The following is a 57671-nucleotide window of genomic DNA, read 5'->3' as shown; positions in this document are numbered from 1 at the left end:
GGGCCGAACCTGCCGGAGCATTCGATCGCCGCGCTGCCGGGCAGAGGCACGGTCGAGTCCTTGAACTGGCGGTTGCCCGCGAAGCGCAGGTCGATGCGGGCGGGCTCGCCGCCGATCGAGAAGCTGTCGCCAAGCGGAATGCCGTAGTCGACCTGCACGTCGACGCCGCGGACCTGGCGGCTGGCGACGTTCATCAGCGTCGTCTGGATCGTCTGGATGTCGCCGTTCGGGAAGCGCGAGATGCGCGAGCAGAACGGGTTGGCTGCGTCGAGCGACAGGAAGCACTGGTCGAGCGTCGCCTGCGCGGCGACCGTCGCGATCGCGTTGTTGACGGTGATGTCATAATAGTCGGCGGTGATGTTCAGCCGCGGGATGAATGGCGGCGAGACGACCACGCCGACGGTGTAGGTGTCCGAATCCTCCTCCTGCAGGCCGGGGTTGCCCCCGCCGTTGACGTTCACGTTGGTGCCGACCTGGACATAGCTGTCGATATCCGCAGCGGGGATGCCCTGCTGCACGCAGAACGCCTTGACCGCGGCCGACGGCGAGCGCCGGTAGTCGCACGGGTCGGTGCCCGACGATGAACCGGACGAGCGGTTGGCGAACAGGTCCGACAGACTGGGTGCGCGCACGGCCTGTTGATAGGCGCCGCGGACGCGCAGCCACGGCGTGATCCCCCACTGGCCGCCGAGCTTGTAGGCGAGGGTGGAGCCGATCGACGAATATTGCGAGAAGCGGATCGCGCCTTCGAACGACAATTCGTGGAGGAACGGCCGATCGGCGAAGATCGGCACGCGCACCTCCGCATATTGCTCGAACACGTCCATTCCGCCGCTGTTCGGCGGGTTCGGGACGTTGGCCGACAGCTGACCGGCGGCGACCTGGGCGTCCGGCGCGTAGTCGAAATGCTCCTTGCGGTATTCGACGCCGACCGCCACCGCCAGCGGCCCGGCGGGCAACTGAATCAGCGTGCCGTTCATCGACGCCGAGAACAGGTTGCGGGTAACGGTAGTGCGATCGGTCGCGACCGGGCTGATGAACGCCGCCGCTTCCGGCGTGACCGAGCCGACGCCGAAAATGTTGACCGGCACGCAGCCGAGCATCTTGTTGCGGCATTCGGCCGCGCCGGTCGTCGGGTTGACGACCACGTCGAGGCCAAGCGCCAGCCGGTCGTTCGACACCGTACCGTAGGCGGAGCGAAGCTGACGCACCGACTGGAAGGAATAATAGGCATCCCAGTTCCAGTTGCCCTCGCCAAGGGCGAGCTTGCCGCGCAGGCCGAAGGTGCCCTGATAGGCGGTGCGCTGGAAGTCATAGGAGCGCGGGCCCAGCTCGATCGGCCGGGTGAGCACGTTGGTCAGCGTGTATGTGCCGTCGCCGTCCGGGTCGAACAGCCAGGCGTTGTCGGCGAAGAAAGCGCGGGTCGGCGCCGAGATCGCCGGGTTGTTCAGCGCGTCGGGCAGCGACAGGGTGCCGGACAGGCCGTTCTGCGCGGTGAAGGCCACCGGCGCGATCTGGTAGCTGTTCTTGTTCTCGATGAAATAGCCCTCGGCATAGGCGGTGACCGTATCGGTCAGGTCGTAATGGCCAAGGACGGTCAGCTGATAGCGCTCCTGCGGGCGCATCAGCAGGTTGTCGGACGAAAAGTTGTACAGGTCCTCCGGGTTGCAGAACGGCTGGGCGGCGCCGGTCGAATCGAAGCGGACGCCGGTGACCGAGCAGTTCGCGCCCGCGACGTCGACGCCGACCAGCCGCTGGCGCTGGGCCGAGGAGAGGCCGATGTAGCTGCCGGGGATCTGCGTCGCCCCGGACGGGATCAGCGTGTCGCCGGATTCGTTGAGTGCGACCTGCGAGAATGCGCGGTCGCCCGCCATCACCTTGTACTGGCGGTGATAGGAAAGGTTGGCGACGACGTTGCCGCGTCCGTCGGCGAAATTGCCGCCGTAGGTCAGGCTGGCCTTGTGGCGGCGGCCGTCGCCACGCTCGGTCAGCGCGCCACTATAGTCGAGTTCCAGCCCCTCGAAGGAATCGTTCAGGATGAAATTGACGACGCCGGCGACCGCATCCGACCCGTAGACCGCCGATGCGCCGCCGGTGACGACCTCCGCCCGTTTGACCAGCGATTCCGGGATCGTCGACAGGTCGACCAGCAGGTCCGGGTTGACCGGCACGAAGCGCCGGCCGTTGACCAGCACCAGGGTGCGGGCGGGGCCAAGGCCGCGCAGGTCGGCGGTGTAGATGCCGGCGGCATTGGTGTTGCCGGCGGTGGCGCCACCCTGCGCCTTCAACTGGGGCAGTTCGTTCAGCGTCTGCTCGATGGTGCCGTTGCCCGACAGCTTGATCGCTTCGTCCGACACGACGTTGACTGGGCTGGTCGCGGTCAGATCGGGCCTGGCGAGGCGGCTGCCGGTGACGACGATCACCTCTTCCGCCCCGGCGGCGGGTGCCTGCGCGTGGGCGGCGGAGAGGCCGGCGCAGGCGAGCGCCATTACCGAAATGCCGCGTGCGAATTCGGCTGTACCTCTTTTGGGCGAACCCGTTGCTTTCACCGTCATGCCGCGCTTCCTCCTTATCGTCGTCAATTTATCACTGATTGTTGACAATCGATGATTATATTATTCAGTCGTCGGGGCGCAAGTGCATTTCGGTCGCCGGGGATGGTCGGGAGTGCCGCAGTCAGCCCGTGCCGCCGTCAAGCGGGGTCGAGGACGGCGCGATCGTCAGGTGGCGATGCGCATGGTGCCGACGAATTCGATCACCGCGCGGCCGCCAAGGGCGACCCGGTCGCCGCGCAGCCGGGTCCTGACCGTACCCCCGCGCGCCGACGCCTGCCAGCAGGTCAGCTCCGCGCCGAGGCGGTCGTGCCAGTGAGGGGCGAGGCAGGCATGGGCCGCGCCGGTCACCTGATCCTCGTCGACCCCGACGATCGGCGCGAAGTTCCGCGAGACGATGTCGTAGCCGGCGGCATCTGACCGCGCGGTCAGGATCAGCGAGCGAATGCCGGTGCGCGCTAGGCTGGCGAAATCCGGGCGGGCGGCGCGCACCGTCGCTGCGTCGGCGCATTCGAGCAGCCAGCGGTCGTGGTGGCGAGCGGCCGCGACCCAGCCGACGTCGAGGCAGGCGGCGAGTTCGGCCGGCACGTCGCCCGGTGTGCCGGCGGTGGCCGGGAAATCCAGCCAGATCGTCCCGTCGCCGTCGCGGGTGGCGGCGAGCGCTTCGCTGGCCGAGGCGAAATGCAGCACATCGCACTGGACGCCGAGCGCGTTCCACAGCACGCAGGCGGCGGCGAGCGTCGCGTGGCCGCACAGCGCGACTTCGACGAGGGGCGAGAACCAGCGGATCGCCCATCGGTCGCCGGCGCGCAGCAGGAAGGCGGTTTCCGGCTGGTGCAACTCGGTGGCGATCGCCTGCATCGTCTCCGGAGCGGCAGGCGCGTCGAGGATGCACACGCCGGCGGGATTGCCGTGAAAGGGCGCGTCGCTGAACGACGCGACGATGAAGCATTGCATGGGGCAGGGTCCGGTGTCTGGGGCCACGGCCGGTTACGGGCGCTGGGCGGCCTTTTCCGCCGCGACGATCCGTTCGACGTCGGCGAGAAGCTGGTCGGGGTCAAGCACCCGACCGTTGACGATGACGTTGCGGATCCGGCTGCGGCGTTGCGGATTGCCGGCGGCGTCGATCGGGGGCCGGCCCATCAGCACCTTGAAATCCTCCAGCGGGTTGTCGTCGACGATCAGCAGATCCGCCGCGAAGCCCGGGCGCAGCACGCCCATATTCGGTTGCTGGAGGGTGCGGGCGCCGTCCTCGGTGGCGGCGCGTATCACCTCCAGCGGGGTCAGCCCGGCTTCGAGCAGCAGTTCCAGTTCGCGGATGGTCTGGAAGCCATAGAGCTGGAACGGGCCGCCCGAATCGGAGCCGACCGACAGATGGCCGCCCTGCTTCACATATTCGCGGATGAACGCCATCCAGCGACGATAGGCCTGTGCCGCCGTCGCCTCGTCCATGCTGGTCCAGCGGTCGAAGATCGCGCCGTGGCGGGTCGGGTCCGGCGTGCGCCAGCGGCGCAGGTCGTCCGGCCGGGCGTAATGGTCGAGCCAGGGCGCGTTGGCGGCGCGGGTCAGGTCGCGCTGCTTTTCGTAGACGACCATCGTCGGGTTCATCGTGAACCGGCCTTCGCGGCTGGCCTTGACCAGTGCCGGCACGGTTTCCGCCTTCAGCCTGTCCATGTCGGCCTGTAGCCAGAGGGCGAGCGTCTCGCGGAAGCGCTGGCGCTCGTCACCATAGTTGTAGCCGGGGGCGAGGACCGGGATCGTCGTCTCGCGCAGGGCGGTTTCGGGGTAGCTGTAGTGATGCTCGATGGTGGTGACGCCGCTTTCGGCGGCAACCAGCGCGTTGACCGCCGGCGACGCGCTTTGCGGAATGTGGACCGCCAGCCCCATGCCGTAGCGCCGGGTCTCCGCGCCGAGCGCCTTCAGCATGTCGGGATATTGCTGGCTGACCTTGACCAGCTTGATCCCGTCGACGCCCATCGCGTGCCAGCGCTTGACCAACGCGGGGACGTCAGCGGCGGTTTTCACCGAGTCCGGCAGGAACGGATAGACCCACAGCCGCGGCGCGACGACCTGCCCGGCGGCGATCCGGCGCTTTTCCGCCACGATCCCTTCCGGCACGGTAGTGCCGAAGCCGAAATTCCCGTCGAGATTGCGCAGGCTGGTGACGCCGTTGGCGAGAAACAGGTTGTAGATGAACGCGCGCGGCGTCGGCGGATAGAGATGGGCGTGGGTGTCGATCAGCCCCGGCATCACGTATTTGCCGGTCGCGTCGATCTCCCGATCCACCGCGACGGCGCCGCTGTCGGCCGACAGCGCGGCGCCGGTGCTCGACCGGATCGGCACCGAGTCGCGGATGTCGGTGATCGTGCCACCGTGGATGAAGATGTCGACCGGCCCGCGCAGCGGCGACCCGGTGCCGTCGATCAGCCAGGCATTGCGGATGGCGAGCCGGTCAAACTGCCGTGGCGCCTCCACCGTGGCAGCGGGTGTCGGCTGGGCCTGGGCGGCAGCGGCCGGCAGTATCGCCATGCCGGCGAACAGGGTCAACGCCAGTCCCGTCCCACCACGCCGGAAGCCGCCTGTCCACCCGGCTTCGTCCCGTCTCGCCATAGGCCTTTTCCCTCCATCGACAGGCAGCTGTTATCGGATAGGTCGATTGTTGACAATCGTCTATATCAAACCTAGAGCCGGGCGGTGAGAACATAGCGAAAAGGGCCGGTTTGATGATCTCTTCCGCCAGCGACAGCGGTGAAAGCGCAACCAGCTTTTCCGGCGCGCAGGTCTATCCGCGCGATCCGCGCAACGACGATGTCCAGGTGTATGTGAACGGCGCGTTCTTCCATCGCTCGCGGGCGGTGGTGTCGGTGTTCGATTCCGGCTTCGCCATGGGTGACGGCGTATGGGAAGGGGTACGGCTGGTCGATGGCCGGCTCGTCGCACTCGACGACCATATCGACCGGCTGTTCGAGGGGTTGTGCGCGATCGATCTCGATCTCGGCAAGGACCGGCGCGAGGTCGAAGCGGCGATCCGCGCGACCGTCGACGCGAACGGCATGCGCGACGGCGTCCACATCCGCCTGATGGTGACGCGCGGGCTGAAGCGGACACCGTCCCAGGACCCGCGCTTCGCGGTCGGCACACCGACGATGGTCATCGTCGCCGAATACAAGGCGCTGATCCCCACCGCGACGCGGACCGGGCTGAAGCTGCTGACCTCCACCTTCCGGTGCAGCACGCCGGACGTGTTCGACCTGCGGCTCAATTCGCACAGCCGGCTGAACCTGATCCAGGCGCTGATCCAGGCGCTGAACGCCGGCTGCGACGAGGCGCTGATGCTCGACCAGCGCGGCTTCGTCGCGAGCTGCAATTCGACGAACTTCTTCATCGTCCGCGGCAAGGAACTGTGGACGTCGACCGGCGCGTGCAATTTCAACGGCATCACCCGGCGCAAGGTGATGGCGCTTTACGCCGAGGAGATCGGCGTGGTTCGCGAAAAGGATTTCACGCTGGCGGAGGTCTATTCGGCCGACGAAGCCTTCGTCACCGGCACGCTGGGCGGGATTACGCCGGTTGCGTCGGTCGATGGGCGCAAGATCGGCGACGGCGGGGTCGGGCCGGTCACGTGCGCGATCGGCGAGTCCTATCTGAGCAGAATAACGACGATCTGACGCGGGGCGACCGGGCCAGGCCGAATCGGACAGGGGGAAAGGCGATGGCGAAACGGTTGCGGGGATTGTGGGCGGCACTGGCGCTCGGAGTACTGGCGCCGGGTGTCGCCATCGCGGCTGGGCCTGCCCCTGCCGCACCCGAGGCGGCGACCGACCAGATCGAGACGGCCAGGCCGAGCCGCGGCAAGGTGACGGTCGCCGGGCGGACCATCCCCTATACGGTTACGCCGGGTACGCTCATCATTCGCGACGATGCCGGCGCGCCGATCGCCAGCATGTTCTACGTCGGCTATGTCGCCGACCGCCCGGCCGGGACGCCGGAGCGGCCGATAACCTTCCTGTTCAACGGCGGGCCTGGGTCGGCGAGCATGTTCCTGCACCTCGGCTCGATCGCGCCGGTGCGGATCGCCTTTCCGGCAGGCACGACGATCGCGCCGGCGCCCTATCGGCTGGCCGAGAACCCCTATTCGATGATCGACCGTACCGACATGGTGTTCATCGATCTGATCGGCGGCGGCCTGTCGCGCGCGGCGGGCAAGGCGAAGGAAGCCGATTTCTGGAGCGTCGACGCCGATGTGGACAGCTTCGCGCGCGCAATCCGGCGCTACCTGACGATCAACAAGCGGTGGAACAGCCCCAAATACCTGTTCGGCGAAAGCTATGGCACGACGCGGGCTGCCGGGCTGGCGTACAAGCTGGGGACGGCGGAGGGCGGCGGAATCAAGCTGAACGGCGTGATCCTGCTCGGTGTCAACCTCAACCACGGCATTTACCAGTCCGGCTTCGACGAAGCCTATATCAACTGGATGCCGAGCTATGCGGCGACGGCCTGGTATCATGATCGCCTTGCCAGCCGGCCGGCGGCGCTGGAGCCGTTCCTGACCGAGGTACGCGAATGGGCGCGGGGCCCCTATGCGCGGGTGTTGGCCAAGGGGTATGAGGCGACCGCCGAGGAACGGCAGGCGATCGCGCGGCAGTACAGCGCTTATACCGGCCTGCCCGAATCGCTGATCCTCGACGCCAATCTGCGGCCGGAGCAGGGGACGTTCCGCAAGCAGTTGCTGCGCGACCGCGGACAGACCGTTGGCCGGCTCGATTCCCGCGCGATCGGGCGGGATGCCGACAATCAGGGGGCCGTGCCGGAATATGACGCGACGGCCAGTTTCAATACCGGGCCGTTCGTCACCGTCCTCAACGATTACCTGTTCGGTACGCTCGGCTACCCGGCCGAACTGGAATACCGCCCGCATAATTACGGCAATATCCGCGGGCGCTGGGACCGCGGCCATACCGGGCCGGCGGGCAACCGGATGGCGCTGGCCAACGTCGCGATCGACCTAGCGCAGGCAATGCGGGAAAACCGGAGCATGAAGCTGCTGACGATGAACGGCTATTACGACCTGGCAACGCCGTTCTTCAAGGCGGAGTATGACGTGAAGCACATGCCGATCGACGCCGGCCTGCAGAAGAACGTCACCTTCAGCTATTTCGAGGCCGGCCACATGATCTACACCAACCCGGCGGCGATGGCCGAATTCAAGGCGGTGCTCGACCGCTTCTACGATGAGAATCCGGGCACGCCGACGCCCTGAGCGGGACGCCGACGAGCCTACGCGGCGGAGCCGGTGGTAAGCGGGCGCTGTTCCGGCATGCCCATTGCCGCCAGGATCGGTTCCTGTTCCTGGCGGTAGCGGAAATCGTCCTTGCTCGCCATGCCGCGCCAGCCGCCGAGGATCAGCGATTGCGCGATCGCGCCGCCCAGTGTCGTGCCGGGCCCGGTGACGATGAACAGATCCGGCGCGAATTCGCGCGCGGCGACATGGATCGCGCGGGTGAAGTCGTAGGTTTCGACGACCTGGGTGCCGAGGGTATAGGCGCGCAGCGCGGCGGGATCGCTGGCGCCCGGCCACCAGATTGCGCCGCGCCCGTCGACCAGCGGCAGGGCGGGGCCGTGGAACAGATCGGCCGGAAGTTGCTGGCGGCCCTGCTCCGCGACAGGAGCCATCAGCGGGGTGTGGAAGGCGGCGTGGTTGGCGAGCCGCATCGGGAAACGCCCCTGCGTCGGCTCCACCGCCGCCTCGAACGCGGCGAGCCCGGCGTCGTTGCCGGCGACGACCAGCATGCCGCCCAGTTCGATCGAGCGGTAAAGCGCGTGGCCCGGCCGGGCGGCGATGTCATCGACAAGCGCGCAGAGTTGCCGGTGGCGGGCCGGGTCGGGGCGCCAGTCCTCGCCGACGAACGGGTGGATCAGCTGGCCGCCGATCAGCGCCTGCTGCATCAGCGTGCCCATGGTGTTGGCGACGCGGAAGCCGTTTTCGGCCGACAGGGCGCCGCCGCAGGCGAGCGCGGTGTACCAGCCCATCGAATTGCCGGTGACCGCGATGATATCGATCGTGCTGCGGTCGATCGTCATGAAATCGCCGAGGCTGGCGGCGTAGATCAGCGCCGAGGCATTGTCGCCGCGCGAGTGGCTGGCGAGCGCATAGCGGTCGGCGCCGTCGAGTTCGGCGAGCAGCGGCTGGCCGGCCGCCCGCCGCTGGGCATCGAACCGGGCCAGCAGCGCCGGATCGGGGAAGTGGCGGCCGAGATAGCCCAGTTCCGCCTTGTTGTAGGTGCCGCGTCCCGGACAGATGACCACTGCCGTTGTCATCGGTCTTCCCCCGTCAGCGCGCGCGCGGCGGCGACGATGCTGTCGGCGGACGGCATTGTCGCGGCATAGGCCGGGCCGGTGGCGATGAAGCTGTCCTCCGCCGTCAGCCGCGCGTGCGGAATTTCGGTGCGTTCGGTGAGCAGGGCCATCAGCGCCTCCGCCACGCCGCCGCTGCGCCGGGTTTCGTCGACGATCAGCACGCGGCGGCAGCCGTCGAGCGCCGCGACGATATTGTCTTCCGGCAAAGGCGACAGCCAGCGAATGTCGATGACGCGGGCGGCGATGCCTTCGCCCCCCAGCCGCTTCTGTGCCTGGCGGGCGAGATAGGTGCCATTGCCGAAGGTGAGCAGCGCGATGTCCTCGCCGTCGCCGTGCCGGCCGACGTCGCCGAACCCAACGCGCTCCGACGGCGCCGGGTAGCGGTGCAGCCAGCCGCCGTCGCCCGCTTCGTGCAGGTCGCGCATCGGGTAGAGCGCGATCGGTTCGAGGAACACGACAAGGCGCTGTTCCTCGCGCGCCAGCCGCACGCACTCGCGCAGCATCATCGCCGCATCGGTGCCGTTGGACGGACAGGCAAGGATCAGCCCGGGTATGTCGCGCAGAACGGCGAGCGAATTGTCGTTGTGGAAATGGCCGCCAAAGCCCTTTTGATAACCGAGGCCGGCGATCCGCACCACCATGGGGTTGGTGAACTGGCCGCTGGAGAAGAAGGGCAGGGTGGCCGCTTCCCCACGCAACTGGTCCTCGGCATTGTGGAGATAGGCGAGGAACTGGATTTCCGGCATCGGCAGGAAGCCGTTATGCGCCATGCCGATGCCGAGCCCGAGGATCGACTGTTCGTCGAGCAGCGTGTCGATCACCCGGGCGCGGCCGAAGCGCGCCTCCAGCTTCTGGGTCACGCCGTAGACGCCGCCTTTGCGGCCGACATCTTCGCCCATCAGCACGATTTCGTCGTGATCGAGCATCAGGTCGATCAGCGCCCAGTTGATCAGGCGCGACATGATCTGCGGGGATTCAAGCGGTTTCAGGTCTCCGCCGAACGCCCGGGTTCGCGCCTCGGCCGACGGGCCGTTGCCGCGCCGGCATGGGCGCGGCGGCGGGATCAGATGGGCCATCACCTCCTCCGCCGTGCTCAGTCGGGGCCGGGTGACGACCTCCGCCGCGATGCGTTCGACGCGGGTTTCTGTGTCCCGGTAGATGGCGAGCGCGTCGTCCGGCGCCAGCGCGCCGGCTTCGGACAGCAGCCGGACGCCGTGGAGCAGCGGGTCGTTCGCTTCCTCCGCTTCCAGCGTTTCGCGATCCATGTAGGTCGTCGGCATGTCGGCGCCGGCGTGGCCGTAGAGGCGGACGGTGCGGACGTGGAGGAAGGCCGGCTTGCGGCGGTTGCGGACGAAGGCGGCCGCCTCGCTCGCCACCCGGAACGTATCGTAGAGGTCGAGGCCGTCGCAGGCGAAATAGCGCAGGCCCGGCCGGGCGGAGAAACTGGCGCCGATCCAGCCGCTGGGCGTACGGGTGGAAATGCCGATGCCGTTGTCCTCGCAGACGAAAAGCAGCGGCAGCGGCACCGACTGGAAAGCAGTCCACTGCGCGGTGTTGAACGCGCCCTGCGCGGTCGAGTGGTTGGCCGACGCGTCGCCGAACGAGCAGACGACGATCGCGTCTTCGGCCAGCGCCTTGTGCTCCGGCGGCACGCGGCGGGCGAGGCCGATCGAATAGGCGGCGCCGACCGCCTTGGGCAGGTGGCTGGCGATCGTCGAGGTCTGCGGCGGGATGTTCAGCGCCTTCGAGCCGAGCACCTTGTGGCGGCCGCCGGAGATCGGGTCCTCCGCGCTGCAAGCGAAGGACAGCAGCATGTCCCAGGCGATCGACTGGCCGGGCACCTGCGTCGACCGCTCGATCTGGAAGGCGGCATCGCGATAGTGGAGGAACGCCATGTCGGTGGGGCGGAGCGCGGCGGCGACCGCCGCCATCCCCTCATGGCCGGACGAGCCGATGGTGTAATAGCCCTGGCCGCGCGCCTGCATGCTCCGGCTGACCCGGTCGAGCGCGCGCGACAGGCAGCCCGAGCGGAAGATCGAGACTGCCTGTTCGGGCGATAACGGCCCCGCCGGCGGCCGCCCCGCGGGCAGGTCGCGATCACCGACCCGGCGCAGGAGATTGTCGTGGACGATCTGTACCCGATCCATCACCGCCCCCTCAGAAGAAGGCCTGCAGACCGGTCTGCGCGCGACCGAGGATCAGCGCGTGGACGTCGTGCGTGCCTTCATAGGTGTTGACGGTCTCCAGGTTCACCATGTGCCGCATCACCTGATATTCCTCGGATATGCCGTTGCCGCCGTGCATGTCACGCGCCATCCGCGCAATGTCGAGCGCCTTGCCGCAATTGTTGCGCTTGACGACCGAAATCATCTCCGGCGCCATCCGGCCTTCGTCGAACAGCCGCCCGACGCGCAGGCTGGCTTGAAGGCCGAGCGCGATTTCGGTCTGCATGTCGGCCAGCTTCTTCTGGAAAAGCTGGGTCTGGGCGAGCGGGCGGCCGAACTGCTTGCGATCCAGCCCGTACTGGCGCGCGGCGTGCCAGCACGCCTCCGCCGCGCCCATCGCGCCCCAACTGATGCCGTAGCGGGCGCGGTTGAGGCAGCCGAACGGGCCCTTCAACCCCTCGACCCCCGGCAGCAGGCTGTCCTCGCCGACCTCGACATCGTCAAGGACGACTTCTCCGGTGATCGAGGCGCGCAGCGACAGCTTGCCGCCGATCTTCGGCGCCGACAGGCCCTTCATGCCCTTTTCGAGCAGGAAGCCGCGGACCTGGCCGCCATGCGCGTCCGACTTGGCCCAGACGACGAACAGGTCGGCGATCGGCGCGTTGGAAATCCACGTCTTTGCGCCGTTCAGCCGGTAACCGCCGTCAACCTTGATCGCGCGGGTCTTCATGCCGCCGGGGTCGGAGCCTGCGTCCGGCTCGGTCAGGCCGAAGCAGCCGATGCATTCGCCGGTCGCCAGCCGGGGCAGGTATTTGCGCTTCTGTTCCTCCGACCCGTAGGCATCGATCGGATACATCACCAGCGACGACTGCACCGACATCATCGAACGGTAGCCGGAGTCGACCCGTTCGACCTCGCGGGTGATCAGCCCATAGGCGACGTAGCCGGCACCGACGCCGCCATAAGCCGGGTCGACGGTCACGCCGAGCAGACCGAGCGCGCCCATCTCGCGGAAAATCCCGGGGTCGGTCTGCTCCTCTGCAAAGGCGGCGGTGATGCGGGGTTGCAGTCGATCCCGCGCATAGGCGCGCGCGGCGTCGCGGATCATCCGTTCCTCGTCGGTCAACTGCGCGTCGAGCAGGAACGGATCGTTCCACGCGAAGCCTGCTGCCGGGCGTGGTGAACTATCAGGCATCAAAGACATGTCCTCGCGCGATCATTTTGCTCAGGAAGGCCGGGAATATGGTCGGAGATACGGCCTGTTGCGCGACCCCGCATATCGGCCGGCCGATGCCGCTTTTGCGGTGTTCCGCCGGGGCATTCCAATGCTTTGACTTCATGCATTGATGCAGAATCGGAATGGGTCGCCGGTTTCGCATGGCTTCACCGGCCGATGGGCCGGCCGGGCTATCCGTCCGCACTGGAATGGATAGCCGTTGGGTATGGGATGGATCATCTTTGCGATAGGCTGCGGGCTTCCTTTCGCCAGGCGATGCCGCCACACTCCGCCAGCACGAAAACATCATGAAGAACCCATCTTCGCCTTACCAATGGCGAAGCAAATATGTCGTTCCGGGGGATGTGCCAAAGAAGACGCCAGCTATTGCGGCAGGCGGGTCGGTATCATGGCGGAACGTTATTAAAATAAATGGGATACGGAGGGGAATAACCATGACGAAGTTCGCCGCCTGCATTTCTCGCGGGGCGTTGATGATCGCGCTTTTTCACGGTGCAGCATTTGCCCAGGGGCCAGGAAGCGGGCAGGCGGGTGCCGAGGAGGAAGGGCTGATCGTCGTCACCGGGTCCCGCATCGCCCGCAACGGGTATGATGCGCCGACCCCGCTGACCGTCGTTGGCAGCGAGGAGATCGACCGCGGGGCTTCGGCGAATCTTGCCGATTTCGTGAACGACATACCGGCGCTGGTCGGCAGTTCGACCCCGGCCACGTCGAATCTGAGCATCAGCTCGGGGGCGGCCGGCATCAACGCGCTCAACCTGCGCTCGCTGGGCAGCGAGCGGACGCTGGTTCTGCTGGACGGCCAGCGTTCGGTGGCGGCGACGGCGTCCGGCGTCGTCGACGTCAACAACTTTCCCCAGGCGCTGGTGAAGGGCGTCGAGATTGTCACCGGCGGCGCCTCGGCCGCCTACGGCTCCGACGCGGTCTCGGGCGTGGTGAACTTCATCCTCGACAAGGAATTCACCGGTTTCAAGGCGACGGTCCAGGGCGGCGAGACCACCTATGGCGACGGTGGCAACTTCAACGTCGCGCTGACCGGTGGCGCGCGCTTCGCCGGCGGGCGCGGCCATATTCTGCTGAGCGGCGAATATGCCAAGAAAGACGGTATATTGAGCGTGCCGCGGGCCTGGAACCGCAAGGGCTGGTACCAGATCACCAACCCGGCCTACGCGCCGGGCAATGGCGAGCCGGAGCGGCTGATCGTCAATCAGGCGGGCCTCAGCAACGGCACGCCCGGCGGCATCATCACCGATACGGCGCTGCGCGGGACCTATTTCGGCGTCGGCGGCACGCCCGGCCAATTCGCTTACGGCGTAGTGCGCGATCGCTGGATGATCGGCGGCGACTGGGAATCGGTCCAGATCAACAGTTACCAGGCGCTTGAGCCCAGCGAGGACCGCAAGGGGATTTTCGGACGGCTCAGCTACGAAGTGGCCGATAATGTCGAGTTCTTCGCGCAGGCATCGTTCAACCGCATGCAATCGGTGGGCATCACCAGCGTTTTGCAGAGTCTGGGCAACGTCAGGATCTATTCGGACAACGCGTTTATCCCGGCTTCGGTCAAGCAGCAGCTGGACGCCCTTGGCATCACTGAATTCATGATGGGCACGACCAACGTCGATCTGCCCACCAGGAAGGTCGACACCGAACGCGAAACGGAACGTTATGTCATAGGCGCCAACGGCCAGTTCGACGCATTCGGCACCAGCCTGCGCTGGGACGCCTATTACCAGCACGGCGTCACCCGCACGATGGAGATGGCGCGCGACGTGACCAACAACGGCCGGCTGGCGTTGGCGCAGGACGCGATATTCCACCCGGTGACCGGCGAGATCGTCTGCCGGTCCAGCGTCGCCAATCCGACCAACGGTTGCGTGCCGCTCAACCGCATGGGCATCGGCGTCGCGAGCCAGGCGGCGATAGACTATGTGATCGGCCATCCGTTCCGGAACCAGAAGTTCACGCAGGACGTCGCGGCGATCAACCTGTCGTTCGACGCCTTCCAGCTGCCGGCGGGCACGGTCGCGCTGGCGATCGGCGCCGAGCACCGCCGCGAGCAGATCAGCGGCCATGTCGACACCGCGTTCCAGACCGGCTGGGCGGTCGGCAACTTCCTTCCCAGCTTCGGCAAGTACAACGTCACCGAGGCCTATCTCGAGGCGCTCGTCCCGATCTTCAAAGGCTTCGAGTTCAACGGCGCGATCCGCGGCACCGATTACAGCACGTCGGGCTATGTCACCACCTGGAAGGCGGGGCTGACCTATCAGGTCATCCCGGACATCCGGTTCCGCGTGACACGGTCTCGCGACATCCGCGCGCCGAATCTGGCCGAGCTGTTCCAGGGGGGCAGCACGCGGGTGAACGCGGTGCAGGATCCGTTCAACAACAACGTCTCCACGCCCTTCGCCGGTACGACGACCGGCAACCGCAGCCTTGCCCCGGAAAAGGCCGACCAGTGGGGCGTCGGTGTCGTGCTGGAACCCACCTTCCTGCCCGGCGTCGGATTGTCGGTGGACTATTACGACATCCGGTTGAAGGGCGGTATCGGATCGGTCACCGCGCAGGTCGCCATCGACCGCTGCCATCAAGGCATTACCGCTTATTGCGCCGCCGTCGTGCGCGGCCCGAATGCCTACGGCACCAATCTCCAGATCTTCGAAAGCCCGTTCAACTTCGCCACCCAGAAGGCGCAGGGCATCGATTTCGAGATGTCCTATCGAACGCCGCTCGACAGAATCTCGTCGAAGCTTGGCGGGGACTTCCTGTTCCGGGCGATGGCGACCCATTATCTGAAGGACTATACCGACACCGGCCTGGGCGTGCCGATAGAAGAGGCGGGCCAGAACACCGGAAGCTCGCCGCCGAACTGGCTGTACCGGATGTCGGCCACCTATTCGAACGATCCGGTGTCGTTCACCCTGACCGGACGGGGAATCAGTTCCGGCGTCTACAGCAACGCCTATGTCGAGTGCACGGCGAACTGCCCGGCCTCGACCCCTGACAACCGGACGATCAACAACAACCGGATCAAGGGCGCCTTTTACGTCGACGCCAACCTGACCTACCAGTTCAGCGTAGCTGGCGAGGAATCTCAGATATTCCTGAACGTCAGCAACCTGTTCAACAAGGACCCGGCTGTCGTCGCTTCCGGGCCTGACGGTAGCTCGCCGTCCATTCCGGCGACCAACCAGGCGCTGTACGATCTGCTTGGGCGTACGTTCCGCGTTGGTCTGCGCGTCAAGATCTAGGCGCCGGTGCCGACCATGCGCCGAGAGGGCACATCGCATTCCGTAACAGAGAAGGGGGCGCTGCCGCTGGGTCACGCCGCGCCCCGCAACGCCGGAGACACGCCATGGGAAAAATCCTAACGAACCGTACTGAACGCCCGTTCTGCCGCGCGCTCGCCGTCGCCGGCCTTGGCGGATTGCTGTTGACGACGGCGGGCTGTGGCTCGGATTCGCTGGACGTGCTGATTACCGGCGGCACGGTTCTGGACGGGGGCCTCGGGCAGGGCGTCAAGGCCGATGTCGGCATACGCGGTGACCGCATCGTCTTCGTCGGCGATGGCAAGGGTAAGAAGGCGAAGCGGACGATCGACGCCGCAGGCATGATCGTCGCGCCGGGGTTCATCGACGGCCATACCCATACCGACGACGATCTGTTCGCCGACGATCCGGCCCGGCGCACGTCGCTCAGCAACCTAGCGCAGGGCGTTACCACGAATGTTATCGGTGTCGACGGGCACGGCGACCCGGATACGGCCGGGCTGTTCGTTCGCGCGAAGGAAAAGGGCGTCGGGATCAACTTTGCCGCCTATGTCGGCTTCCAGCCGATCCGCAAGGCTGTGCTGGGAATGGACAGCCGGGCGCCGGATGCAGCGGAACTGGAGAAGATGAAGGCGCTGGTCGCGAAGGGGATGTGCGGCGGTGCGATCGGCTTTTCGACCGGGCTGTTCTACGCCCCGCAAAGCTACGCCAAGACCGAGGAGGTCATCGCGCTTGCCCGCGAGGCGGCGGCGCGGGGCGGGATCTACGACAGCCACCAGCGCGACGAAGGGAATGGCGGGGCGGATTCGATCGGCATCGTCGCGTCGGTCGAGGAACTGATCCGCATCGCGCGCGAGGCCGGGCTGCCCGGCCATTTCGCCCATATCAAGAATTCCGGCGTGCGGTCCTGGGGGCTGAGCAGCGAGGTGATCGCGCTGGTCGAGAAGGCGCGGGCCGACGGGATCAAGATCACCGCCGACCAGTATCCCTATCTCGCCTCCGGCGGCAGCATCACCAGCATTCTGATTCCGCGCTGGGCGCAGGCCGGCGGGCGGGAGGAAACACTGCGCCGTTTCGACAACCCGCAGACCGCCGCCCGGCTTCGCACTGAAATGGCCGATTTCCTGGCGGCGCGGGGCGGAGCAAAGAACCTGCTCGTCACCCGGCAGGATTCGCCCTGGGTCGGCAAGACCCTCGCCGACCTCGCCGCGCTCTGGTCCGTCGACCCGATCGAGGCGGCGGTGCGGATCTTCAAGGAGGGCGACACCGGCATGGCGATCTTCGCGATCGGCGAGGACGATCTGCGCGCCTATCTGGTCCAGCCCTGGGTGATGACCGGGTCCGACGCGTCGTCGGCGCACCCCCGGCGCTTCGGCGCCTTCGCGACGGTCTACGACACCTATGTGGTGAAGGAGAAGCGGCTGAGCCTTGCCCAGTTCGTGCATCGTTCATCGATGCTGCCCGCCCAGACCTTCGGTCTCGCCGATCGCGGCCAGCTACGCCCCGATTATTACGCCGACATCGTCGTGTTCGACCCGAAAAGCTACGCGCCCCGTTCGACCTATGTCGAGCCGGCCCTGCCGGCCGTCGGGGTACGGACGGTGCTGGTGAACGGCAAGGTCGCCTTCGAGAATGCCCGGCCGACCGGCGAACTGGCCGGGCGCGGCCTGGCGAAGACGCCGCCCGCCGGCACGTGCGGCTGACGCCGGCCGCGACGTTGACGGGCTGAGGATGGGGAGACGATGATGAACGCGTTCAAACGATGGCTGGCGGCCGGGGCCGCCGCGACGATGCTGGTGTCCGCTTCCTCCGCGCGCGAACCGCGGCAGGTCGACGTCCTGATCACCGGCGGGCAGGTCTATTCCGGCGCGCTGGAGCCGGCCCGCAGCGTCGACGTCGGCCTGTTAGGCGACCGGATCGTCTTCATCGGCGACGCGCGCGCCGCCGGCATTTCCGCTGCCCGCAGCATCGACGCGGCGGGCAAGATGGTCGTCCCCGGCTTCATCGACGCCCACGTCCATGCGACGGACGAGATCGCGTCGAGTGACCCCAAGATGCGGCTGTTGCTGCGCCAACTGACCCAGGGCGTCACCACCAACGTCATCGGCGTCGATGGCGGCGGCGATCCGGATGTCGCCGCCTTCGCGAAAACGGCGACGGCTGCCGGCGCCGGTGGGAATTTCGCTTCCTATGTCGGCTTCGGCGCGATCCGGCAGCGGGTGCTGGGCGACGATGCCCGCGCCCCCGATGCCGGCGAACTGGAGCAGATGAAGGCGCTGGCCGCCAAGGGGATGTGCGAGGGCGCCTACGGCCTGTCGTCGGGCCTGTTCTACGCGCCGCAAAGCTTCGCGTCGACCGAGGAGGTGATCGCGGTCGCGACAGAAGCCGGGCGGCGCGGTGGCCTGTACGACACTCACCAGCGTGACGAGGGCAACACATCGATCGGCGTCGTCGCGTCGACCCGCGAGCAGATCCGCATCGCCCGCGAAAGCGGCGCGCCGCTGCATCTGGGCCATTTCAAGGTGTCCTCCGGTGCCAGGCCGGACGGCAGCTCGATGGCCGAACTGGTCGCGATCGTCGAGGAGGCGCAGCGCGGCGGGGTCAAGGTGACTGCCGACCAGTATCCGTGGAATGCGTCCAACACCGGGCTGGTCGCGATGGCGATCCCGCGCTGGGCGCAGGACGGCGGGCGCGAGGCGATGCTGCGCCGGTTCGACGAACGCGCCAGCCTGGCGCGGATCCTGGCCGAATCGACCACCTTCTTCGCTGAACGTGGCGGCGCGCAGAATATCCTGATCACCCGCGCGCCGGGGCAGGAGGCCCTGATCGGCCGCAGGATATCGGAGCTGGCGGCCGAATGGCGGATCACCCCGGCCGAGGCGGCGGTACGCATCCTGAAGGAAGGCAGCCCGAGCGTCGCGATCTTCGCGATCACCGAACCCGACATCCGCCTGCTGATGAAGCAGCCCTGGACGATGTTCTCCAGCGACGGATCGGCCACCGGCCATCCGCGCGGCCATGCCAGCTACCCCCGGCTTTACGCCAATTATGTGCTGGACGCCGGTGTGCTGAGCACCGAAGCCTTCGTCCACAAGGCGAGCGGGCTTGTCGCCGATACGCTTGGGCTGGAAGGGCGGGGCTATATCCGCGAGGGTGGTTTCGCCGATATCGTCGTCATCGACCCCGGCACCTTCCGGCCGCGCGCGACCTTTGTCGAACCGACGCTGCTGTCGACCGGCGTCGAGCACGTCATCGTCAACGGCAGGCTGGTCCTCGAGGCGGGCAAGCCGACCGGGGCGCTGCCAGGCCGCGCGCTGCTCCGCACGCCACCGGCGGGCACATGCTCATGACGGCGGCGATCCGCCGCGTCGTGCTGGCCGCCCTGCTCGGCACGGCGGCGCACGGCGGCCCGGCATGGGCAAAGCCGACCTATGATCTGGTGATCCGCGGCGGCGAGATCGTCGACGGAACTGGCGCGCCCGCCTATCGCGGCGATGTCGGCATCAAGGACGGCCGGATCGCGGTCATCGCCCGCGACGGGCTGGCGGCAAGTGCCGGGGCGGTGGCGCTGGATGCAACCGGCCATGTCGTTTCACCCGGCTTCATCGACAATCACGCCCACATCGCGGTCAACATCCACGAATCCCCGCTGGCGGAGAATTTCCTGCGGCAGGGCATCACCTCGATCATCGCCAGCCTGCACAGCGGGGCTCAGCCCTATCCGCTGCATGCTTATATGGCGTCGCTGGCCGTCGCGCCCAACGTCGGCTTCTTCGCCGGGCACAGCTTCGCGCGCGCGCAGGTGCTGGGCCAGCAGGATCGGGCGCCGACCGCGGCGGAGCTTGCCCGGATGCAGAAGATAGTCGCCGAGGCGATGACGGACGGCGCGCTCGGCCTGTCGACCGGGTTGATCTACGTGCCGGCCAACTACGCCAAGACGGAGGAACTGGTCGCGCTCGCCCGCGTCGCTTCGTGCCACGGCGGCATCTACGTGTCGCACATGCGCGACGAAGGGCGCGGCGTGCTCGATTCCATTGCCGAACTGGTCCGCATCGCGGAAGAGGCGGCGCTGCCGGCCCAGATCAACCACCACAAGGTGACTGGCGCTGGCCAATGGGGATGGAGCACGCGCACGCTGGCGCTGATCGACGGTGCCCGCGCGCGCGGGCTGGACGTGACCCACGACCTGTATCCCTATACCGCATCGAGTTCGACATCGGCGATCATGTTCCCGTCCTGGGCGCATGCCGGCGGGGCGGAGCGCTTCCGCGAGCGGATTGCCGACCCGGCGACACGCGCGCGGATCGAGGCGGAGACCCGCCGCATTCTGCTCCAGCAGCGCGGCGGCGCCGACCTGCGCCGGCTGCAGTTCCGTGTCGTGCCGTCCGCCCCGCAGTATAACGGCCGCACGCTTGCCGACCTGGCGGCCGACCGGGGATTGCAGGGCACGCCCGATGACGCGGTGCAGTTGCTGATCGAACTTCAGCTCGCCGGCGGTTTTTCCGCGATCTACCACGCGATGGAGGAGGAGGACGTCGTCCGCATCCTGAAACACCCGCTCGCCATGATCGAGACGGACGGCGACCCGGTCGGGTGGGGGGAAGGGCATCCGCATCCGCGCAGCTATAGTGCATTCCCCCGCGTGCTGGGCCGCTATGTACGCGAGCAGAATGTGCTGACGCTGGAGGACGCCGTCCGGCGGATGACCTCGCTGCCGGCGGACCAGTACGGCCAGGCCGACCGCGGGAGGCTGCGCGAGGGGGCGTTTGCCGACATCACGGTGTTCGATCCGGCGACCGTCGCCGACCGAGCCACCTTCACCGATCCGCATCAGTTTCCCGTCGGGATCAGGCATGTCGTCGTCAACGGCGTGCCGGTGATCCGCGCCGGAACGTTGACCGGCGCGACGCCGGGGCGAGTGCTGAAAGGACCGGCGCGGCCCGACCGCGTCCGCCCGGACCCGGCGACGCCGGGCTGCCCCGCCGGATGATCCGCGCGGGCGCCGGACGGCATAGCCAGTCGCTATGGAAGAGGCGCCCCTTGGTATTTTCCCTGGCTCCCCCGCCTTTCTACTAACTGGACGAACCCTTCGTTCACGCCGGCTTGCGAGGATGACGATGCTTCCTGCTCCCTATCTGCTCTACCTGGGTGATGTGACCGACCAGATCCAGGTCAAGACCTCGCGCGGCGTTGCGGTCTGGCGCCCCGAACTGTGTGTTGGCCAGTACCGGCTGCCGGGCAGCGGCGTCGACCTCGGCCTGCCGGAAATGACCTTCGCGCAGGCGAGGGCGGTGGGCGCGCAGACGCTGATCCTGGGCGTCGCCAATGTCGGCGGGGTGATGGGCCAAGGCGTGATCGCCGATGTCGTCGCGGCGCTCGACGCCGGGCTGAACGTCGCCGCCGGCCTGCACGACCGGCTGGAAGATGTCGCCGTCATTCGCGAAGCGGCGCGGGCCAACGGCGTGCGGCTTTTCGATGTCCGCCACCCGCCGTCGGGCGTGCCGATCGGCAACGGGCGGCCGCGGGCGGGGCGGCGGCTGCTGACCGTCGGCACCGATTGTTCGGTCGGCAAGATGTATTCTTCCCTTGCCCTTGAGCGGGAGATGCGGGGGCGCGGCTGGAACGCCGATTTCCGGGCGACCGGCCAAACCGGGATCATGATCGCCGGTGACGGTATCTCGGTCGACGCGGTTGTCGCCGATTTCATTTCCGGCGCGGCGGAAACCATTTCGCCGGCGCGCGACGACGATGGCTGGGACATTGTCGAAGGGCAGGGGTCGCTGTTCCACCCGTCCTATGCAGGGGTCTCGCTCGGCTTGCTCCACGGCGCCCAGCCAGCGGCGATCGTCATGTGCCACGATCCGTCGCGGCCGCATATGCGGGGCCTGCCGGCGCGCGCGCTGCCGTCGCTCGCCGCGTGTCTGGAGGCGAATCTTGCCGCCGCGCGGCTGACCAGCCCGGATGTGCAGGCGGTCGGCGTCTGCCTCAACACATCGGCGCTGGACGAGGCCGAAGCGCTGCGGCTGTGCGAGGCGACGGCGGCCGAGACGGGTCTGCCGTGCCAGGACCCGTACCGGCACGGCGTCGCCCGGATCGTCGACAGGGTGCAGGCATGCTTCGCAACCTCCGCCTCCTGATCGATCGCAGGCCGCTCGCGACGCCGTTCCGCATCGCCCGGGGGGTTCGGCACGTCGCCGACCTACTGGTCGTCGAACTGGAGGAGCAGGGAATTGTCGGTCGGGGCGAAGGCGCGCCGATCGCCCGCTACGGCGAGAGCGTTGAGAGCTGTGTCGCCCAACTGGAGGCGCTGCGCGGGCCGATCGAAGCGGGGATGACGCGGGCGGCGCTCGGCAAGGCGCTGGGGCCGGGCGCGGCGCGCAACGCCCTTGATTGCGCGCTGTGGGACCTTGAGGCGCGGCGCGCCGGCACCTCGGCGGCGGCGCTGGCCGCCGCGCCGGCCGCCGGCGCCATCGTTACCGCGCGCACCGTCGGCATCGATACGCCGGCGGCGATGGCGCATGCCGCTGCGGCGCTGGCCGGCGAGCCGCTGGTCAAGGTGAAAGTCGACGCGAACGACCCGGCGGCGCAACTGCGCGCGGTGCGGCAGGCCGCGCCCGACCCGACGCTGATCGTTGACGCCAACGAGGCGTGGTCGCCGGACCTGCTGACGGCGATGCTGCCGGTGCTCGCTGAGCTGCGTGTTATGCTGCTCGAGCAGCCACTGCCCGCCGGCGCCGACGATGCACTGGCGGGCTTGCACAGCGCGACCCCGATTTGCGCGGATGAATCCTGCCACGTCGCCGCCGATGTCGAGCGGCTGGCGGGCCGCTATCAGGCGGTCAATATCAAGCTGGACAAGACCGGCGGGCTGACCGAGGCGCTCGCTCTGCTCACCGCCGCCCGAGCTGCCGGCATGCAGGTGATGACCGGCTGCATGATCTGCTCGTCCCTGTCTATCGCGCCGGCGTTTCTGGTGGCGGCGCAAGCCGATTTCGCCGATCTCGACGGACCGCTATGGCTGGCGGACGACCATGCCGATGGTGTGCGGCTGGCCGGTGGCCGGTTGGCCGCACCATCAGGCGATCTGTGGGGTGGGCGATGAACGACGCGGAGCCGCATACGGAAGACGGCGGGCGGCAACCCGAAGCGTCCCCTAAAAGCGCGTTGCACCGCTATTGGATCGACATTCCGCTGTGGAAACGGATCCTGCCCGCCCTTGGCCTTGCGATCATCGTCGGCCTCGCCTTTGGCGAAGCGGCGGTCAACGTCAAATGGCTGGGCGACATATTCGTCCGGCTGACCCGCATGCTGGTCGCGCCGCTGGTCTTCTTCTCGATCGCGTCGGGGGTGATCGCGCTGGGCGATCCGCGCAAGCTCGGCTCGCTCGGCGCGCGCACCGTCAGCCTGTTCGTATTGACCGCCGGTCTGGCGGCGACGCTCGGCCTTGCCATTGCACTGCTGCTCCAGCCCGGTGTCGGCGTGGCGATCGCCGGCGCGGAGCCGATGGCGATCCGGTCGAGCATGACGCTGTCCGAACAGCTTCTCGGCATCATTCCGATCAACCCGGTCATGGCGATCGCCGAAGGCGACATGCTGGCGACGATCTTCTTCGCGATCCTTTTTGCCGTCGGCGTGCTGGCGCTCGGCGCGCGGGGGCGGCCGCTGGCCGACACGCTGGTGCTTGGCGCCGAAGTGATGATGCATCTGGTGCGGGTGGTGATCGAAACTGCCCCGATCGGCGTGTTCGGCCTTGTCGCCGCCGCGGTTGGTGTCGGCGGTGTCGGCGTATTCATGAACATCTCGCTGCTCGCGCTGGGCGTGGCGGGCGGCTGCGTGATCCTGACCGTGGTCGTCCAGCCCGGCATCGTCCAGGCATTGACCGGCCTGCCGGCGACGAAATTCCTGCGCGGTACCGTCGATGCGATGTTGGTCGCCTTCTCGACCTCATCCAGTTCGGCGAGCCTGCCGGTCGAGATGTCGGTCGCCGAGCGCAATCTGGGCATCGCCAAGCCGGTGCTCTCGTCGGTGCTGCCGCTGGGCGCCAGCATCGCGCGCGACGGCACCGCCATGTATGTCGCAATGCTGTCGATCTTCGGCGCGCAGGCGCTGGGCGTCACGCTGGAGCCATTGCAGATGGCGCTGGTCATCGCGGTTTCGACGATCATCGCGCTCAGTTCCCCGCCGGTGCCGTCCTCCGCGCTGTTCATGATGGCGGCGGTGCTGTCGGTAGTCGGGATCGATGACGCGCAGAGCGCAATGATCGTCGGCTTCATCCTGCCGTTCGATCGCTTCCTCGACATGATGCGGACGGTGCCCAATGTCGGCACCAACCTGACCAACGCGACGGTCGTCGCCCATTGGTCCGGCGACATCGACAGGGAGGTATTCCATCACGTGCCGGAGGTCTGAGGGCAGGAAAGCGCGCGTGCCCAGCCTCCGCTGGCGCCGCTTGCCGATGCCGTGCAGCTGTGCGAGCCTGCCCTGGCGATGATGAATCTGCGGCATATCGAGGTTTTCCACGCGGTTTACACCCACGGGTCGGTCAGCGCGGCGGCGCGTGCGCTGAACGTTGCCCAGCCGTCTGTCAGCAAGATGCTCCGCCACGCCGAAAGCCGGGTCGGGTTCCCGCTGTTTCACCGGGCGCGGGGCCGACTGACACCGACCGACGAGGCGCGCATCATCTTCCTCGAGGTGGATGAGATATACGCGAAGCTGGGGTCGCTACATCAAACTTCGGTCAATATCGCGCGCGGAGTGAACGGCGTCGTCCGTCTGGCGGTGATGCCGGGGTTCGGGCTGGACGTCGCGCCGAACGCGGTGGCGACGTTCCGGCGGAGATACCCGAACGTCAAGGTCGACATCCACACCATCCATCACGCCGATATCCCGCGCGCGCTGGTCGAACGCACCTGCGACGTGGCGGTCGGCTACGACCCGGTCCACCACCCTCGGCTTGCCCGCACCCAGATCGGCACCGGCGAGTTGGTCCTGCTGTTCCGCAAGGGCGAGTTTCCGGAAGGGACAGCGCCGGTGCCTCTTGAGGCATTGGCATCGCGCGATTTCATCAGCCTCATTCACAGCGGCCCGCTCGGCAACCTGTTCAACGACGCGGTCGAACGGCTGGGGCTGGTGCTGAACGACGCGATCACCATCAACACCATGTACATCGCTGCGTCGCTGGTCAGGCAGGGGCTGGGCGTCGCGCTGGTCGATGACTTCACCGCGCGGGCCTATTCGGGCGATGAACTGGAATACCGTCAGGTCGAGCCGCGGCTCGGCTTCGGTATCCACTGCATCTACCTTGCCGACCGGCCGCTATCGCGGTTCATGAAGCAGGTGATCCAGATTCTCGGATCGTCGATGGCGGGCGGGCAGTCGCCGGGCGCGAGATCGGCCGCCGTCACCGCCGCCGGGGGAGGCGCCAGCCTTTGAACAGGCCGCGGCGGCTGAGCGGCTCGAACATCGCGTCGGGGCCTTCGGGGTCGAGGATTTCGTTGTCGGCGAGCCAGGTTTCGGTGCCGCTCAGTTCCGGCAGCGTGTAAGGCACCAGGCTGCGCCCGCTGCCGCGAAGCGCCTCGATCGTCGCGATCAGCGATCCGGTTTCGTTCAGCGTCGCGCCGACCCTGTCCCGGGCGACGCCCAGATGCTCCGCCAGCAAATCATCGCGGATCGCGGCGACGGTTTCGCGCTCCGTGGCGGTGCCGCCCTGCGCCACGTCGAGGATCACGTCGCACTCGGTGTCGAGGCGGAGGGAGCGGTTGTTGAAATTGGACGAGCCGACACGAAAGCCGCGATCATCGATAATCATTACCTTGGCGTGGACGTAGATCGGCTCGCCGCCGCCGGTGACCGGATGATAGATGCGGAAACGGCCGTGGCGGTCGACGCGTTGCAGCGCCTCGACCAGCCGCGCGCGGGCGGAGTCCATCGCGATCGGCTCCAGCCAGCCTTCGGCGGCCTCGGGGTTGATGATGACGATTTCCGGTCCATCCTCCTCCTGCAGCCGGGCGGCGATCGCGCGGGCGATCTTGCGCGACGCGAAATACTGGCTTTCCGCATAAATATAGCGGCGCGCCCGGCCGATCAGGTCGAGATACATCTGCTCAATCTCGTGCACGCCGCCGCTGTCGTCCATGTCCGGGCAGGTGCGTGCGATGGCCAGTGTCACGTCCCGGAAGCTCGGCTCCACGCCGTCCGGCCAGCAGTCATGCGACACGTCGGCCGGCTGGAGTCGCTCGCCGGTCGCCGCCAGCCAGCGTTCGCGGGCAAGGTCGCCGACCGTGCGCGCGGCGTCGCCGTCGAACGCGCTGGTTGCATCGTGCCAGGGCGTATAGCGGCTGCCGTCGGGGTCTCGACGGCGCGGTTCGTCGTCTTTGTGGGCGCGGCGGTCCCAGCGGCCGGTCGTCATGTCGATGCCGCCGCAAAAGGCGACGCAGTCGTCGATCACGACGATCTTCTGGTGGTGGGAGCCGGCGATCGGGTGGGCGCTGTCCAGCTTCAACGTCACGCGCGGATGCATCTTCCAGCGGATGATCGTCGCCAGTGTCCGCGCTTTGAACATCGCCTTGAGCGCGCCGGTATCCCAGCGGAGCAGCCGGATTTCCAGTTCGGGCGAGCGGTCGGCCAGCCAGATAATGAAGTCGCCCAGCTTCGCCGGCCCTTCCGACGCCTGTTCGTCCAGGGTTATGCCGGCGTCGAAATCCCAGCCGACAAGGAAAATGCTCTTGCGCGCCGCCAGCATCGCCTTGCGCGCGGCGATGAAATAATCGGCCGCGTCGACGATGAACGCGAAGCGGTCTGCCCGTGCGACCCGCCAGCAATTGCGCCCGGGTTCAGGCAGCGGCGTTTCGTCCCCTCGTGTCATCGGCATCCTCTCACGACCCGGCCGCGCCCGTTGCCGGGGCCGGTGGCGATCATGCGCCCGGAAAGCGGCTGACGCCAGACACGACGCTCCGGCGGTATCGCCGGCGTGAGCATAGGCGATTCCGCCCCTGATCGGTGTTTCCCGAGTTGATCGCGGCTCCGCAGATAACGGCGGACGGCCCATCGATCCTGCCTTCTGCCGCGTGATCGCCGCATGTCGCATCATACGGCGCCCAATTGGCGGCGTATGAAGGGAGGCGTCAGGATGCCGCTGATCGGAAAGTGGCTCCCCGGGCCTGATTCGAACAGGCGGCCGTCCGATTAACAGTCGGATGCTCTACCGCTGAGCTACCGGGGAACACGGTTGCGAGGCGCGCCTATAGCAGCGGGTTTCGCCGCAAGGCAAGCCGGTCACACCATGAATTGTTCCATCGCGATCCGTTCGTCGAGCGCGTGCTCCGGATCGAACATCAGGCTGAGCGACGCGGCGTGGTCGATGCCGATCTCCACCTGCGTCACGTCGCGCACTTCGCGCTGGTCGGCGACGGCGCTGACCGGGCGCTTGACCGGCTCGAGCACGCGGAAGCGGATGCGGGCGCTTTCGGGGATGACGGCGCCGCGCCAGCGGCGGGGGCGGAACGGGCTGATCGGGGTCAGCGCGTGCAGCGCCGATCCGAGCGGCAGGATCGGCCCGTTCGCCGACAAGTTGTAGGCGGTCGACCCGGCCGGGGTCGCGACCAGCACGCCGTCGCAGACCAGTTCCTCGATGACGACGCGGCCGTTGACCATGACTTCCAGCTTGGCGGTCTGGCGGGTTTCGCGCAGCAGCGACACTTCGTTGATCGCCGGCAGCGAGACGTGCTCGCCCTCGATCGTCGACGCCTCCATGCGCAGCGGGGTGACGGCGAAGGTGCGCGCCCGCGCCAGCCGTGCGTCGAGCCCGGCGGGATCGTAGCTGTTCATCAAGAAGCCGACGGTCCCGCGGTTCATGCCGTAGACGGGGACGGTGCGGTGGCGTTCCAGCATCGCGTGCAGGGTCTGCAGCATGAAGCCGTCGCCGCCGAGCGCGACAATCAGTTCGGCTTCGCCCGGATCGACCCACTCATAGCGCGCCCGCAGCTCTGCCTCGGCGATGCGCGCGGATTCGGCCGGCGAGGCGACGAGCGCGCGCTTCACGGCCGCCGGGCGGCCGAACAAGGGGCGGGGCAGGGGCGGCGACTATCCACGCTGTCGGGTTAGGCGGTCGCGGCGACCGGAGCAAGGCCATTGGCGGCGGCGCAAAGCCCCGCTAGCATCGCCGGCGTGGAGAGCCCCTTGTGAGCGAGCCGTCGCCCGCACCCTTGCCGAGTTCCGTGAGTCAGCCGCTGTTCCTGCTGTCATTCCGGCACCGGGACGAGCTGGCGGCGGTGCTGTCGCGCGCCGGCTGGCGGGCGATCGCGGCGCGGCGAGCCAGCGGGCTGGAGGCGCGCTTCATCGCCAGCGGCGCGACGGTTGCGGTGGTCGACGCGCGCGGCGCGTTCGACGACGGGCTGGCGGCGGTGCAGGCGTTGGCCGAGCCGGCCCAATCCAATGCGTCGGCGCTGCTCGTGCTGCTGTCGCGCGGCGACATCGCGCGGCTCGATACGCTGTATGCGGCCGGCGCCACCCATTATCTCGCCAGTCCGTTCGGCGACCAGGAGTTCGGCCAGGCGCTGCGCTTTGCCGCGCGGCATGCCGATCGACTGGCCGCCGGCTGGCGCGGTGAGGGCGGCGTGGCGGCGGCGAGCATGGCCTGGCGGTTCAGCGACGGCGTGCTCCATATGGGCAGCGGCCTGGCCGGTGTGTCGGCCGGCGCGCGGACCGCAGGCGCGCTGTACCGGCGGCTCGATGCCGAGGGGCGCCGCGCCGCGCGCGAGGCATTCCGGCGGCTGCGCGACGGCAGCGACGCCACCGCCTTCACCCACCGCCTGCCGGGCAGCGGCGAGCCAGTCGCCCATCACCTCCAGCGCCTGCCCGGCGGCATTGCCGGGACGATCGAAGCGCTGGCCCCGGCTGCCGGTGGCCGCCGCCGCTTCCGCGACCCGCTGACCGGTCTCGCTGATGCCGGGGAGGCGCGACGCTGGATCGCGGCGGCCGTACGACGCGGCGCCGGCACCTGTTTGCTGCTGGTGTCGGTCAACCGGTTCGAGATGGTCAACGCCGCCTATGGCCGGGCGACCGGAGACGCGCTGCTGAAGGCGGCGGCGCGGCGGGTCGAGCGGCTGGCGGAGGATGTCGGGGGCCGGCGCACCCTGGTCGCGCGGATGGCCGGCGCCTCCTTTCTGGTCGGCGTCGCGCCGGGGTTGGCGGCGGAAAGGGCGCGCCTGCTTGCCGAGCATATCGTCGATGCGATGGCGCGGCCGTTCATGCCGGACGCGGAACCGGTCAGCGTCGGCTGCCGGATCGGTGGGGTGATCGCCGGGGAAGGAGAGGACGACCCGATCGAGATGCTGCGCCGCGCCAGCGCCGCGCTGGCCGAGGCGCGCATCCAGGATTCGGCGCCGATCCGCCTGCTCAGCGGCAGCGAGGCTGTGGCGGCCGGGCGGGAAGAGCGGCTGGCGGTCGACATCCGCACTGCCCTCGCTCAGGATGAGATCGACATCCTGTTCCAGCCGCAGGTGGCGGTGGCGACCGGCGAGATCGTCGGCGTCGAAGCGCTGGCGCGCTGGCGCCACCCGGTTCTTGGCGAACTGGGCGCGGAAATGCTGTTCGCCGCCGCCGAGCGGTCCGACCATATCGTCCAGCTTTCCGAGCATATCCAGCGCCGGGCGATCGCGGAGGCGGCGGCGTGGCCGGCGGCGCTGGCCGGGCTGCGCCTGTCGGTCAACATCGTCGCCGCCGATATCGGCCGGCCCGGTTTTGCGGAGCATTTCCTCGCGATCGTCGACGCCGCCGGGTTCAGCCGGTCGCGGATGACCGTGGAGTTGACCGAGAGCGGGCTGATCAACGACCTGAATGCCGCCGCCGACCTGCTTGCCGCGCTGCGCGCCGGCGGCTGCCGGGTAGCGATCGACGATTTCGGCACCGGCTATTCCAGCCTTGCCTACCTGAAGGCGCTGCCGCTCGACTATCTGAAGATCGACAAGAAATTGTCGGAAGACATTGCCGGGTCGAGCCGTGACCGGGTGGTGGTGCACGGGGTGATCGAAATGGCGCGTTCACTTGACCTGGGCGTCATTGCCGAGGGTGTGGAAACGGAGGAGCAGCTGGCGCTGCTCGCCGAAGCCGGCTGCACTTATTGTCAGGGCTTCCTCTTTGCGATGCCGTTGACCAGTGCAGAGTTGGCGGCGTTGATCGACAGTCAGGAATAGTCGCTATACGGTTGACTATAATGCTTAATTTATTGCTGTATCGTCATGAACTGCGATGGGCTTTCTTCCGGTTTTCGGCGCTCTTGCTGCTAATTCGGTCTGTCATTGCCCCAATTTGGGATGGAGCACCCGTTCAAGTGTCTTGATGATCGGTTAATTTCGCAGTAACTCTTTTCAGCTGGCGGTAATAGCCGACGCTTTGGGTCGCATACGTGATTTCCGGACTCATGAGAGTCCCAGTTTAGGGGAATACGCATGAAGACTCTTCTTGCATTTTCGGCCGTCGTGCTGTTCGCCGGAGCGGCGCAGGCGCAAATCGTTCGGGTCAACCCAGGGGACTTCCACCCGGACGCCGGCCTCATCACCTTCAGCGAATATGCTCAGGGTACGGTCAATCCGGTTTACGCGCCGGCCAATTATGGCGGCGGTGCCGGCGCCCCGAACGTCACGTTCGGCGGATTCTTCGTCGGTCAGGCGCTGAGCGCGAATCCGGGGACCGATTGCCCCGGCGCGGCAGCAAGCGGCTGTGTTTCGGGAAGTCCGACCGGACCGCTGACGCTGGACGCAGCCTCGCCGAACACCTTCATCTCCTCGGACGGCGCCAATCCGACGTCGCCGGTCCTGTCTGGTTCGCCGACGTTCAATGGCCCGATCGCGGTGCTGTTCGATGTTGATCTGGCCGGTGTCGGGTTTGACGGCGGTTTCTTCGACAATATCGGCTCGACCGGCATCACTGCGTTCGCTCGTGACGGTTCTTTGTTGGGAACGGTTGTCAACACTGGCTTCGGAATCGAGTTCCTGGGGCTGGTGACGGCCGATGGCACGCCGCAGATCGCCGGTGTGTTCCTCAATCTGGTCGGAGCCGAAGGCAGTGGCTTCGCTATCGACAATCTGCGCTTTGCCCAGGCTGGCCAGATCACCGTTCCTGGCGGGGTGCCGGAACCGGCGACCTGGGCGATGCTGATCGCTGGCTTCGGCCTGATCGGCGCGGCGACACGGCGGCGGGTCCGCACGGTCAGCTACGCCGCCTGATCGCGTATTCGCGGCGGTTCCCCGGCATGTTGCAGGCCGGGGGCCGCCGCGTCCTTCTTCTTTCTATCCGACGATTTTCGCCAGTCCGCGCGAGAGCTGGAGCGCGCCGTTCAACCGCGCCTTGGGGTCGCCCCACGGCCGGCTGATCACCAGCCGGTTGTCGGGGCGCAGCTTTGCGGTGCCTTTCAGCCGCTCCACGTAAGCGAGCAGGCCAGGGATGTCGGGGAAGCTGTCCTGGTGGAAGCTGACCAGCGCGCCGCGCGGCCCGGCATCGATCTTGGCGACGCTAGCGCGCTTGGCGTTCAGCTTGATCTCGATCACCGTCAGCAGGTTGGCGGTCGCCTCCGGTAGCTTGCCGAAGCGGTCGATCATCTCGGCGGCGAATGCTTCGATGCCCTGCTTGTCCTCGATCTCGTTCAGGCGGCGATAGAGGCCCATGCGCAGGTCGAGGTCCGGCACGTAATCGTCGGGGATCATGATCGGCGCGTCGACGGTGATCTGCGGCGAGAAATCGTCCTTCGCCATTTCCCGGCCGATGCCGCCGGCCTTGGCGCTCAGGATCGCGTCTTCAAGCATCGCCTGGTACAGTTCGAACCCGACTTCCCTGATATGCCCGGATTGCTCGTCGCCCAGCAGATTACCGGCGCCGCGAATGTCGAGGTCGTGGCTGGCGAGCTGGAAACCGGCGCCGAGGCTGTCGAGGTCCGACAGCACCTTCAGCCGTTTTTCCGCGGTTTCGGTCAGCACCCGCTCATGGGTGGTCAGATAGGCATAGGCGCGGGTCTTGGACCGGCCGACGCGGCCGCGCAGCTGGTAAAGCTGGGCCAGGCCGAAGCGGTCGGCGCGGTGGACGATCAGCGTGTTGGCGCTGGGGATGTCGAGGCCGCTCTCGACGATCGTTGTCGACAGCAGCACGTCGTAGCGCTTGTCGTAGAAGGCGGCCATCCGCTCCTCCACCATGCCGGGCGCCATCTGACCATGGGCGACGATATAGCGCACCTCCGGCACCTCTTCGCGCAGGAAGCGTTCGATGTCGGGCAGGTCGGCAATGCGCGGGGTGACGAAGAAGCTCTGGCCGCCGCGATAATGTTCGCGCAGCAGCGCCTCGCGCAGCACCACCGGGTCCCACGGCATCACATAGGTGCGCACCGCCAGCCGGTCGACCGGCGGAGTCTGGATGACCGATAGTTCGCGCAGGCCCGACATCGCCATCTGCAAGGTACGCGGAATCGGCGTGGCGGTCAGGGTCAGTTGATGCACGTCGGTTTTCAGCGCTTTCAGCCGTTCCTTGTGGACGACGCCGAAACGCTGCTCCTCATCGACGATGACCAGGCCCAGCCGCTTGAAGGTGACGCCTTTGGCGATGACCGCATGGGTACCGATGACGATGTCGAGCGTGCCGTCGGCCAGCCCCTCCTTGACCATCTTCGCTTCCCGCGCCGGGACCAAGCGGGACAGGCGGCCGACGCGGATTGGAAAACCCTGGAACCGCTCGACGAAATTCATGTGGTGCTGGCGGGCGAGCAGGGTGGTCGGGCAGACCAGCGCGACCTGCATCCCCGCCATTGCGGCGACGAAGGCGGCGCGCAGCGCCACTTCCGTCTTGCCGAAGCCGACATCGCCGCAGACCAGCCGGTCCATCGGCTTGCCGGCGGCGAGGTCGGCGATGACGTCGCCGATCGCGCGTTCCTGGTCGTCGGTTTCCTGATAGGGAAAGCGGTCGACGAAGGCGGGGTAGCCGCCGGCATCCGGTTCCGCCACGTCGGCGGGGCGCAGCGCGCGTTCGGCGGCGGTCTTGATCAGCTCGTTCGCGATCTCGCGAATCCGCTCCTTCATCTGCGCCTTGCGCCGCTGCCATGCCTCGCCGCCCAGCCGGTCGAGCGCGATGCCTTCGCCTTCCGCGCCGTAGCGTGACAGCACGTCGATATTTTCGACCGGCACATACAGCTTGTCGCCGCCGGCATAGGTCAGCCACACGCAATCGTGCGGGCTGGTGCCGACCGGGATCGATGCCAGCCCCTCATAACGGCCGATGCCGTGGTCGACATGGACGACAAGATCGCCCGGCGTCAGCGTCGCCAGTTCGGACAGGAAGGCGTCGGCGCTTTTCTTGCGCTTCTGCCGCCGGACCAGCCGGTCGCCGAGCATGTCCTGCTCGGTCAGCAGCGCGACATCGGGCGCGGCAAAGCCATGGTCGAGCGGCAGGACGACCAGCGCGACGCCGTGCTGGGCGGCACCCAGCGCCTCCTGCCATGTATCCACCGGGGTCAGGCCAATCATGCCGTGGTCGGCAAGCAGGGTGGACAGCCGCTCACGCGAGCCGGCGGAATAGCTGGCGAGGACCAGCTTGCGGCCGCCGCGTGCCAGCGTGCGGGCGTGGGCGGCGACCGCTTCGTAGACGTTGGCGTTCTGCGCCCGCTCCGGCGAGAAATCGCGTGGGCCGTCGACGGCGAAGTCGAGGACGCCGGCGCTTTCCGGTTCGCGGAACGGCGAGACGAGGTGCATCGGCCGCGCCGCGACCAGCGCCGCCCAGTCATCGGCATGCAGATAGAGTGTCGCCGGGTCGAGCGGGCGATAGCTGCCCGGGTCTGACGACTGGGCGCGGACGCGGTTGGCGTGATAGTCGGCGATCGCCTCGAACCGGGCGGCGGCCGCCGCCGGGGCGCCGTGGTCGCGGATGATGACGGTGTCGTCGGCGAGATGGTCGAACAGCGTCGCCATCCGGTCCTCGATCAGCGGCAGCCAGTGCTCCATGCCGGCCAGCCGCCGGCCGTCCGAAATCGCCTGGTAGAGCGGGTCGCCGGTGGCGGTGGCGCCGAATGTCTCGCGGTAACGGCCGCGAAAGCGCTTGATCCCGTCCTCGTCGAGCAGCGCCTCCGACGCGGGCAACAGGGTGAAACCGTCGACCCGGCCGGTGGTGCGCTGGTCCGCCGGGTCGAAACGGCGGACGGTTTCGATCTCGTCGCCGAAGAAGTCGAGCCGCAGCGCCTGTTCCTCGCCCGACGGGAACAGATCGACCAGCCCGCCGCGCACCGCATATTCGCCGGGGTCGGCGACGGTTTCGACCCGGACATAGCCGTTGGCCTGAAGCATCGCGGCGAGCCGGTCGCGCTCGATCCGTTCACCGGGGGCGAGGCGGGCGACGAGCTGGCGGATGCGGAACGGCGTCAGGGTGCATTGAGTCGCGGCGTTGATCGTGGTGACGACCAGTTCCGGCCCGACCGGCTTCGCCTGCAACGCATGGAGCGTCGCCAGCCGCTCGGCGGTGGCGCGCAGCGACGGCGAAGCGCGGTCGTACGGCAGGCAATCCCACGCCGGAAAGGTCAGGATGCGCAGTTCCGGCGCGAAGAAGGCGGCGGTGTCAGCCAGCGCACGCATCGCCTGCTCGTCCGGCGTGATGAACAGGGTGCGGCGGCCGCGCGCGGCGCGAGCGACGTCGGCGGACAGCCACGGCAGGAAGCCGGCCGGCGCGCCGGACAGGACAAGCGGATCGGCCGCGTTCAAGATCGTCTGGATGGCGGTCATTCGGCGATCGGGATATAGTCCAGCGCCTGCATCGCCCGTATCATCGGCCCGTCGATATCGGGCGGGACCGGGATGGTGCCGATCGCCCAGCCGAGGATGTCGGCGTCCTGTTCGTCCATCAGCGCCTCGTACCAGGCGATCTCGTCCATGCTCCAGCGGGCGGCGTTGCGGTCGAAGAATCCGCCGACCAGCAGGTCGGCCTCCTTGGTGCCGCGATGCCAGGCGCGGAAGCGGAGGCGTTTGAGGCGGGCGTCGCGATCCATATTTGTCCAATGCGAAGCGGCCGGCGGGCTTTCGGGCCAGCAGGCTGATGGGCTAGAGGGGTCAGATAGCCATGCGACCCGCCATACTCAATCCGCTGTTCGCCGAAGTGACGGCGCTGAAAGGCATCGGGCCGCAACTGGCCCGGCCGCTGGAGCGGCTGGGGCTGGCGCGGGCGGTGGATATCGCCTTTCACCTGCCGAGCGGGTTCATCGACCGGACGCCGGTGGCAAGCCTGGACGGCGTAGTTTCCGGTCAGGTTATCACGGTAATATTGACCCCGCTCGATTACCGGCAGGGCGGTGCGCGGTCGCCATTTCGCGTGCATGCCTCTGATTCAAAAGGAAATATCGTCAGCCTGGTCTATTTCGGGGGGAATCCGGGCTGGGCGAGGAAGCTGCTGCCGCTGGGCGAGGCGCGGGTGGTGTCCGGCAAGCTGGAAAGCTATGGCGAGGAGTGGCAGATCGTCCACCCGGACCATGTGCTGCCGCCCGAGGAGGCCGCCGACCTGCCGGAGCGCGAGCCGGTCTATCCGCTGTCGGAAGGGCTGACCGGCAAGCGGCTGGCGGCGCTGGCGGCGCAGGCGCTGGCACGGGCGCCGGACCTGCCGGAATGGATAGAACCGAGCGTCCTCGCCCGCCAGGGCTGGCCGGCGTGGCGCGCGGCGCTCGCCACCGCCCATGCCGACCCGGCCGACAAGGCGGCGCGGCGGCGGCTGGCCTATGACGAGATTTTCGCCAACCAGCTTGCGCTGATGCTGGTCCGCGCGTCCGAGCGCAAGCGGCGGGGCGAGCCGCTGGCCGGCGACGGGCGGCTGCGCGACCGGCTGCGCCTGCCCTATGCGCCGACCGGGGCGCAGGCCCGCGCGATCGCCGAGATCACCGGCGACATGGCGCAGGCGACGCCGATGCTGCGGCTGCTGCAGGGCGACGTCGGATCGGGCAAGACGCTGGTCGCGCTGATGGCGCTGCTGGCGGCGGTCGAGGCCGGGGCGCAGGGCGCGCTGCTCGCGCCGACCGAGATCCTCGCCCGCCAGCATTGCGCCAACCTGACCGCGCTGCTCGCCGGCCTGCCGGTCAATGTCGCGATCCTGACCGGGCGCGAGAAAGGCAAGGTGCGCGAATCGACGCTGATCGGGCTGGCCGACGGATCGATCGACATTCTCGTCGGCACCCACGCGATCTTCCAGCAGGCGGTCGCCTATAAGCGGCTGGGGCTAGCGGTGGTCGACGAGCAGCACCGCTTCGGCGTCGCCCAGCGGCTGCTGCTGGCGCAGAAGGCGGAGCGGCCGCCGCACCTGCTGGTGATGACCGCGACGCCGATCCCGCGCACGCTGACCCTGACCCATTATGGCGAGATGGACGTCAGCCGGCTGGACGAGATGCCGCCCGGCCGCCAGCCGGTCGAGACGCGGGTGCTGTCCGACGCGCGGCTGGACGAAGTGGTCGACGCGCTCGCCCGCCACCTGTCCGGCGGCGGCCAGGCCTATTGGGTCTGCCCGCTGGTCGAGGAGAGCGAGACAAGCGACCAGGCGGCGGCGGAGGCGCGGGCGGCGGCGCTGCGCCTGCGCTTCGGCGACGACCGGGTCGGGCTGGTTCACGGCCGGATGAAGGGGCCGGACAAGGACGCGGCGATGGCCGCCTTCGCCGCCGGCAAGACCGCGCTGCTCGTCGCGACGACGGTGATCGAGGTCGGCGTCGACGTGCCGAACGCGACGCTGATGATCGTCGAGGGCGCCGAGCGGTTCGGGCTGGCCCAACTGCACCAGTTGCGGGGCCGGGTCGGGCGCGGCAGCGGCCGGTCGGTCTGCCTGCTGCTGCGCGGGCGGCAGTTGAGCGAGACCGGGCGCGCCCGGCTGGCGCTGATGCGCGAGACCAATGACGGCTTCCGCATCGCCGAGGAGGACCTGCGGTTGCGCGGGGCGGGCGAACTGCTTGGCACCCGCCAGTCGGGCGAGCATGTCTTTCGCCTTGCCGACGACGCGGCCCTGCAGGAACTGCTGCCGATCGCCAGCGATGACGCGCGGCTGCTGGTCGACCGCGACGGTGGGCTGGACGGCCCGCGCGGGCAGGCGGCGCGGTTGGCGCTCTACCTGTTCGAGCGTGACGCGGGCGTGAACCTGCTGCGGTCAGGGTAGGGCGGGTGATGGGCATGCTCCTGCGAAAGCAGGAGTGCAGATGAAGGCTCGGTATTATGGGCTCCTGCTTTCGCAGGAGCACGATACGCCGGCTTGGTGGCCGGGTGTTCGCGTATCGGTATGGGATCCGGCTATCGCCGGCAGGGCGGGATGAGTGCGCCGGCGATGGGGCCGGCGCAGGCAGGGGTCAGCGCTGGCGGCGGTCGGTCAGGAAGGCGGCGTCGATCACGGGGACGCCGCAGGTGGCGCGGATGTGGTAGGCGGCGGCGAGGCCGCGGTGCAGGCGTGCGGCGGCCGGGGTCGTCGCGGCGAGCGCCGCCCGTGCTTCTTCCGCCGCCCGTCTGATCCAGATGTTCGATGTCGAGGTGGTCATTGCGCTCTCCGGAGCTGAACAGCCACCCCCCGCGCCGCGCCAATATAGCGTGAAGCGGGTAACCCGGACAGGGGCTGGGCACTCGCTTCGTCGCATCCGCCCGGGCGCCGGGCATGAAAAAGGGGACGACCGCTGGCCGCCCCCTTTTTTTCGAGCGTGTATCGGATCAGGCGAAGGAAACGCCGGTCCGGCGCCGACGGCGCGCTGCCACGCCGGCAAGGCCGAAGCCCGCGATCAGCATCGCCCAGGTCGCCGGTTCCGGTACCGCGTTGGTCGGCGGCGTATAGGTGCCGGTCGAATACACGCGGACGTTCGACAGCCCGGCCCGGTTGAAGTCCAGCGAGGTCAGGCCGCCCGGCAGGTTGCCGGCATCGAAAATGAAGAAGGCCGTCGACGTGTAACCGACACCGTTCGGTTCGCCCTTGGCGGCGCCGACGTGGATGGCGAGGACGGTCTGGCCGAAAAGCGGCGTGGCGAAATTGATGACGTTGCCGCCGACATCGAACTCGTCGATCCAGCTCAGCGTCTGCCAATCGAATGTCGTGGTGTTGAACAGAGCGTTGAGAGCGGCGGCAGAATCCTTCCGCTTCGCTTCGCTGTTGCCGTTCAGATTGTTGTTGTCGTACCAGCCGCGGCAGGCGATCGCTTCCGTGCCGGCGAGCGCGGAACCGATGTCCGACAGCGCGCAATTCGTGGCCCCCAGCGTCAGGGCGGAAGCCGGCGACGAAAGGCCGATGAAGGTGACCGCAGCAGCGGCCGTCAAAGCAAGCTTACCAAACATATGCGTCACCCCTGACATGAACGTGAACCAGCCAATCGAGGGAAGTTAATACGTAATTTACGATTCTTCAATGAACCAAATGGATCGGACTGTCCCGTTTTGTGGCGGTTTCGGCGTTCAGCGCCGTCGGATAACGAGATTGCGGATCTCGGTCATGTCCTCCATCGCGAAGCGGATGCCTTCGCGGCCGAGGCCGGAATCCTTGACCCCGCCATAGGGCATCGAATCGACGCGGTAGCTGGGGATGTCATTGACGACGACGCCGCCGACGTCGAGCCGGTCCCACGCGTCGAGCGCCTGGAACAGGTCGCGGGTGAACAACCCGGCCTGCAGGCCGAAGCGGCTGGCGTTGACGATGGCCAGCGCCTCGTCCCAGCCGTCGAACGGTTCGAGGCAGGCGACCGGGCCGAACGCTTCCTCACGGTAGAGGGCGCAGCTTTTCGGCACGTTTTCGAGCAGGGTCGCGTCGAGCAGCGTGCCCTTGCGCTCGCCGCCGCACAGCAGGGTGGCGCCGCCGGCACGCGCCTCTGCGATCCAGTCGGCGACGCGCGCCGCCTCCTTCTCGTCGATCATCGGGCCGACGAAGGTGGCGCGGTCCTTCGGGTCGCCGGCGACCAGCTTTTTTGCCGCGGCGACCAGCCGGTCGCGGAAATCGGCGTAGACCGCGCGATGGACGACGATGCGCTGGACACCGATGCAGCTTTGCCCGGACTGATAGAAGGCGCCGAACAGCGTGCGTTCGACCGCATCGGCGAGGTCGGCGTCGCGATCGACGACCACCGCCGCGTTGCCGCCCAGTTCCAGCACCACCTTCTTCTTGCCGGCGCGCGCCTTCAGATCCCAGCCGACGGCGGGGGAGCCGGTGAAGGACAGCAGCTTCAGCCGATCATCGGTGGTGAACAGATCAGCGCCCTCGCGGTGGGCGGGGAGGATGGAGAAGGCACCTTCGGGCAGATCCGTCTCAGCCAGCACTTCGCCGATAATCAGCGCGCCGAGCGGGGTGCGGCTGGCCGGTTTCAGCACGAACGGGCAGCCGACGGCGAGCGCCGGCGCGACCTTGTGCGCGGCGAGGTTGAGCGGGAAGTTGAACGGCGAGATGAACGAGCAGGGGCCGATCGGCACGCGTTTCCAGATACCCTGATAGCCTTTGGCGCGGGCCGAAATGTCGAGCGGCTGGACCTCGCCGTAAAGCCGCGTCGATTCCTCGGCGGCGATGCGGAAGGTGTCGATCAGCCGGCCGACCTCCCCCTCGCTGTCGCGGATCGGCTTGCCTGCCTCTACGCACAGCGCATAGGCCAACTCGTCGGCGCGCTCGGTGAAGCGGGCGACGCAGTGCTGGAGCACCGCCTGCCGTTCGTAGCTGGCCATCCGCGCCATCGGCTCCGTGGCGGCGACGGCGGCGGCGATGCCGGCGTCGATCGTCGCCGCATCGGCCTGGGCGACGTGGAACGCGACCTCTCCGGTATATTTGTCGGTCACCGCCAGATCGGCGTTGGGCTGCTGCGGCCGGTTGGCCAGATAGAGCGGATAGACGTCCTTCAGCCTTGCCATCGCGTTCAATAGCCTCGCACCAGATCGACCTGATTGCGCAGCGGTTCGCCGCGCTGGTAACGAACGAGATTGTCGAGGAAAAGCTCCGCCGCCAGCCGGAACATCCGCGTCTGGGCGCGGCCGGACAGGTGCATGGTCAGGATGCAGTTGGGCAAGCGCCACAGCGGGCTGTCCGCCGGCAGCGGCTCCGGCTCGGTCACGTCGAGGAAGGCGCCGCCGATCCGCCGGGCGGCGAGCGCGGCGATCAGCGCGTCCTGATCGACGATGCTGCCGCGTGCGATGTTGACCAGCCAGGCGTCCGGCTTCATCGCCGCGATCTCGTCAGCACCGAGCAGAAGGTGGGTTTCCTCCGTCGCCGGGGCGGCGAGCACCACCCAGTCGAAGCTGCCGAGCCGGGCGCGCCAGGCATCGGGGCCGATGATGCCGGATTCGCCCTCGGGCGTGCGGCGGACGCCGGTGACATCAACGCCGAACGCCTTGAGCCGCTCGCCGATCGCGCGGCCGATGGTGCCATAGCCGAGGATCAGCGCGCGGCTGCCGAACAGCTCGACCTTGCCCGGCGCGTCGGACAGCCATTCGCCCCGGTCCTGCGCGCGGACGACCTCTGGAAAGCGCTTGGCGGCGGCGAGCATGCCCATCACCGCATATTCGGCGACCGCGACGGCGTTGACCCCGGTGCCGTTGGTGACCAGCGTGCCGCGCCGGCGTAGCAGGTCGACCGGAAACGCATCCAGCCCGGCATAGATCGTCGACACCCATTTCAGCCGCTCGCCCGCCGCCAGAGCGGCGGCGGTGGCGTGTCGGTCCGCCATGTCGAGCCAGCCGATCTCCGCCGACGGGGCCAATGCGATCGCTTCCTCCGCGGTCATGAACCAATGGGCGGCGATGCCGGGCGGCAGATGGTCGGCGATCAGTGGGCGGGCGAGGGCGGGGAGGACGGCGACGACGGGCGTGGACATGGCGCGAGTGTAGACCCGCGCCGGACGATCAATCCAGCGAAACCGCCCAGTCCCAGCCGAGCGGGTCGCCGTCCATGATCTCCACTCCCGCCGCCGCCAGTTCGTCGCGCAGCGCGTCTGATGCGGCGAAATCCTTCGCGGCGCGGGCGGCGCGGCGCTCGGCGATCCGCGCCTCGACCGCCGCTTCGTCCAGCGCGGCACCCGCCGGGCGGACGCGCAAGGCGGCGCGGTCGGTGGTGACCAGCGCCAGGCCGAGGACCAGGTCCATCGTCGCGACCAGCCGCAGCCGGTCGTCGGCGGACAGCGCCTTCAGGCCGATCGCCTCGTCAAGCAGCGGCAGCGCCTGCGGCGTCATCAGATCGGCGCTGATCGCCGCGTCGAACCGGTCGAGCAGCGCGCGCGCCGGGGCGGGGAGCGGTGCCTCGATCGCCGCGCGCTGCCAGGCGCTGGAGGCGCCCTTGCCTGCCGCCGCCTCGTCCAGCACGCGCAGCCAGCCGGTGTCGGTCGCCGCCTCGCGCAGCTTGCCGACCGCCAGCACCAGCCGCTTCAGCCGGGTCAGCGCCGCCGCCATCGTCTCGGCGGTGAATTCAAGCTCGCCGCGATAATGGGCGGTCAGGCACAGCAAACGGTAGGCGAGGGGATGAACGCCGCGATCGACCAGCGATTGCAGGGTCGCGAAGCCGCCCTTCGACTTCGACATCTTGCCGCCGCGGTCGATCAGGAAGTTGTTGTGCATCCACCAGTTGGCGCCGCTGTGCGCGGTGCCGCTATGCGCCTGGTTCTGGGCGATCTCGTTGACGTGGTGGATCTCGCGGTGGTCGATGCCGCCGGTGTGGATGTCGAAGCGGTCGCCGAGATATTTGCGCGCCATCACCGAACATTCGAGGTGCCAGCCCGGCGCGCCGGGGCCCCAGGGTGATTGCCACTCCATCTGCCGGTTCTCGCCGGGGGCGGAGGCGCGCCAGATCGCGAAGTCCGGGGCGTGACGCTTGCCCTCCACCTCTGCAATGCGGCCGACGGTCTCGTCCGGGCGGGTGCCGGCGAGGGCGCCGTAATCGGGCACGGAGGTGCTGTCGAAATACAGGCCGCTGGCAAGCTGGTAGCAATGCTTGTCGGCAATGGCGCTGCCGAATTCGATCATGTCCTGGATATGGTCGGTGGCGACCGACCACAGCGTCGGCGGGCGGATGTTGAGCCGGGCGACATCGGCCTTGAACGCGTCGGTGTAGAAGGCGGCGATATCCCAGATCGACTTGCCGTCGCGCTTCGCCGCCGCCTCCATCTTGTCGTCGCCGGCGTCGGCATCGGAGGTCAGATGGCCGACATCGGTGATGTTGATGACGTGGTTGACCGGCCAGCCCTTCCAGTTGAGCACCCGGCGCAGCGTGTCGGTGAACACATAGGCGCGCAGATTGCCGAGATGGGCATAGTGATAGACGGTCGGCCCGCAGCTATAGATGCGGACCATGCCCTGGTCGATCGGCGCGAACGGCTCTGTTGCGCGGCTGAGGCTGTTGAACAGATGGAGGGGGGCGCCCGTGGTCGTCATGGCGAAGCGCCATGCCGCGTCCGTTCGCCGGCGGCAAGTGTTTGGGGCTGGGTGCGTCCCTCGACTGCGCTCGGGATGGTCCTTCGACTTCGCTCAGGATGGACGGGGAGGTTGGGCTGGGCGGATTCGGGCTGGGCTGCGTGGCGTTATGGCCGGGCCGCATTCCGCTATGGACGGGCCGCGCCGTCGGGTTAAATGGTGCGACCCAGTGAAGCGGAGGATCAGCGTGGCGGACGACAGCGGCGTCTATATCGGGTCGGGCGGCGGCAAGCCGCAGATCTTGAACTTCAAGCGAGCCAATCGCCACGGGCTGATCGCCGGGGCCACCGGCACCGGCAAGACGGTGACGTTGCAGGGGATCATCGAGGGCTTTTCCGCCGCCGGGGTGCCGACCTTCGTCGCCGACGTGAAGGGCGATTTGTCCGGCATCGCGATGGCCGGGGCGGCGACGGCCAAGACCCATGCGCCCTTTTCCGCCCGCGCCGCCGAGATCGGGCTGGCCGACTGGGCCTATGCCGACAATCCGGTGCAGTTCTGGGACCTGTTCGGCGAACAGGGCCACCCGGTCCGCACGACGATATCGGAAATGGGGCCGCTGCTGCTCGCCCGGCTGATGGACCTGAACGAGGTGCAGGAAGGCGTGCTGACCATCGCCTTCACCGTCGCCGACAAGGAAGGGCTGCTGCTCCTCGACCTCGACGACCTGCAGGCGATGCTGGTCCATTGCGCGGAGCGGGCGGACGAGCTGACCGCGACCTACGGCAATGTGTCGAAGCAGAGCATCGGCACGATCCAGCGCGCGCTGCTCCAGCTTCGTTCGCAGGGCGGCGAGCACTTCTTCGGCGAGCCGGCGCTGTCGATGGCCGATTTCATCCAGCGCGACGACAAGGGACGCGGCATCGTCAATATCCTGGCCGCCGACAAGCTGATGGCCAGCCCGAAGCTGTACGCCACCTTCCTGCTGTGGCTGATGTCGGAACTGTTCGAGAGCCTGCCCGAGATCGGCGACCCGGACAAGCCGGTGCTGGTGTTCTTCTTCGACGAGGCGCATTTGCTGTTCGACAATGCGTCCAAGGGGCTGCTGGAGAAGATCGAGCAGGTGGTGCGGCTGATCCGTTCGAAGGGCGTCGGCATCTATTTCATCACCCAGAACCCGATCGACATACCCGATACGGTGGCCGGGCAGCTCGGCAACCGCGTCCAGCACGCGCTGCGCGCGTTCACCCCGCGCGATCAGGCGGCGGTCAAGGCCGCAGCGACGACGTTCCGCGCCAACCCCGGCGTCGACGTCGCCACCGTCATCACCGAGCTGAAGGTCGGCGAGGCGCTGGTGTCGCTGCTGCTGCCCGACGGCGCGCCGTCCCCGGTCGAACGGACGCTGATCAAGCCGCCCTGCTCGCGGGTCGGCCCGCTCAGCCCGGACGAGCGCAAGGTGATGATCGCCACCGACGCGATCGGCGACCGTTACGATACCGCGGTCGACCGCGAATCGGCCGAGGAGATACTGGGCGCCAAGGCGCAGGAAGCAAGCGCTGCCGCCGCCGAAGCCAAGGCGCAGAGCGAGGCTGACAAGGCCGCCGCCGCCCAGGCCAAGGAGGATGCCCGCGCCGCGAAGGAAGCGGAACGCGCCCGCGTCGCCGCCGAGCGCGAAGCCGCCCGCCAGCAGCGCGAGGCGGACCGTGCCGCCGCCAATTCGCCGATCAACAAGGCGATCACCTCCGCCACCCGGTCGGCATCGTCGGCGATTGGCCGGCAGGTCGCCAACCAGGTGTCGAAGCAGATTTTCGGAACGACGCGCGGCGCCGGCAGCAGCGTGGTCGGCGGGCTGGTGCGCGGCCTGCTCGGCGGCCTGTTCAAGGGGCGGTGATGCGATCGCTGCTGCTGTTCGGGCCGCTGCTGATCGCGCCGGTCGCCGCCGCCAGCGCCGCGTCCTCGCCGCTTGCCGGCACCTACAGCGCTGATGCGATGGAAATGGCGGCCGGGCTGATCCTGGGCGCCGACGGCAAGTTTCGTTACGGCCTCAGCTACGGCGCGCTCGATGAGCAGGCGGAGGGGCGCTGGCGTGAGAAGGACGGCGTGGTGCTGCTGACCACCGAGCCGGCGGTGGTGCCGCCGCGCTTTGTCGCGGTCAGCGACACGGTGTCGGGCGACGGCGCGCTCTATGCCAGCCTCGACGAGCCGGACGCCCTCGGCGAGTTCACGCTGACACTGGCGGTTCGTTATGCCGGCGACCCGAAGGTGCACTATGTCGAGGCGGACGAGGATGGGCGGGTGCCGGTGCCGACGGGCCAGACGGTCGAGGCAATCGTCCCCGACCTGCCGGTCTACGCCGCGCCCTACGTGCCTTATGCGGTCAAGCCGGGCGGCCGGCGGATCGTCTTCCACTTCGAGGCCAACGACGTCGGCAAGGCCGATTTCCGCGATGAGCCGCTGGCCGTCGAAGGGAGCGAACTGGTGCTGACCCGCCACGACCGCACCATCCGCTTCCGGCGCGGAGTGGAATAGCGGCCGCACCCGGCGCCGTAGCCGATCCAGTCACGCTGAATCGCCCCCGGCGGCAGGGGACGGTCAGGACGCCTGCGGTGTTTCGTCGGGCGTGTCGCCGGCGCGGCGGGCGGCGAGCTTGCTGCCGCCATAGACGGCGGCGGCGGCCGTCGCCGCGACGCCGCCGACCACCGCGGCGGCCGCGTAGGGGCGCTCGCGGGCGAATTCGACGCCGCTTTGCCACAGGCTCTCCGCCTTGTCGCGCAGGTCGGCGCGCAACTCGCCGGCGCGCTCGCGCAGGGTGTGGGCTGTATCCTCGACCGCCGTCTCGGCATCGTCGAGCATCGTCGAATCGATCGGGGTGGCGGCGGGCAGAATCGGGTCTTCGGTCATCGGATCGCTCCTCGCTGGTCTGGTCTCTGCTTGAACCCGCGAGAGCGCGTATCTTTCCCGCCGCTGCGACGAAAAGAGGCGCGGCGGGGGTTTTTGGTTTTCGGAGGGCGGCGGGGCGTGTGCCCGTACCCCGTCATGCCGGCGGGAAGCCGGCATCTCCGGCGCCGCGTGCGGGTACACGCTTCGCCGGGATGACGGGGGGTGAACGGGGAGGCGCGCCTTAGAGCTGGTCGAGCATGTACTCGGCGGAGCTGACCTTGAAGTCGCCGCCTTCCTCGACGTTCAGGCTGGTGACGACGCCGTCGTCGACGATCATCGAATAGCGCTGGCCGCGCGTGCCGAGGCCGAACTTGCTGCCGTCCATTTCGAGCCCGACCGCCTTGGCGAAAGCGCCGTTGCCGTCGGCGAGCATCGTCACCTTGCCGTCGGCTTCGGCGCTCTTGCTCCACGCGCCGAGGACGAAGGCGTCGTTGACCGCGGTGCAGGCGATCTCGTCGACGCCCTTGGCCTTCAACTCCGCCGCCTTGTCGACATAGCCGGGCAGGTGGCGGGCCGAGCAGGTCGGCGTGAAGGCGCCGGGGACGGAGAACAGCGCGACCTTGCGGCCTTTGAAGAATTCGTCCGAATCGACCTGTTCGAGGCCCGATTCGCCGGGGGTCACGAAATTGGTCTTGGGTAGCCGGTCGCCGGTCTTGATCGTCATCTTCGCCTCCATGCCGTGAATATTAACATGCCCCTAGGTCGGGCGGCGGGGCGCCCGCGTCAAGCGGGATGGCGCGGCGGCGTGGCGAAATTCCGCCACGGGGCATGACGGCGGCGCGCCGATGCGGCTATGGAGGGGGGATGGAACAGGCGACATCGCTGTGCGGGCAACTGCTGCTCGCCATGCCGGGGATCGGCGACCCGCGCTTCGAGCGCGCCGTGATCGCGCTGTGCGCCCATGGCGAGGACGGGGCGCTGGGCATCGGCATCGGCCGGCTGGCGCCGCGCGTCGGCTTCCACGACCTGCTCGGCGGGTTCGACATAGAGGTGGGGCTGGCGCCCAACTGCCCGGTCCATGTCGGCGGCCCGGTGGAACCGCAGCGCGGCTTCGTCCTCCATTCCGCCGACTGGTCCGGCGACGATACCATCGACGTCGACGGGCGCTGGGCGCTGACCGGCACGATCGACGTGTTGCGCGCGATCGCGGAAGGGCAGGGGCCGGCGCGCTGGCTGGTCGCGCTCGGCTATGCCGGCTGGTCGCCGGGGCAGCTTGAGGGGGAACTGACCCGCCACGGCTGGTTCACGACCGAGGCCAGCGACCGGCTGCTGTTCGACACGCCGGTCGACGCGCGCTGGCGCGCCGCCTTCCGCACCGCCGGGATCAACAGCGCGATGCTGGCGCCGCAAGCGGGAACGGCCTGAGCCGCGCGATTCGCCGTGCCGCGGCTCATCGCGGGACACATATAAGGATATCTTTATATTTGCCTTGACCAGCGGGCGCCGCTAAGGGGCGCGCCAACGGCCGCCTTGTTGCGGTTCATCGTTCCAAGGAGATCGCAAGTGGCCACTGCTCCCGCCGCATCGTTCGACGACTATGTCGTCAAGGACATCAACCTCGCCGATTTCGGCCGCAAGGAAATCGCCATCGCCGAAACCGAGATGCCGGGCCTGATGGCACTGCGCGCCGAATATGGCGCGGCCCAGCCGCTGAAGGGCGCGCGCATCACCGGTTCGCTGCACATGACCATCCAGACGGCGGTGCTGATCGAGACGCTGACCGCGCTCGGCGCCGAGGTGCGCTGGGCATCGTGCAACATCTTTTCGACCCAGGACCACGCCGCCGCCGCCATCGCCGCCGGCGGCAACCCGGTGTTCGCGATCAAGGGCGAGACGCTTGGCGAATATTGGGATTACGTCCAGCGCATTTTCGACTGGGGCGATACGCCCAGCAACATGATCCTCGACGATGGCGGCGACGCGACGATGTTCGCGCTGTGGGGCGCGCGGATCGAGGCGGGCGAGACCATGCCGGCGCCGGAAAATGACGAGGAAGTCGAATTCCAGCGCGCGCTGAAGGAATTCATCGCTCGCAAGCCGGGTTACCTGACCGCCACCGTCAAGGCGATCAAGGGCGTGTCGGAAGAGACGACCACCGGCGTCCACCGGCTCTATGAGATCGCCAAGAAGGGGCTGCTGCCGTTCCCGGCGATCAACGTCAACGACAGCGTCACCAAGTCGAAGTTCGACAATCTCTACGGCTGCCGCGAAAGCCTGGTCGACGCGATCCGCCGCGCCACCGACGTGATGCTGTCCGGCAAGATCGCCTGCGTCGCCGGCTTCGGCGATGTCGGCAAGGGATCGGCCGCGTCGCTGCGCCAGGGCGGCGCCCGGGTGCTGGTCACCGAAGTCGACCCGATCTGCGCGCTGCAGGCGGCGATGGAAGGCTATGAAGTGGTGACGATGGAGGAAGCGGCGACCCGCGCCGACATCTTCGTGACCGCGACCGGCAATGCCGACGTCATCACCGTCGACCATATGCGGGCGATGAAGGACCACGCGATCGTCTGCAACATCGGCCATTTCGACAGCGAGATCCAGATCGGCGGCCTCGCCAACATGAAGTGGGACGAGATCAAGCCGCAGGTCGACCTGGTCGAGTTCCCCGACGGCAAGAAGCTGATCATCCTCGCCAAGGGGCGGCTGGTGAACCTCGGCTGCGCCACCGGCCACCCGAGCTTCGTCATGTCGTCCAGCTTCACCAACCAGGTGCTGGCGCAGATCGAGCTGTGGACCAAGGGCGACCAGTACAAGAACGAGGTCTACGTCCTGCCCAAGCACCTCGACGAGAAGGTCGCGGCGCTCCACCTGGAGAAGCTGGGCGTCAAGCTGTCCAAGCTGAGCAAGAAGCAGGCAGACTATATCGGCGTGCCGGTCGAGGGGCCGTTCAAGCCGGACCACTACCGCTACTGAGCTCAAGCGACCGCCAGAGAAACGGGCGCGCCTGCCATCCGGGTAGGCGCGCCCGTTTTCGTTGCGGGACCATGCAGGCTTTCCCCGCCCGTTCATCCCGTGCGTAGTGAGACTGTCCACCTGGGCACGCTGCGTCCCTCGACTACGCTCGGGAGGGACGGTGTGGGGTGTTGGAAAGGGAGTATGGTGGGGCGAGGGGTGCTGGGGTGGCGCGTGCGTGTCTTTGGCGCGGCGGCCCATGAGCCCTGGTGGCTTTCCCCACCCGTCCATCCCGAGCGTAGTCGAGGGACGCAGGATGTTCGGGTCGGCAGGTGCCTCGATTGCGCTCGGGATGGGTGGAGGAGAAGAGGGGCGGTGCGGTTGTTGTAGCCGCGGGCGTTCGGCCGCGTTTTTCTGTGTGGCGGATTGACGGGGGCGGTGGAACCCGGCTTGTTGCCGGCTGCCTATCGAGCGCGGGGGATTGACGATGCGGAATGCGGTGACGGCGGTGCTGGCGACGGTGCTGGGGATTTCGGCGGCATCCGCGCAGGAGACGAAACCGGCGTGGGACGTCAACGCGCCGCCGGGGCAGACCATCCGCCAGGTGCCGATCGACACCACCGAGGGGACGTGGATGGACATCGACGTCAGCCCGGACGGGCGGACGATCGCCTTCGTCCTGCTCGGCGACATCTACACCATGCCGATCGGCGGCGGGACGGCGACGCGGATCGCCGAGGGGCTGGCGTTCGAGACTCAGCCGCGCTTCTCGCCGGACGGCAAGCGGATCGCCTTTGTTTCCGACCGGGGCGGGGGCGACAACGTCTGGACGATGAATGTCGACGGATCGGACAAGCGCCAGCTCACCAAGGAAGAATTCAGGCTGCTCAACCAGCCGAGCTGGAGCCCGGACGGCCGCTTCATCGTCGCCAAGAAGCATTTCACCACCGGGCGCTCGCTCGGAACCGGCGAGGTCTGGCTCTACCATGTCGCGGGCGGTGGCGGCGTGCTGCTGGTCAAGCGGCCGAGCGAACAGCACCAGAAGGAGCTGGGCGAGCCGACCTTCGCGCCGGACGGCAAGCACGTCTATTTCACCCGCAATGTCACCCCCGGTCCGATCTTCGAATATGCGCAGGATTCCAACACCGGCCTGTTCGCGATCGAGCGCTATTCCCTGGACAGCGGAGAGACCGAGACGGTGGCGGACGGCCCTGGCGGCGCCGTTCGCCCGGCACCGTCGCCGGACGGGAAGAAGCTGGCCTTCGTCAGGCGCGAGCGGGCGAAGTCGAAGCTGTACGTGAAGGACCTGGCCAGCGGCGAGGAACGCAAGATCTATGACGCGCTTGACCAGGACATGCAGGAAACCTGGGCGGTGCAGGGCGTCTACCCGAACATGGCGTGGACGTCGGATTCGCGCAGCATCGTGTTCTGGGCCGGCGGCAAGATCCGCCGGGTCGACGCAGACGGCGGCAATGCGCGGGAGATCCCGTTCCATGTCGCCGACACGCGTGGGCTGATCGACCCGCCGCAGCCGCAGACGGAGATCGCCCCGGCCACATTCGAGACCCGAATGCCGCGCTGGGCGGCGGTGTCGCCGGACGGGCGGCAGGTCGTTTTCGAAAGCCTGGGCAAGCTGTACGTGAAGGACATGGCGGCGGGCACGCCGCGGCGGCTGACCAGCGGCGCCGGGCTGGAGCTGTGGCCGTCCTGGTCGCGCGACGGGCGGCAGGTGGTGTACGTCGAATGGACCGACGCCGGCGCCGGGCAGGTCAAGGTCGTCGCCGCCGGCGGCGGGGCTGGCCGCGCCATCACCAGCCGCCCCGGCCACTACGCGGTGCCGCGCTTCTCGCCCGACGGGCGGATCATCGCGTTCGAGGGGCGCAGGAGCGAGGGGTTGACCACCCCGAACTGGGAGCTGGAACCGGGCATCTACAAGGTGGCCGCCACGGGCGGCGCGCCCGAACTGGTCCGAAAGGGCGGCGGCGAACCGCAGTTCGGTGCGGATAACGACCGGCTGTTCATGGTCGAGCGCGGCGCCGGCGGCCTGACCCTGGTCAGCACCGACCTGAACGGCGGGGCGAAGCGCGCGCATGCCAAGGGCGAGATGGTCAACGCCTTCGCAGTCTCCCCGGCCGGCGACTATGTCGCGTTCCGCGAGAATTACGACGCGTTCGTCATGCCGCTGCTGCCCGGTAACCAGGACGTCGGCGCGATGGCGCGGGGCGACGGCCTGCCGGTCACCAAGGTGAGCACGGGCGGCGCGACCTATCTGGGCTGGGCCAATGGCGGCGCGACGCTGCATTGGAGCCTTGGCCCCACCGTCTACGCCGCGCCGGTCGCCCAGCTTTTTCCGGTCGAGCCTGCGTCGAAATTCACGCCGCCGACCAGCGGCGTGTCGCTCGCCCGCACGGTCACCGCCGCGAAGCCGACCGGCACGGTCGCCTTGACCGGCGCCCGGCTGGTGACGATGGCCACCGCAGACGGCGGCATCATCGACGACGGCGTCGTCGTCATTGCCGGCGACCGGATCGCGGCGGTCGGCCGGCGGGGCGAGGTCTCCATCCCGGCCGGTGCCAGGGTGCTGGACATGGCCGGCAAGACGATCATTCCCGGCCTGGTCGACGCCCATGCCCATGGCCCGCAGGGCGAAGGCGGGCTGGTGCCGCAGCAGAGCTGGTCCTCCGTCGTCAACCTGGCGCTGGGCACGACGACGATCCACAATCCGTCGTCGAGCACGGAGGAGATCTTTGCCGCGTCGGAACTGCAACGGGCCGGGATGAACCTTGCGCCGCGTATCTTTTCGACCGGCGAGCCGATCTACGGTGCCAAGGCGCCGGGCTATTACGCGCGGATCGACAGCCTGGACGACGCCCGCGCCCACGTTCGCCGGCCGAAGCAGCAGGGTGGCCACAGCATCAAGAACTACAACCAGCCGCGCCGCGACCAGCGCCAGCAGATTCTGGCGGCCGCGCGCGAGGAAGGGATGATGTCGCTGGTCGAGGGCGGATCGTTGTTCAACCTCGACATCACCCATATCGTCGACGGAAACACCAAGCTGGAGCATAATTTTCCGCAGAGCGTGCTGTACGACGACGTCGTCTCGCTGTTCGCGCAGAGCAAGGTCGCCTACAGCCCGACGCTGATCGTCACCTTCGGCGGGCCGGCGGGCGACCCCTATTGGCGCGCGCATACCGACGTTTGGACGCATCCGCTGCTGACCCGGCACGAGCCGCCCTCGATCCTGAACCCCACCAACGTCCGCCGGGTGATCGCGCCGGAGGAGGATTATGCCGACCGGATCAATGCGCGCGAGGCGCACAAGCTGGCGCTGAAGGGCGTCGCGGTGTCGATCGGCGCGCATGGGCAGGAGGCGGGCATCGGCTCGCACTGGGAGTTGTGGTCGTTCGTCCGTGGCGGCATGACCCCGATCGAGGCATTGCGGGCGGGGACGATCGAATCCGCGCGCTCGCTGGGCTACCAGAAGGACATCGGCTCGCTGGAGCCTGGCAAGCTGGCCGATCTGGTCGTGCTGGACGCGGACCCGACCGCGGACATCCGCAATTCGGACAAGATCAGCCGGGTGATGCTGGGCGGCCGCCTCTACGATTCGGCGACGATGAACGAGGTCGGCACCGGCAGTTTCCGGCGACTGCCCTATTGGTGGGAAACGGGCGCGGCCGGCGGCGCCGCCGCCGTCGCCCGGCCGGTTGCCCGCGACGTCGACTGAACGCCCGGCCGGGCGGGGCGGCGGGCGCGCTTGCCCGAACGCCCGGCAGGGCACTAGACAGGCCGCCGCATGACTGGCCTTTCCCCCACGATCGCGCTGCTTGCCGGCGTCGTGCTTGCCCTGTGGCTGGCGGCGGCGGGCTGGGCGGTGATGACCGGCCTCAGGATGCGGCTCGACGCCCGCGATACCGCCAGCCGGGCGGAACGCTTCGCGGCGCTGCTCGATTCGGCGCCGGCGCTGCCGCTGATCGTGCGCGGCGATGGCAGGATCGAGGCGCCGCCACGGCTGGGCGACTGGCTGGGGCTGGCGCGGATGCCGGCCTATCTGGCCGATCTGGCCGGGGACGGCGGTGGGCTGACCGCCGACGATGCCGCCGGGCTGGCCCGCGATGTCGCCGCTGCCCAGAAATCCGGCAAGCCGTTCACCCGCGCGGCGCGGGCGCAGGGATCGTCGCGCACGTTGCTGCTGCGCGGCGCGCCGACCGCGCCGGGGCTGGAGACGCCGGGTGGCGTGATCGTCTGGTTCTTCGACGCGACCGAAAGCCAGGCGGAGATCGGCCGGCTGGGCGAGGAGGCGAAGCGGCTCGGCCGCGCGTTCGAGGCGCTGTCCGGCGTGATCGAGGCGGCGCCGATCCCGATGTGGCACCGTGGCCCCGACCTGCGGCTGACCCTGGTCAACACCGCCTATGTGAAGGCGGTGGAGGCGGAGACGGCGGCCGACGCGATCCGCCGTGGGCTGGAACTGGTCGAGACGGCGGGCGGGCGCGGGCCGCTGGCGATGGCCGCCGCCGCCCGCGATGCCGGCGAGCCGATCAGCCGGATGGTGCCGGCGACGATCGGCGGCGCGCGGCGCATGCTGCAGGTGGTCGACGTGCCGCTGGGCGACGCCGGGGTCGCCGGCTTCGCGATCGACGTCAACGAGCTGGAACAGGCGCGGATGGCGTTCCGCCGCTTCGTCGACGCGCAGCGCGACATGCTCGACCGGCTGTCGGCCGGCGTCGCCCAGTTCGGGCCGGACCGCAGCCTCAGCTTTTCCAACCAGCCGTTCCGCCGCCTGTTCGCGATGCGCAACGAGTGGCTGGCCGACCGGCCGGAGTTCGACCGGGTGCTCGACCGGATGCGCGAGGCCGGGCGGCTGCCCGAGGTCCGCGATTTCCGCCAGTGGCGCGACGAGCGCCGCGCCTGGTTCACCGATGCGGCGGCGCATGAGGAAAGCTGGATACTGGCCGGCGGCGTCCACCTGCGCGTCGTCGCCCAGCCATTGCCCGACGGCGGGCTGCTGATCATCTTCGAGGACCGCACCGAGGAGGTCGCGCTGTCCAGCGCGCGCGACACGCTGCTCCAGGTCCGCACCGCAACGTTCGACAATCTGTTCGAGGCGGTGGCGGTGTTCGCCGCCGATGGCCGGTTGCAGATCTGGAACAACCGTTTCCGCGAGATCTGGGGGTTTGAGGAGGCGATGTTGGCCGCGCACCCGCGCGTCGACCAGCTGGCCGAAGCGGTCGGGCGGATGCTGACCAACCCGGCGCGCGGCGCGCTGATCCGTGAACTGGTCCGCATCGCCACGGTCGAGCGCAAGCAGCGCAGCGGCCGCATCGCGCTGAACAACGGCCGGCATTTCGAGTTCGCGACGGTACCGCTGCCCGACGGCAACGCGCTGTTCACCATGCTCGACATCACCGACAGCCGGCGGATCGAAAGCGTGCTGCGCGACCGCAACCAGGCGCTGGAGGCGGCGGATAGGATCAAGACCGCCTTCGTCGCCAATATGAGTTACGAGCTGCGCACGCCGCTGACCTCGATCGGCGGTTTCGCCGAGATGCTGGCCGGCGGCTATGCCGGGCCGCTGGAACCGACCGCGAAGGATTATGTCGCCGCGATCCTCGAATCGGTCGGGCGGCTGGGCGCGCTGATCGACGATGTGCTGGACCTGACCCACAGCGCGGCGGGCGGCCTGCCGATCGAGCGCCACCCGGTCGACCTGGCCCGGCTGGCGGCCGACGCGGCCGAAGGGATGCGCGCGGCGGCGGCGGAGAAGGCGATCGATTTCGAGCTGCGGGTGGAACCGTCGCTCGGCGGCGTGCAGGGCGATGCCCGGCGGCTGCGGCAGGCGCTGGACAATCTGCTGCGCAACGCGATCCGCTACACGCCGGAGCGGGGCCGCGTGCTGCTGTACGGCGACGGCGATGCGGGGGCGGCGCGGCTGGTCGTGTCCGACGACGGGCCGGGAATGGATGCCGGCCAGCAGGCGCGCGCGTTCGACCGGTTCAGCCGCGTCGGCGACGCGCGGGAGGAAAGCACCTCGCTCGGCCTTGGCCTGCCGCTCGCCCGCCAGTTCGTGGAGGCGCATGGCGGCACGATCGATCTGGTGTCCGAACCCGGCCAGGGCACCGCCGTCACCATCCGGCTGCCGCGATGATCCTGGCCGACGAGGCCGCCAGCGCCCGGCTGGGCGCCGCGATCGCCGCCCGCCTGCGGCCCGGCGATGTCGTCGCGCTGCAGGGCCCGCTGGGCGCCGGCAAGACGACGCTGGCGCGCTCGATCCTCGTCGCGCTGGGGCTGGAAGGGGAGGCGCCGAGCCCGACCTTCGCGATCGTCCAGCCTTACGACCCGCCGGCGGTGCGGCTGCCGGTCTGCCATGTCGACCTGTACCGGCTCGACGGGCCGGAGGACGCCGAGGAACTGGGGCTGGACGATGCGCTGGCCGACGGCGCGCTGCTGGTCGAATGGCCGGAACGGATGGGCGCGCGGCTGTGGCCGGAGGCGTTGATTCTGGCGATCGAACCGCAGGGCGACGGGTGCAGGCGCTTGACAGCGACGGTCCCGGCGCCATGGGAAGAGCGATGGCCGCCACAATGATTCCCCCCTCCGGCGCGGCTGACTTCCTCGCCACTGCCGGCTGGCCGGACGCTCGCGTCCTGCCGCTGGCCGGCGACGCCAGTTTCCGCCGCTATTTCCGTGTCGTCGATGCCCGGCGCAGCGCCGTGCTGATGGACGCGCCGCCGCCGCATGAGGACCCGCGCCCGTTCCTGAAGGTGGCGAAGCACCTCGACGCGCTCGGCTTTTCGGCGCCGCGCGCGCTGGCCGCCGATCTCGACGCCGGGCTGGTGCTGATCGAGGATTTCGGCGACGCGCGGATGCGCGAGGTGGTCGATGCGGCACCGGAGCGCGAGCGGGCGATCTACGCGGCGGCGGTCGACCTGCTCGTTGCCCTTCACCGCCACCATGCCGCGGACCTGCCGCCCTATGACCGCAGCGAATATCTGCGCGAGGCGCGGCTGCTGCCCGAATGGTTCACCCCCGCCGCCGGGCTGGCGGTGGACGGTGCCGGTTACGACGCGGCGTGGGATGCGGTGCTCGCCCCGCTCTACGGCAAGAGCGGGCAGGGGGTGACGGTGCTGCGCGATTATCATGCGGAGAATATCATGCTGATCGAAGGGCGCGAGGGTCTTGCCGCGCTCGGCCTGCTCGACTTCCAGGATGCGCTGGCCGGGCACCCGGCCTACGACCTCGTCTCGTTGTTGCAGGACGCGCGCCGCGACGTGCCGGAGACGCTGGAGGCGGAGATGCTCGCCCGCTACCGCGCCGCCGCCGATCCGGCGCCGGGTTTCGACGCGGCCTATGCGCTGCTCGGCGCCCAGCGCAACGCCAAGATCGTCGGCATCTTCGCCCGGCTGGCGAAGCGCGACGGCAAGCGCCGCTATCTCGCCTATCTGCCACGCGTCTGGGCCTATCTGGAACGTGACCTTGCCCACCCGGCGCTGGCGCCGGTCAAGGCGTGGTTCGACGCCAATATCCCGGCGGCAAAGCGGGGGGCATTGGCATGAGCCGGACCCGCAAGCCGCTCGCCCTGCGCCCGGACCCCGGCGGCCCGCCGCTCGGCACCGCGATGGTGCTCGCCGCCGGCCTTGGCAAGCGGATGCGGCCGCTGACCGCGACCCGGCCGAAGCCGCTGGTCAGCGTTGCCGGCAGGACCCTGCTCGACCACACGCTCGACCGGCTGCGCGCCGCCGGGGTCGCGCGGGTGGTGGTCAACGTCCACTATCTGGCGGATGCGCTGGAGGCGCATATCCGCAACAGAGTCAAAGGGATAGATGTCGTCTTTTCCGACGAACGCGAACAGTTGCTTGAAACCGGCGGCGGGCTGAAGAAGGCGCTGCCGCTGCTGCCGGAAGACCCGATCCTGTCGGTCAACAGCGACAATCTGTGGGTCGATGGGCCGAGCGACACGCTGCGGATGCTGGCGGCGCAGTGGGACGATGCGCGGATGGACGCGCTGCTGCTGCTGGTGCCGCTGGCCCGCGCCCATTGCCATGTCGGCGTCGGCGATTTCCACATGGACCCGGCCGGGCGGATCAGCCGGCGGCGGCCCGGCAAGGTCGCGCCGTTCGTGTTCACCGGCATCCAGCTGATTTCCCACCGCCTGTTCGCCGATGCGCCGGACGGCCCGTTTTCGACCAACCTGCTGTGGGACCGGGCGATCGCCGGGGGGCGCGCGTTCGGCTTCGTCCACCAGGGCCTGTGGTTCGACGTCGGTACCCCGCCGGCGATCCGCAAGACCGAGGCGATGCTGGCCAACCGCTAGGCATTACAGCCGCCACCGTCATCGCGAGGTGCCCTGCGGGGCGCCGCGGCGATCCATCCGCGGGGCGCGGCGCGATGATGCTTCAATCCGAACGGGTCAGGGTCTAGGCTGCACTCGTGTCGCCTGCCGCTTTCACCATACCGCCCCATCGCGCCTTTTCGGACGCATTGACCGCCGGGCTGCTGGCGCGGTTTCCCGATCGGATGGCGCTGGCGCGCGGGGTGGTGCTGCTGCCGACCAACCGCGCGGTGCGGGCGGTGACCGATGCGTTCGTCCGCCGCGCCGGTGGCGGGCTGCTGCTGCCCCGGCTGGTGCCGGTCGGCGACCCGGAACTGGACGAACATCTGGGCAGCGCGCTCGACCCGATCGATGCTGAGCCGCTGCCGCCCGCCATCGCGCCGATGGCGCGGCGGATGCGGTTGGCGCGGCTGGTGCAGGCGGAACGGCGGCGGGCCGGCCAGCCGATCGACGCGGCGGAGGCGCTGCGCCTTGCCGACGAACTCGGCCGCACCCTCGACCAGTTGCATGTCGAGCGGGTGGCGCCGCACCGGCTGCGCGACTTGCCCGTCGCCGCCGAGCTTTCCGCCCATTGGCAACTGTCGCTCGACCAGCTTCGGGTCATCCTCGACCTGTGGCCGCGCGAACTGGCGGAAGCCGGACGGATCGACCTGGCGGAGCGGCGCAACCGGCTGCTCGACCGGGTCGCGGCGCGCTGGGCGGCAGAGGGCGCCGCCGGTGGCTTCGTCGTCGCCGCCGGGATCGCGACCAGCGCGCCCGCCGTCGCCGGGCTGTTGCGCGTCGTCGCGTGGATGCCGGGCGGGATGGTGGTGTTCGCCGGGCTGGACCAGGCAATGCCGGAGGCGGACTGGCAGGCGATCGGCCCGCATCAGCCGGACCCGGTCACCGGCCTTTCGCCCCGGCCGATCGAGACTCACCCGCAATTCCACCTGAAGCTGCTGCTCGAACGGATGGGGATCAACCGCGCCGAGGTCGAGCGCTGGCGCTGGGGCGGCGGGCATGATGCGCCGGCGGCGCGCAGCCGGGCGATTTCCAACGCGCTGGCGCCGCCGGACAGCACCGCGAACTGGGCGGCGCTCGGCGCGGATCAGCGCAGCCTGGCCGGGGTGACCGCGCTTGAACTGGCGACGCCGGCGGAGGAGGCGCAGGCGATCGCCATCGCGCTGCGCCGCGCGGTGGAGGAGCCGGGGCGGACCGCCGCGCTGGTCACCCCGGACCGGGCGCTGGCGACGCGGGTCTCCGCGCATCTGCGCCGCTGGGGAATCGCGGCGGACGACAGCGCCGGCCAGCCGCTGTCCGTCCTGCCGCCCGGCACGCTGCTGACCGCGCTGGCCGAGGCGGCGGCGGAGGATTTCGCGCCGGTCGCGCTGCTGACCCTGCTCAAGCATCCGCTGGTCCGCCAGGGGGCGGAACGGCTGGCCTGGCTCGACGCGATCCGGCTGCTCGACCGGGCGCTGCGCGGGCCGCGCCCGCCGCCGGGGCTGGACGGGATCACCGCCTTCCTTGCCGCCGGCGACCGGCGCGAGCGCCGCCACCGCGCCCCGGCGGAGGCGGTGTGGCGAGACATTCGCCCGCTGCTCGAACCGCTGGCGGCGGC

General features: G+C 68.7%; 40 protein-coding genes and 1 tRNA gene (1 of these 41 running past the window's edge). 23 read left to right on the top strand and 18 right to left on the bottom strand.

Features of this window, described 5'->3' with window-relative positions; all coding sequences use genetic code 11:
- The 3 genes from E4A53_RS11150 to E4A53_RS11140 all read right to left on the bottom strand — a co-directional run.
- Positions 1–2489, bottom strand: the 5' portion of a protein-coding gene (locus E4A53_RS11150; RefSeq protein WP_168694368.1) for a TonB-dependent receptor plug domain-containing protein. 352 nt of this gene lie to the left of the window's left edge; only the first 2489 of its 2841 coding nucleotides appear in the window; the start codon lies at positions 2487–2489; its stop codon lies beyond the left edge, outside the window.
- 231 nt (positions 2490–2720) lie between these two features.
- Entirely contained in the window at positions 2721–3509 is a 789-nt protein-coding gene (locus E4A53_RS11145; protein WP_136163188.1) for a PhzF family phenazine biosynthesis protein, read from the bottom strand.
- A gap of 33 nt (positions 3510–3542) precedes the next feature.
- Entirely contained in the window at positions 3543–5162 is a 1620-nt protein-coding gene (locus tag E4A53_RS11140) for an amidohydrolase family protein (RefSeq protein ID WP_136163187.1), read from the bottom strand.
- A 113-nt stretch (positions 5163–5275) separates the two neighbouring features.
- Between E4A53_RS11140 and E4A53_RS11135 the strand changes: the two genes are divergently transcribed.
- Positions 5276–6220, top strand: coding sequence for an aminotransferase class IV (locus E4A53_RS11135; protein ID WP_136163186.1), 945 nt, complete (start codon positions 5276–5278; stop codon positions 6218–6220).
- A gap of 44 nt (positions 6221–6264) precedes the next feature.
- Complete coding sequence (locus E4A53_RS11130; protein ID WP_136163185.1) at positions 6265–7812, top strand: S10 family peptidase; 1548 nt, start codon at positions 6265–6267, stop codon at positions 7810–7812.
- A gap of 17 nt (positions 7813–7829) precedes the next feature.
- Here the strand turns inward: E4A53_RS11130 and E4A53_RS11125 are convergent, their stop codons facing one another.
- Genes E4A53_RS11125 through E4A53_RS11115 form a run of 3 tightly spaced genes read right to left on the bottom strand, consistent with a single transcriptional unit; the run spans position 7830 to position 12269 of the window.
- Complete coding sequence (locus E4A53_RS11125) at positions 7830–8870, bottom strand: ACP S-malonyltransferase (RefSeq protein ID WP_136163184.1); 1041 nt, start codon at positions 8868–8870, stop codon at positions 7830–7832.
- Positions 8867–11056: a thiamine pyrophosphate-dependent enzyme gene (locus E4A53_RS11120; RefSeq protein WP_136163183.1), complete on the bottom strand. Its 2190-nt coding sequence runs from the start codon at positions 11054–11056 to the stop codon at positions 8867–8869. Before E4A53_RS11120 ends, E4A53_RS11125 begins: the two co-directional genes overlap by 4 nt.
- 10 nt (positions 11057–11066) lie before the next feature.
- Positions 11067–12269, bottom strand: a complete 1203-nt coding sequence (locus E4A53_RS11115) for an acyl-CoA dehydrogenase (RefSeq protein WP_136163182.1) — start codon at positions 12267–12269, stop codon at positions 11067–11069.
- A gap of 476 nt (positions 12270–12745) precedes the next feature.
- Here E4A53_RS11115 and E4A53_RS11110 point away from each other — a divergent pair, with 476 nt between their 5' ends.
- The 8 genes from E4A53_RS11110 (at position 12746) to E4A53_RS11075 (ending at position 25009) form a co-directional block, all read left to right on the top strand.
- Entirely contained in the window at positions 12746–15559 is a 2814-nt protein-coding gene (locus E4A53_RS11110; protein ID WP_136163181.1) for a TonB-dependent receptor domain-containing protein, read from the top strand.
- A gap of 104 nt (positions 15560–15663) precedes the next feature.
- Positions 15664–17280 (top strand): N-acyl-D-amino-acid deacylase family protein, encoded by a 1617-nt coding sequence (locus tag E4A53_RS11105; RefSeq protein WP_136163180.1) that lies wholly within the window; start codon positions 15664–15666, stop codon positions 17278–17280.
- A 39-nt stretch (positions 17281–17319) separates the two neighbouring features.
- Positions 17320–18927: an N-acyl-D-amino-acid deacylase family protein gene (locus E4A53_RS11100; protein WP_239018271.1), complete on the top strand. Its 1608-nt coding sequence runs from the start codon at positions 17320–17322 to the stop codon at positions 18925–18927.
- Positions 18918–20567 (top strand): N-acyl-D-amino-acid deacylase family protein, encoded by a 1650-nt coding sequence (locus E4A53_RS11095; RefSeq protein WP_136163179.1) that lies wholly within the window; start codon positions 18918–18920, stop codon positions 20565–20567. The genes E4A53_RS11100 and E4A53_RS11095 overlap by 10 nt, the downstream gene beginning before the upstream one ends.
- Positions 20568–20694: 127 nt before the next feature.
- Positions 20695–21714: an N-acetyltransferase DgcN gene (gene dgcN, locus E4A53_RS11090; RefSeq protein WP_206366309.1), complete on the top strand. Its 1020-nt coding sequence runs from the start codon at positions 20695–20697 to the stop codon at positions 21712–21714.
- On the top strand, positions 21690–22679 hold the full coding sequence (gene dgcA / locus E4A53_RS11085; protein WP_136163177.1) for an N-acetyl-D-Glu racemase DgcA: 990 nt from the start codon (positions 21690–21692) through the stop codon (positions 22677–22679). Before dgcN ends, dgcA begins: the two co-directional genes overlap by 25 nt.
- Positions 22676–23986 (top strand): dicarboxylate/amino acid:cation symporter, encoded by a 1311-nt coding sequence (locus E4A53_RS11080; RefSeq protein WP_136163176.1) that lies wholly within the window; start codon positions 22676–22678, stop codon positions 23984–23986. Before dgcA ends, E4A53_RS11080 begins: the two co-directional genes overlap by 4 nt.
- Before the next feature lie 78 nt (positions 23987–24064).
- Positions 24065–25009, top strand: a complete 945-nt coding sequence (locus E4A53_RS11075) for a LysR family transcriptional regulator (protein WP_136163175.1) — start codon at positions 24065–24067, stop codon at positions 25007–25009.
- Here the strand turns inward: E4A53_RS11075 and E4A53_RS11070 are convergent.
- The 3 genes from E4A53_RS11070 to E4A53_RS11060 form a co-directional block, all read right to left on the bottom strand.
- Positions 24978–26441, bottom strand: a complete 1464-nt coding sequence (locus E4A53_RS11070) for a phospholipase D-like domain-containing protein (protein ID WP_206366308.1) — start codon at positions 26439–26441, stop codon at positions 24978–24980. The genes E4A53_RS11075 and E4A53_RS11070 overlap by 32 nt on opposite strands.
- Before the next feature lie 282 nt (positions 26442–26723).
- Positions 26724–26798, bottom strand: a tRNA-Asn gene (locus E4A53_RS11065).
- A gap of 53 nt (positions 26799–26851) precedes the next feature.
- Positions 26852–27616 carry an NAD kinase gene (locus E4A53_RS11060; protein WP_136163174.1) on the bottom strand — a complete coding sequence of 255 codons (765 nt, stop codon included), beginning with the start codon at positions 27614–27616 and terminating at the stop codon, positions 26852–26854.
- A 176-nt stretch (positions 27617–27792) separates the two neighbouring features.
- Here E4A53_RS11060 and E4A53_RS11055 point away from each other — a divergent pair, with 176 nt between their 5' ends.
- Together E4A53_RS11055 and E4A53_RS14915 are read left to right on the top strand one after the other, a co-directional pair.
- Positions 27793–29769, top strand: coding sequence for a putative bifunctional diguanylate cyclase/phosphodiesterase (locus tag E4A53_RS11055; protein ID WP_239018270.1), 1977 nt, complete (start codon positions 27793–27795; stop codon positions 29767–29769).
- A 255-nt stretch (positions 29770–30024) separates the two neighbouring features.
- Positions 30025–30801, top strand: coding sequence for a PEPxxWA-CTERM sorting domain-containing protein (locus E4A53_RS14915; RefSeq protein WP_136163173.1), 777 nt, complete (start codon positions 30025–30027; stop codon positions 30799–30801).
- A gap of 63 nt (positions 30802–30864) precedes the next feature.
- On the opposite strand, the gene mfd is transcribed toward E4A53_RS14915, so the two are convergent.
- Together mfd and E4A53_RS11040 are read right to left on the bottom strand one after the other, a co-directional pair.
- Positions 30865–34326 (bottom strand): transcription-repair coupling factor, encoded by a 3462-nt coding sequence (gene mfd, locus E4A53_RS11045; protein ID WP_136163172.1) that lies wholly within the window; start codon positions 34324–34326, stop codon positions 30865–30867.
- Entirely contained in the window at positions 34323–34589 is a 267-nt protein-coding gene (locus E4A53_RS11040; protein ID WP_136163171.1) for an FAD assembly factor SdhE, read from the bottom strand. Before E4A53_RS11040 ends, mfd begins: the two co-directional genes overlap by 4 nt.
- A gap of 71 nt (positions 34590–34660) precedes the next feature.
- Between E4A53_RS11040 and recG the strand changes: the two genes are divergently transcribed.
- On the top strand, positions 34661–36724 hold the full coding sequence (recG, locus tag E4A53_RS11035; RefSeq protein ID WP_136163170.1) for an ATP-dependent DNA helicase RecG: 2064 nt from the start codon (positions 34661–34663) through the stop codon (positions 36722–36724).
- 187 nt (positions 36725–36911) lie between these two features.
- Here the strand turns inward: recG and E4A53_RS11030 are convergent, their stop codons facing one another.
- The 5 genes from E4A53_RS11030 to cysS form a co-directional block, all read right to left on the bottom strand.
- Positions 36912–37097: a hypothetical protein gene (locus E4A53_RS11030; RefSeq protein ID WP_136163169.1), complete on the bottom strand. Its 186-nt coding sequence runs from the start codon at positions 37095–37097 to the stop codon at positions 36912–36914.
- Positions 37098–37263: 166 nt separating this feature from the next.
- Positions 37264–37878: a PEPxxWA-CTERM sorting domain-containing protein gene (locus E4A53_RS11025; protein WP_136163168.1), complete on the bottom strand. Its 615-nt coding sequence runs from the start codon at positions 37876–37878 to the stop codon at positions 37264–37266.
- 117 nt (positions 37879–37995) lie between these two features.
- On the bottom strand, positions 37996–39429 hold the full coding sequence (locus tag E4A53_RS11020; RefSeq protein WP_136163167.1) for an aldehyde dehydrogenase family protein: 1434 nt from the start codon (positions 39427–39429) through the stop codon (positions 37996–37998).
- A gap of 5 nt (positions 39430–39434) precedes the next feature.
- Positions 39435–40388, bottom strand: a complete 954-nt coding sequence (locus E4A53_RS11015; RefSeq protein WP_136163166.1) for a D-2-hydroxyacid dehydrogenase — start codon at positions 40386–40388, stop codon at positions 39435–39437.
- A 28-nt stretch (positions 40389–40416) separates the two neighbouring features.
- Positions 40417–41937, bottom strand: coding sequence for a cysteine--tRNA ligase (gene cysS / locus E4A53_RS11010; RefSeq protein ID WP_136163165.1), 1521 nt, complete (start codon positions 41935–41937; stop codon positions 40417–40419).
- A 220-nt stretch (positions 41938–42157) separates the two neighbouring features.
- Between cysS and E4A53_RS11005 the strand changes: the two genes are divergently transcribed.
- Positions 42158–43804, top strand: a complete 1647-nt coding sequence (locus E4A53_RS11005; protein WP_420822623.1) for a helicase HerA-like domain-containing protein — start codon at positions 42158–42160, stop codon at positions 43802–43804.
- Positions 43804–44442, top strand: a complete 639-nt coding sequence (locus tag E4A53_RS11000; protein WP_136163163.1) for a hypothetical protein — start codon at positions 43804–43806, stop codon at positions 44440–44442. Before E4A53_RS11005 ends, E4A53_RS11000 begins: the two co-directional genes overlap by 1 nt.
- Before the next feature lie 63 nt (positions 44443–44505).
- Here E4A53_RS11000 and E4A53_RS10995 read toward each other — a convergent pair whose 3' ends face one another.
- Entirely contained in the window at positions 44506–44814 is a 309-nt protein-coding gene (locus E4A53_RS10995; protein ID WP_136163162.1) for a hypothetical protein, read from the bottom strand.
- Between the two features lie 220 nt (positions 44815–45034).
- Positions 45035–45517, bottom strand: a complete 483-nt coding sequence (locus E4A53_RS10990; RefSeq protein WP_136163161.1) for a peroxiredoxin — start codon at positions 45515–45517, stop codon at positions 45035–45037.
- A gap of 140 nt (positions 45518–45657) precedes the next feature.
- On the opposite strand from E4A53_RS10990, the gene E4A53_RS10985 reads away from it, so the two are divergent.
- The 8 genes from E4A53_RS10985 to E4A53_RS10950 form a co-directional block, all read left to right on the top strand.
- Complete coding sequence (locus tag E4A53_RS10985) at positions 45658–46218, top strand: YqgE/AlgH family protein (RefSeq protein WP_136163160.1); 561 nt, start codon at positions 45658–45660, stop codon at positions 46216–46218.
- 138 nt (positions 46219–46356) lie between these two features.
- Positions 46357–47766: an adenosylhomocysteinase gene (gene ahcY / locus E4A53_RS10980; RefSeq protein ID WP_136163159.1), complete on the top strand. Its 1410-nt coding sequence runs from the start codon at positions 46357–46359 to the stop codon at positions 47764–47766.
- 466 nt (positions 47767–48232) lie between these two features.
- Positions 48233–51472, top strand: a complete 3240-nt coding sequence (locus tag E4A53_RS10975; protein ID WP_136163214.1) for an amidohydrolase family protein — start codon at positions 48233–48235, stop codon at positions 51470–51472.
- A gap of 69 nt (positions 51473–51541) precedes the next feature.
- Entirely contained in the window at positions 51542–53890 is a 2349-nt protein-coding gene (locus tag E4A53_RS10970) for a PAS domain-containing sensor histidine kinase (RefSeq protein ID WP_136163158.1), read from the top strand.
- Entirely contained in the window at positions 53887–54330 is a 444-nt protein-coding gene (gene tsaE, locus E4A53_RS10965; protein WP_136163157.1) for a tRNA (adenosine(37)-N6)-threonylcarbamoyltransferase complex ATPase subunit type 1 TsaE, read from the top strand. The genes E4A53_RS10970 and tsaE overlap by 4 nt, the downstream gene beginning before the upstream one ends.
- Positions 54327–55298 (top strand): aminoglycoside phosphotransferase family protein, encoded by a 972-nt coding sequence (locus tag E4A53_RS10960; RefSeq protein ID WP_136163156.1) that lies wholly within the window; start codon positions 54327–54329, stop codon positions 55296–55298. Before tsaE ends, E4A53_RS10960 begins: the two co-directional genes overlap by 4 nt.
- Positions 55295–56056, top strand: a complete 762-nt coding sequence (locus E4A53_RS10955; RefSeq protein ID WP_136163155.1) for a nucleotidyltransferase family protein — start codon at positions 55295–55297, stop codon at positions 56054–56056. The genes E4A53_RS10960 and E4A53_RS10955 overlap by 4 nt, the downstream gene beginning before the upstream one ends.
- A gap of 116 nt (positions 56057–56172) precedes the next feature.
- A partial coding sequence (locus E4A53_RS10950; protein WP_476712825.1) for a PD-(D/E)XK nuclease family protein occupies positions 56173–57671 on the top strand: 1499 nt, incomplete at its 3' end.

The sequence above is a fragment of the Sphingomonas flavalba genome, assembly GCF_004796535.1.
Classification (GTDB): domain Bacteria; phylum Pseudomonadota; class Alphaproteobacteria; order Sphingomonadales; family Sphingomonadaceae; genus Sphingomonas_L; species Sphingomonas_L flavalba.
This window is presented reverse-complemented; position numbering and strand designations above follow the sequence as displayed.

Excerpts from the sequence above, each read along its gene's own strand:
- E4A53_RS11145 (WP_136163188.1), bottom strand. The coding sequence starts at position 3,509 with ATGCAATGCTTCATCGTCGCGTCGTTCAGCGACGCGCCCTTTCACGGC.
- E4A53_RS11140 (WP_136163187.1), bottom strand. The coding sequence starts at position 5,162 with ATGGCGAGACGGGACGAAGCCGGGTGGACAGGCGGCTTCCGGCGTGGT.
- E4A53_RS11135 (WP_136163186.1), top strand. The coding sequence starts at position 5,276 with ATGATCTCTTCCGCCAGCGACAGCGGTGAAAGCGCAACCAGCTTTTCC.
- E4A53_RS11130 (WP_136163185.1), top strand. The coding sequence starts at position 6,265 with ATGGCGAAACGGTTGCGGGGATTGTGGGCGGCACTGGCGCTCGGAGTA.
- E4A53_RS11125 (WP_136163184.1), bottom strand. The coding sequence starts at position 8,870 with ATGACAACGGCAGTGGTCATCTGTCCGGGACGCGGCACCTACAACAAG.
- E4A53_RS11120 (WP_136163183.1), bottom strand. The coding sequence starts at position 11,056 with ATGGATCGGGTACAGATCGTCCACGACAATCTCCTGCGCCGGGTCGGT.
- E4A53_RS11115 (WP_136163182.1), bottom strand. The coding sequence starts at position 12,269 with ATGCCTGATAGTTCACCACGCCCGGCAGCAGGCTTCGCGTGGAACGAT.
- E4A53_RS11110 (WP_136163181.1), top strand. The coding sequence starts at position 12,746 with ATGACGAAGTTCGCCGCCTGCATTTCTCGCGGGGCGTTGATGATCGCG.
- E4A53_RS11105 (WP_136163180.1), top strand. The coding sequence starts at position 15,664 with ATGGGAAAAATCCTAACGAACCGTACTGAACGCCCGTTCTGCCGCGCG.
- E4A53_RS11100 (WP_239018271.1), top strand. The coding sequence starts at position 17,320 with ATGATGAACGCGTTCAAACGATGGCTGGCGGCCGGGGCCGCCGCGACG.
- E4A53_RS11095 (WP_136163179.1), top strand. The coding sequence starts at position 18,918 with ATGCTCATGACGGCGGCGATCCGCCGCGTCGTGCTGGCCGCCCTGCTC.
- dgcN (WP_206366309.1), top strand. The coding sequence starts at position 20,695 with ATGCTTCCTGCTCCCTATCTGCTCTACCTGGGTGATGTGACCGACCAG.
- dgcA (WP_136163177.1), top strand. The coding sequence starts at position 21,690 with ATGCTTCGCAACCTCCGCCTCCTGATCGATCGCAGGCCGCTCGCGACG.
- E4A53_RS11080 (WP_136163176.1), top strand. The coding sequence starts at position 22,676 with ATGAACGACGCGGAGCCGCATACGGAAGACGGCGGGCGGCAACCCGAA.
- E4A53_RS11075 (WP_136163175.1), top strand. The coding sequence starts at position 24,065 with ATGATGAATCTGCGGCATATCGAGGTTTTCCACGCGGTTTACACCCAC.
- E4A53_RS11070 (WP_206366308.1), bottom strand. The coding sequence starts at position 26,441 with ATGACACGAGGGGACGAAACGCCGCTGCCTGAACCCGGGCGCAATTGC.
- E4A53_RS14915 (WP_136163173.1), top strand. The coding sequence starts at position 30,025 with ATGAAGACTCTTCTTGCATTTTCGGCCGTCGTGCTGTTCGCCGGAGCG.
- mfd (WP_136163172.1), bottom strand. The coding sequence starts at position 34,326 with ATGACCGCCATCCAGACGATCTTGAACGCGGCCGATCCGCTTGTCCTG.
- E4A53_RS11040 (WP_136163171.1), bottom strand. The coding sequence starts at position 34,589 with ATGGATCGCGACGCCCGCCTCAAACGCCTCCGCTTCCGCGCCTGGCAT.
- recG (WP_136163170.1), top strand. The coding sequence starts at position 34,661 with ATGCGACCCGCCATACTCAATCCGCTGTTCGCCGAAGTGACGGCGCTG.
- E4A53_RS11030 (WP_136163169.1), bottom strand. The coding sequence starts at position 37,097 with ATGACCACCTCGACATCGAACATCTGGATCAGACGGGCGGCGGAAGAA.
- E4A53_RS11025 (WP_136163168.1), bottom strand. The coding sequence starts at position 37,878 with ATGTTTGGTAAGCTTGCTTTGACGGCCGCTGCTGCGGTCACCTTCATC.
- E4A53_RS11020 (WP_136163167.1), bottom strand. The coding sequence starts at position 39,429 with ATGGCAAGGCTGAAGGACGTCTATCCGCTCTATCTGGCCAACCGGCCG.
- E4A53_RS11015 (WP_136163166.1), bottom strand. The coding sequence starts at position 40,388 with ATGTCCACGCCCGTCGTCGCCGTCCTCCCCGCCCTCGCCCGCCCACTG.
- cysS (WP_136163165.1), bottom strand. The coding sequence starts at position 41,937 with ATGACGACCACGGGCGCCCCCCTCCATCTGTTCAACAGCCTCAGCCGC.
- E4A53_RS11000 (WP_136163163.1), top strand. The coding sequence starts at position 43,804 with ATGCGATCGCTGCTGCTGTTCGGGCCGCTGCTGATCGCGCCGGTCGCC.
- E4A53_RS10995 (WP_136163162.1), bottom strand. The coding sequence starts at position 44,814 with ATGACCGAAGACCCGATTCTGCCCGCCGCCACCCCGATCGATTCGACG.
- E4A53_RS10990 (WP_136163161.1), bottom strand. The coding sequence starts at position 45,517 with ATGACGATCAAGACCGGCGACCGGCTACCCAAGACCAATTTCGTGACC.
- E4A53_RS10985 (WP_136163160.1), top strand. The coding sequence starts at position 45,658 with ATGGAACAGGCGACATCGCTGTGCGGGCAACTGCTGCTCGCCATGCCG.
- E4A53_RS10975 (WP_136163214.1), top strand. The coding sequence starts at position 48,233 with ATGCGGAATGCGGTGACGGCGGTGCTGGCGACGGTGCTGGGGATTTCG.
- E4A53_RS10970 (WP_136163158.1), top strand. The coding sequence starts at position 51,542 with ATGACTGGCCTTTCCCCCACGATCGCGCTGCTTGCCGGCGTCGTGCTT.
- tsaE (WP_136163157.1), top strand. The coding sequence starts at position 53,887 with ATGATCCTGGCCGACGAGGCCGCCAGCGCCCGGCTGGGCGCCGCGATC.
- E4A53_RS10960 (WP_136163156.1), top strand. The coding sequence starts at position 54,327 with ATGATTCCCCCCTCCGGCGCGGCTGACTTCCTCGCCACTGCCGGCTGG.
- E4A53_RS10955 (WP_136163155.1), top strand. The coding sequence starts at position 55,295 with ATGAGCCGGACCCGCAAGCCGCTCGCCCTGCGCCCGGACCCCGGCGGC.